49 protein-coding genes are annotated in these 57,671 nt (G+C 34.5%); 44 read left to right on the plus strand and 5 right to left on the minus strand.

Going from position 1 to position 57,671, the window contains the following annotated elements; all coding sequences use genetic code 11:
* Positions 1-157: 157 nt before the first annotated feature.
* Genes HHH54_RS04590 through HHH54_RS04600 form a run of 3 tightly spaced genes read right to left on the minus strand, consistent with a single transcriptional unit; the run spans position 158 to position 5,798 of the window.
* Positions 158-2,770 (minus strand): YfhO family protein, encoded by a 2,613-nt coding sequence (locus HHH54_RS04590; RefSeq protein WP_198617666.1) that lies wholly within the window; start codon positions 2,768-2,770, stop codon positions 158-160.
* Positions 2,771-2,776: 6 nt separating this feature from the next.
* Positions 2,777-5,383: a YfhO family protein gene (locus HHH54_RS04595; RefSeq protein WP_198617667.1), complete on the minus strand. Its 2,607-nt coding sequence runs from the start codon at positions 5,381-5,383 to the stop codon at positions 2,777-2,779.
* Between the two features lie 31 nt (positions 5,384-5,414).
* The gene (locus HHH54_RS04600) at positions 5,415-5,798 is read right to left on the minus strand and encodes a GtrA family protein (protein ID WP_198617668.1); all 384 of its coding nucleotides are present in this window, start codon (positions 5,796-5,798) and stop codon (positions 5,415-5,417) included.
* 210 nt (positions 5,799-6,008) lie between these two features.
* On the opposite strand from HHH54_RS04600, the gene ylqF reads away from it, so the two are divergent.
* From ylqF to HHH54_RS04615, 3 genes are all read left to right on the plus strand, one after another.
* The gene (ylqF, locus tag HHH54_RS04605; protein ID WP_198617669.1) at positions 6,009-6,872 is read left to right on the plus strand and encodes a ribosome biogenesis GTPase YlqF; all 864 of its coding nucleotides are present in this window, start codon (positions 6,009-6,011) and stop codon (positions 6,870-6,872) included.
* Positions 6,872-7,648 (plus strand): ribonuclease HII, encoded by a 777-nt coding sequence (gene rnhB / locus HHH54_RS04610; protein ID WP_198617670.1) that lies wholly within the window; start codon positions 6,872-6,874, stop codon positions 7,646-7,648. Before ylqF ends, rnhB begins: the two co-directional genes overlap by 1 nt.
* A gap of 104 nt (positions 7,649-7,752) precedes the next feature.
* The gene (locus tag HHH54_RS04615; protein WP_198617671.1) at positions 7,753-8,022 is read left to right on the plus strand and encodes a hypothetical protein; all 270 of its coding nucleotides are present in this window, start codon (positions 7,753-7,755) and stop codon (positions 8,020-8,022) included.
* Positions 8,023-8,136: 114 nt separating this feature from the next.
* Here HHH54_RS04615 and HHH54_RS04620 read toward each other — a convergent pair whose 3' ends face one another.
* Positions 8,137-8,466 carry a nucleoside triphosphate pyrophosphohydrolase family protein gene (locus HHH54_RS04620; protein WP_198617672.1) on the minus strand — a complete coding sequence of 110 codons (330 nt, stop codon included), beginning with the start codon at positions 8,464-8,466 and terminating at the stop codon, positions 8,137-8,139.
* Between the two features lie 175 nt (positions 8,467-8,641).
* Between HHH54_RS04620 and sucC the strand changes: the two genes are divergently transcribed.
* The 41 genes from sucC (at position 8,642) to rny (ending at position 57,125) form a co-directional block, all read left to right on the plus strand.
* The gene (gene sucC / locus HHH54_RS04625) at positions 8,642-9,808 is read left to right on the plus strand and encodes an ADP-forming succinate--CoA ligase subunit beta (RefSeq protein WP_198617673.1); all 1,167 of its coding nucleotides are present in this window, start codon (positions 8,642-8,644) and stop codon (positions 9,806-9,808) included.
* Positions 9,809-9,829: 21 nt separating this feature from the next.
* A complete protein-coding gene (sucD, locus tag HHH54_RS04630) occupies positions 9,830-10,738 on the plus strand; it encodes a succinate--CoA ligase subunit alpha (protein WP_198617674.1) in 909 nt (302 codons plus the stop codon).
* A gap of 207 nt (positions 10,739-10,945) precedes the next feature.
* On the plus strand, positions 10,946-11,812 hold the full coding sequence (dprA, locus tag HHH54_RS04635; RefSeq protein ID WP_198617675.1) for a DNA-processing protein DprA: 867 nt from the start codon (positions 10,946-10,948) through the stop codon (positions 11,810-11,812).
* Between the two features lie 104 nt (positions 11,813-11,916).
* Positions 11,917-13,986, plus strand: a complete 2,070-nt coding sequence (gene topA / locus HHH54_RS04640) for a type I DNA topoisomerase (RefSeq protein ID WP_198617676.1) — start codon at positions 11,917-11,919, stop codon at positions 13,984-13,986.
* 25 nt (positions 13,987-14,011) lie between these two features.
* Entirely contained in the window at positions 14,012-15,316 is a 1,305-nt protein-coding gene (gene trmFO, locus HHH54_RS04645; RefSeq protein ID WP_198617677.1) for an FADH(2)-oxidizing methylenetetrahydrofolate--tRNA-(uracil(54)-C(5))-methyltransferase TrmFO, read from the plus strand.
* 98 nt (positions 15,317-15,414) lie between these two features.
* Positions 15,415-16,326 (plus strand): tyrosine recombinase XerC, encoded by a 912-nt coding sequence (gene xerC, locus HHH54_RS04650; RefSeq protein ID WP_432813793.1) that lies wholly within the window; start codon positions 15,415-15,417, stop codon positions 16,324-16,326.
* 7 nt (positions 16,327-16,333) lie between these two features.
* On the plus strand, positions 16,334-16,876 hold the full coding sequence (hslV, locus tag HHH54_RS04655; RefSeq protein WP_198617679.1) for an ATP-dependent protease subunit HslV: 543 nt from the start codon (positions 16,334-16,336) through the stop codon (positions 16,874-16,876).
* A 12-nt stretch (positions 16,877-16,888) separates the two neighbouring features.
* A complete protein-coding gene (gene hslU / locus HHH54_RS04660) occupies positions 16,889-18,301 on the plus strand; it encodes an ATP-dependent protease ATPase subunit HslU (RefSeq protein ID WP_198617680.1) in 1,413 nt (470 codons plus the stop codon).
* A 16-nt stretch (positions 18,302-18,317) separates the two neighbouring features.
* Positions 18,318-19,094, plus strand: a complete 777-nt coding sequence (gene codY, locus HHH54_RS04665; RefSeq protein ID WP_198617681.1) for a GTP-sensing pleiotropic transcriptional regulator CodY — start codon at positions 18,318-18,320, stop codon at positions 19,092-19,094.
* A 158-nt stretch (positions 19,095-19,252) separates the two neighbouring features.
* Complete coding sequence (gene rpsB / locus HHH54_RS04670; protein ID WP_198617682.1) at positions 19,253-20,041, plus strand: 30S ribosomal protein S2; 789 nt, start codon at positions 19,253-19,255, stop codon at positions 20,039-20,041.
* A 104-nt stretch (positions 20,042-20,145) separates the two neighbouring features.
* Positions 20,146-21,024: a translation elongation factor Ts gene (tsf, locus tag HHH54_RS04675; protein WP_198617683.1), complete on the plus strand. Its 879-nt coding sequence runs from the start codon at positions 20,146-20,148 to the stop codon at positions 21,022-21,024.
* Between the two features lie 155 nt (positions 21,025-21,179).
* Complete coding sequence (gene pyrH, locus HHH54_RS04680; protein WP_198617684.1) at positions 21,180-21,902, plus strand: UMP kinase; 723 nt, start codon at positions 21,180-21,182, stop codon at positions 21,900-21,902.
* 18 nt (positions 21,903-21,920) lie between these two features.
* Positions 21,921-22,475, plus strand: a complete 555-nt coding sequence (gene frr, locus HHH54_RS04685; protein WP_198617685.1) for a ribosome recycling factor — start codon at positions 21,921-21,923, stop codon at positions 22,473-22,475.
* Between the two features lie 149 nt (positions 22,476-22,624).
* Positions 22,625-23,386, plus strand: coding sequence for an undecaprenyl pyrophosphate synthase (gene uppS, locus HHH54_RS04690; RefSeq protein WP_198617686.1), 762 nt, complete (start codon positions 22,625-22,627; stop codon positions 23,384-23,386).
* Between the two features lie 13 nt (positions 23,387-23,399).
* A complete protein-coding gene (locus HHH54_RS04695; RefSeq protein ID WP_198617687.1) occupies positions 23,400-24,182 on the plus strand; it encodes a phosphatidate cytidylyltransferase in 783 nt (260 codons plus the stop codon).
* 15 nt (positions 24,183-24,197) lie between these two features.
* Positions 24,198-25,337, plus strand: coding sequence for a 1-deoxy-D-xylulose-5-phosphate reductoisomerase (dxr, locus tag HHH54_RS04700; RefSeq protein WP_198617688.1), 1,140 nt, complete (start codon positions 24,198-24,200; stop codon positions 25,335-25,337).
* Complete coding sequence (gene rseP, locus HHH54_RS04705; protein WP_198617689.1) at positions 25,338-26,618, plus strand: RIP metalloprotease RseP; 1,281 nt, start codon at positions 25,338-25,340, stop codon at positions 26,616-26,618. It begins immediately after the preceding gene.
* 20 nt (positions 26,619-26,638) lie between these two features.
* Entirely contained in the window at positions 26,639-28,336 is a 1,698-nt protein-coding gene (locus HHH54_RS04710; RefSeq protein ID WP_198617690.1) for a proline--tRNA ligase, read from the plus strand.
* A 175-nt stretch (positions 28,337-28,511) separates the two neighbouring features.
* Complete coding sequence (locus tag HHH54_RS04715; protein ID WP_232796246.1) at positions 28,512-32,855, plus strand: PolC-type DNA polymerase III; 4,344 nt, start codon at positions 28,512-28,514, stop codon at positions 32,853-32,855.
* 137 nt (positions 32,856-32,992) lie between these two features.
* On the plus strand, positions 32,993-33,460 hold the full coding sequence (rimP, locus tag HHH54_RS04720; protein WP_198617692.1) for a ribosome maturation factor RimP: 468 nt from the start codon (positions 32,993-32,995) through the stop codon (positions 33,458-33,460).
* A 21-nt stretch (positions 33,461-33,481) separates the two neighbouring features.
* Entirely contained in the window at positions 33,482-34,639 is a 1,158-nt protein-coding gene (nusA, locus tag HHH54_RS04725) for a transcription termination factor NusA (RefSeq protein WP_198617693.1), read from the plus strand.
* 12 nt (positions 34,640-34,651) lie between these two features.
* On the plus strand, positions 34,652-34,939 hold the full coding sequence (gene rnpM, locus HHH54_RS04730; RefSeq protein ID WP_198617694.1) for an RNase P modulator RnpM: 288 nt from the start codon (positions 34,652-34,654) through the stop codon (positions 34,937-34,939).
* Positions 34,936-35,238, plus strand: a complete 303-nt coding sequence (locus tag HHH54_RS04735) for a L7Ae/L30e/S12e/Gadd45 family ribosomal protein (RefSeq protein ID WP_198617695.1) — start codon at positions 34,936-34,938, stop codon at positions 35,236-35,238. The genes rnpM and HHH54_RS04735 overlap by 4 nt, the downstream gene beginning before the upstream one ends.
* A 16-nt stretch (positions 35,239-35,254) precedes the next feature.
* Positions 35,255-37,348, plus strand: a complete 2,094-nt coding sequence (gene infB / locus HHH54_RS04740; RefSeq protein WP_198617696.1) for a translation initiation factor IF-2 — start codon at positions 35,255-35,257, stop codon at positions 37,346-37,348.
* 48 nt (positions 37,349-37,396) lie between these two features.
* Positions 37,397-37,741 (plus strand): 30S ribosome-binding factor RbfA, encoded by a 345-nt coding sequence (rbfA, locus tag HHH54_RS04745; RefSeq protein WP_198617697.1) that lies wholly within the window; start codon positions 37,397-37,399, stop codon positions 37,739-37,741.
* Between the two features lie 75 nt (positions 37,742-37,816).
* Positions 37,817-38,734, plus strand: coding sequence for a tRNA pseudouridine(55) synthase TruB (gene truB, locus HHH54_RS04750; protein WP_198617698.1), 918 nt, complete (start codon positions 37,817-37,819; stop codon positions 38,732-38,734).
* Positions 38,735-38,749: 15 nt separating this feature from the next.
* Entirely contained in the window at positions 38,750-39,721 is a 972-nt protein-coding gene (locus HHH54_RS04755; RefSeq protein WP_198617699.1) for a bifunctional riboflavin kinase/FAD synthetase, read from the plus strand.
* A 102-nt stretch (positions 39,722-39,823) separates the two neighbouring features.
* The gene (gene rpsO, locus HHH54_RS04760; RefSeq protein ID WP_198617700.1) at positions 39,824-40,093 is read left to right on the plus strand and encodes a 30S ribosomal protein S15; all 270 of its coding nucleotides are present in this window, start codon (positions 39,824-39,826) and stop codon (positions 40,091-40,093) included.
* Positions 40,094-40,238: 145 nt separating this feature from the next.
* A complete protein-coding gene (gene pnp / locus HHH54_RS04765; protein ID WP_198617701.1) occupies positions 40,239-42,332 on the plus strand; it encodes a polyribonucleotide nucleotidyltransferase in 2,094 nt (697 codons plus the stop codon).
* A gap of 287 nt (positions 42,333-42,619) precedes the next feature.
* Positions 42,620-44,293, plus strand: coding sequence for a ribonuclease J2 (rnjB, locus tag HHH54_RS04770; RefSeq protein WP_198617702.1), 1,674 nt, complete (start codon positions 42,620-42,622; stop codon positions 44,291-44,293).
* Between the two features lie 183 nt (positions 44,294-44,476).
* The gene (locus tag HHH54_RS04775) at positions 44,477-46,861 is read left to right on the plus strand and encodes a DNA translocase FtsK (protein ID WP_198617703.1); all 2,385 of its coding nucleotides are present in this window, start codon (positions 44,477-44,479) and stop codon (positions 46,859-46,861) included.
* 3 nt (positions 46,862-46,864) lie between these two features.
* A complete protein-coding gene (locus tag HHH54_RS04780; protein WP_198617704.1) occupies positions 46,865-47,581 on the plus strand; it encodes a GntR family transcriptional regulator in 717 nt (238 codons plus the stop codon).
* A 29-nt stretch (positions 47,582-47,610) separates the two neighbouring features.
* Positions 47,611-48,885 carry an EF-P 5-aminopentanol modification-associated protein YfmF gene (gene yfmF, locus HHH54_RS04785; RefSeq protein ID WP_232796247.1) on the plus strand — a complete coding sequence of 425 codons (1,275 nt, stop codon included), beginning with the start codon at positions 47,611-47,613 and terminating at the stop codon, positions 48,883-48,885.
* Positions 48,878-50,167 (plus strand): EF-P 5-aminopentanol modification-associated protein YfmH, encoded by a 1,290-nt coding sequence (gene yfmH, locus HHH54_RS04790; protein ID WP_198617705.1) that lies wholly within the window; start codon positions 48,878-48,880, stop codon positions 50,165-50,167. Before yfmF ends, yfmH begins: the two co-directional genes overlap by 8 nt.
* The gene (gene ymfI, locus HHH54_RS04795) at positions 50,164-50,868 is read left to right on the plus strand and encodes an elongation factor P 5-aminopentanone reductase (protein WP_198617706.1); all 705 of its coding nucleotides are present in this window, start codon (positions 50,164-50,166) and stop codon (positions 50,866-50,868) included. Before yfmH ends, ymfI begins: the two co-directional genes overlap by 4 nt.
* Before the next feature lie 46 nt (positions 50,869-50,914).
* Entirely contained in the window at positions 50,915-51,760 is an 846-nt protein-coding gene (locus HHH54_RS04800) for a DUF3388 domain-containing protein (protein WP_198617707.1), read from the plus strand.
* 9 nt (positions 51,761-51,769) lie between these two features.
* A complete protein-coding gene (locus HHH54_RS04805) occupies positions 51,770-52,168 on the plus strand; it encodes a helix-turn-helix domain-containing protein (RefSeq protein ID WP_198617708.1) in 399 nt (132 codons plus the stop codon).
* Positions 52,169-52,207: 39 nt separating this feature from the next.
* Positions 52,208-52,795 carry a CDP-diacylglycerol--glycerol-3-phosphate 3-phosphatidyltransferase gene (gene pgsA, locus HHH54_RS04810; protein ID WP_198617709.1) on the plus strand — a complete coding sequence of 196 codons (588 nt, stop codon included), beginning with the start codon at positions 52,208-52,210 and terminating at the stop codon, positions 52,793-52,795.
* A 177-nt stretch (positions 52,796-52,972) separates the two neighbouring features.
* Positions 52,973-54,127: a CinA family nicotinamide mononucleotide deamidase-related protein gene (locus HHH54_RS04815; RefSeq protein ID WP_198617710.1), complete on the plus strand. Its 1,155-nt coding sequence runs from the start codon at positions 52,973-52,975 to the stop codon at positions 54,125-54,127.
* Between the two features lie 150 nt (positions 54,128-54,277).
* Positions 54,278-55,333 (plus strand): recombinase RecA, encoded by a 1,056-nt coding sequence (gene recA / locus HHH54_RS04820; protein WP_198617711.1) that lies wholly within the window; start codon positions 54,278-54,280, stop codon positions 55,331-55,333.
* A 232-nt stretch (positions 55,334-55,565) separates the two neighbouring features.
* Positions 55,566-57,125, plus strand: a complete 1,560-nt coding sequence (rny, locus tag HHH54_RS04825) for a ribonuclease Y (protein ID WP_198617712.1) — start codon at positions 55,566-55,568, stop codon at positions 57,123-57,125.
* Between the two features lie 202 nt (positions 57,126-57,327).
* Here the strand turns inward: rny and HHH54_RS04830 are convergent, their stop codons facing one another.
* Positions 57,328-57,546, minus strand: coding sequence for a hypothetical protein (locus HHH54_RS04830; protein WP_198617713.1), 219 nt, complete (start codon positions 57,544-57,546; stop codon positions 57,328-57,330).
* Between the last annotated feature and the right edge of the window lie 125 nt (positions 57,547-57,671).

The raw sequence follows: 57,671 nt of genomic DNA on the forward strand, positions 1-57,671 counted from the left end.
CTCTTATTATAAGTGAGGGCTTTATTTTTTTGAAACAATATGTGTAAATTATATAAAGAACCCCGCTAAAATCCAATTTGGAATCTTAGCGGGGTTCTTTTGGAGCTGTATTTATGTCCCAGCCCCTTTCTTGTGTTATTTGATATGAAGTGAGTCGTTATTTTAATTTTTGGGATGATTTCATTAGCTTTTGATATAAGAAGCGGCGATAAATCAATGCAGCTATAATACCAAATATTGTGATACCAATGAAAAGCCAAAACTGTGGAATATGATATTTTATTACGACGTTCGAATCACCTTTATTAACAGGAATGACACTCATCAAACCATTCCCTTTTTGTACAGGACGTGGTTTTTGGTCTACATAGGCCACTAATCCATCTCTATAAGGTATAGGTAGCACAAGGTAACTTTTCGCTTTAGGTGTGACGCTAGCTTTAATTGAGTTTTTCGTTGTAACCATTTTGACCGGTGTGACCTCTTTTTTCGCTGTCTGTAAAGTTTGGTAGTTTTCACCATATAATCCCTTCAATTGAGCACGGTAGGTCCCTTTTTTGAGTTGAATGCGCATTGTTTCATCAATCGGTACACGAATCGTAACAGGAGTAATGAAACGACGATATGCATAATCTAACTTAGTGCGGCGTTGATAAAAATCATTAACTTTTAGATAATGTGGTTGATTTGGTGCTAACAATTCAATATCCATTTCAAGATAAAGGTCTTTATACTTTTGTTGATAGCGTTTTGGAATATGGATTTCTAATCCTCCGTCATCCTCAAGTACATTAAGTTTATTACCGAACCGCTTAGCATGATGTGTTGTAATAGTTGTCTGGTTCAGCAAGTTTTTATTCGGTTGAAAGGATTGGTTAGACGAAAATGCATCACTTACAACGCCTTGTAACATAGCTTGCTCACGGTCTAAAGGTGATTTAAGTTGATCTGGATGAAAGACTTTAGACGTAAGGTGAGCGCTTGGGTACTCTATTGTATTTTTAGAATGATCCAAACGGGTTGTGTTGTCTTGAATAGTTCCTACATGTTTCATTCCATAAGGTAGTAAAGTATCAGGTTTTTCTTTAATGCGATCCGTTACACCCCAGAGTGCATAAAGATTTGCGCGGTCACCTAATAAGCGATAAGTACTATTACTATCATACTCCATATTGATTTGCATTAATTTATCATAATAATTAAGTATAGCACCGTCAAAAATACTAGAATAAAGTGCGAGACCGTTATAATGATAAATCATGGCAGAATTGACCGCATAAGAGCTCATGTAATCGATACGCTCTAACGGTTGTTGTTGCTTTTTGATTTGATTCATATCCTGTTGAAGTTTTGGACTATGGTAATCTGGAGCATGCATATCACTCAGTTTTGATTGATAAGGCGCAATATTATTGTGATGATAATTTATTAGTAAAACAAATTGTTGAATCACAAAAAGTCCAACGATGACGTTTGATATAGGTTTCATGAATGAATGTTGCTGATAGATGTAAAAACCTATCACAATCAGTATTAAAATTGACGCGATCATCCACCACATTGCGCCTCTTGATGTGAATGCAGTTAGAATTAACAGTACAATGACTGGTAATATAGATAAACGATAATCTTTCCATGTGAGTTCAGAAAGATGTTTAAACCATAAAGCGATGAGTATACTTGAGGTTAGCGCAAGTATATATACCCATCTTCGTTGTGGAAAAGAAAAACCATTAAATAGACTATCAAAATAAGGTGAAAATGATGCAATTAATAAAATCCAAGTCAGGATTGCGAACATTTTAAAAGCATAGTAACGATATAGCTTAAAACTAAACAGTGCCACTAGTACAACAAAACTTAAGGTAATATAAAAACCATTTGTAAAAATATGGTATTTTTGAGAAAAATCAATGATGGGTGAGATAAATACATCATTTGATTGACGGTCATTATTTAAGAATGACTTCACACCAGTCAGAAATCCAAACGAACCAATACACAGACTGATTATAGCTGCAGGAATCAAGAATAAAAGTTTATGTATACGCTTAACGATGTCATCAGGGTGCTTAAAGATTAAGCGATAGACTAAATATGCACTTAAACCTATCATTTCATAATAGCTAAAATAAAAGTTAGAAAATAACGTAATTGCTATTGAAAAAATAAAGAGCCCGATTTTACCACGTTTAAAAAAACGCTCCATCCCCCAAATGGATAATGGTAAATAGATCATGATGTCCCCAAAAAATGACCACGTAAAGTTAAAATAGTATAAAACGGTTGATGCACTATACAAAAATGCACCTAAAAATCGTGATTTACCACGCAATTTAAATTCCCGTAACATACCATATGTTACTAAAAATACAATCACACATTTAATGTAAGCAATGAAAATTTGATTGCCTGGCCAAAATTCAATATGTGAGGGATCAGTATGTAATAATCCCTCACTTAAAGCCACAAATAGGAAGTTAAGATACATAATTGGTGATGTAGCATAATAATAAGCTAAATCTGTAAAATAATCACCACCTAAGCCAAATGAGACATCATACAAAGAATACATTTGGCTAAAATGTTCATACAAAAACATTTGAAAAGGCATCATTTGTTTAAAACCATCACCATTTCCACTGTAAATAATGCCATCAATCAAAAATCGATATAATACAGGGATGTAGACAATCGCTCCAACGGCTAGAGCCATAATCAATAGTTTAATATATTTATTTAATTTATATTTTCGCAATAAATGTTTCAATTAATTTCACTCTTTCATAGTACGGATTCGTTTTACAAGCCATTGTCTATATAAAACACTTAAAACTACACAACATAATGAGACAAAAATCATTGTATAAAAATAGGGCGGACGATAGGTAATATGAATGTTTTTTGCATTGTTTGATACTGGTATTCCTGTCATAAAATAATTGACCTTTTGAGGTGTTACTGACTTACCATCAACCGTCGCTTTAAATCCAGAACGATATGGTATATTAATAACTGCCATACCCCCTGAATGGTGTTGCAAGGTGATGTCGATATTGGAATGCTTTTCATCATATTTGAAATGCTTTTGTTTATCTGCTTTCTCAAGTGTTTGGTAGTCTTCACCATATACACCTAAAACTTTAAAGTGATATGGCCCATGTGGCGAGACATTAATATTTATATTGCCATTCTGATCAGGTTTTGTTCGATACAGCAAAAAGTTCTGTCCAGTTTTGTACTTGGATGTATTAAATAAACGATGGTTTTGGTAGCCGTTTATAGATATTGTACTATTACTATCTGGTGCTCCCCGCTTAGCATAAAGTGTGACATAAAAGTCTTTATACGTATTTTGCAATGCTTCAGGTAGTTTTAATATTACACCGCTTCGTTTAGATTGGGTTGTTTGTAGAACATCTGAATGCGTCCATTTCGCATTTACTGTGCTTATATCAATGTCTTTTATTAAATTCGGTGCGATATCTTGATAAGGTTTACCTTTATGGTCTAAGATTACGCCGTCAATCATTGCATGCTCTCTATCAATAGGTGTTTTTAAATCTTTACTATTATAGTATTGGTTAGTCACTCGTACAGCTGGCAAGACTTGTTCATTTTCGTAAATACGATATTGTCCTGATTTTTGAATCAGTTTAAAATGTTCAGGTAAATTGTCTTGATAGTTTTTGAGCATTTGGTATCTAACTGATAGCAGGCTTGCTATATTGGCGCGACCACCCGTAGATTGATAACGACTCACAGACTCTTCTTTTAAATTAATCATAAGATGGTCATAATACAATTTGATTAGTTCATCATTAAAAATACTTGAATATAAACTCAATCCTTTAAAATTTTGATACATTGGCGTGTTGTCTTGTTCATTTACACGCCAATCGATACGTTCAGTTTGGTCTTTGGAATGTTTCATTTGCTGAACAAGTGTATTTTGAAGTGGTGTATTATACAAACTTTTATTAATATAATCACGATTACCACGATTTTCATGGTCCTCATGGAAAATTTGATTTTTTGTAAAAACAATTGACACGAGTACCATAAGTACACTGATACTTATTCCGAAGACACTTTGTAACGTTGTTCTAGAATAACTGAGCGCTGATGCCTTAATGTGAAGTATCAAGAGACCTGTTAAAAATACTATTGGTATCCATAAAAGCCATATGACAAAATTTTGGTACCAAACTGCACTTACAGTAACTACTAATATCCCTGGAATAGCAGTTAATATGTAATAGAGCTTTGAAAGACTAAAGAAATGTTGCACATAACAAGCAATAAGCCCACTTGTTGCAAAAGCAAGTAAATAATGCCAACGCTTTTGTGGGGCGGAAAATCCATTAAAAACTGAATCAACATATGGGATAAATGCTGAAACAATCGCTAAAATAGACAAAATCGCAAATAATCTAAAAAAGAAATGGCGATAGAGTTTAAAGCTGAGTAATGCTTGGATTACGATATATAAAATGACAATTAAATAGTTGTCGTAGAAAATATTTGTATTGTGATCTAATGATTCGAAAATCGGAATTTTAGTTGAATAAGGGATACGTTGGTTATGGATGAAGCTACTTGCACTATGGAAGAATACAAATAAACTACAACCAACGCCTAAAACAGCACCAATAGATAATGTCCAAAGTACGTATGATTTCTTTAAAATATCATCGTGATGTTTCCAAATCATGCGTATAGCAAAATAAATCAGTCCTGCAAGTACTTGATAGTATGCAAAATAAAAATTATTAATAAATGATATAGCTGTAATAACAATAAAGAAACCAATTTTACCAGTTTTAAAATATCTTTCAATACTGAAAAATAAAAGTGGTAATAAAATAAAAATATCACTAAAAAAAGGCCAATACACTGTAAATCGATAATAAAGTGGCGATGAAGCAAACAGAAATGCGAAAAGCATCGCCACATTTTTATTAAGCTTAATTGACTTCGCATATAAGTATGTTGCCATAATCACTAAAGCAGATTTAATTACTGATATGACTAATGCATTTGTCATCCAAAACATGAGGTCATGCGTATTGACCAACTTTAATTTTGCAAATACACCTATGATAAGTGCGTTTAAGATAAATAAAATATTAGTACTAAAGTAATAAGATAAGTCTGTAAAAAAATCTCCGCCTAAACCGAAATCAGAGGCATAGAAAAAAGTACCTTCAGACCATTTTTGATAGAGATACATTTGTATCGGTACCATTTGCTCAATACCATCATTAGGTCCAGTAAATAGTAATCCGTCTTTAATAAATCGAAAAATGATGTAAGCATGACCAACAAGTGCCAAAATACATGAAGTTATCATTATGATCATAGATTGATTGAAACGTTTCATAAGATATCATTCACCTTTAATTACTTAATATTTAACGATCTTTCAAAATAAATTTAGATAATAAATATGTGATTGGAATGGTAACAACCAATCCTGCAAAGGGTGCTAATGTATCATCAATATGAAGAAACTCTACAAAAATATAAAGTAGCACGAATTGAACAGACATGTTGACTACTTGAGTTAATGGAAAAGCTAAGAATTTTTTTAATGTTGGCTTGACATGATAAACGAAATAACATGATAAAAAATAAGAAATGAAAAGCGCAACTATAAATCCAGTGATATGACTGATTAAATAATGGACATGTAATAGTTTTAATAATATCAAATAAACGATATAATAATTGACTGTATTAATACCGCCTACAATGACGAAGCGAATTACTTCGAAAAATGTTTTTGAACTTATCAAAAAAAGAACCCACCTTCAATATTATGCTTTATCGTTTAAAAGACTATTCATCGATGCAAATGAATATCGTCTCATCATCAATGAAGTGTAATAATTCTAGAATGTTTAAAGCGTATTTTCAAGAACTAAAAACTACATTCAATATATCACATTGTAGTGTTAAATCGTTAATATTTAGAAGTTAGTAATGAGAAGAAAGGTGATGTATAAATGGTAATACAATGGTATCCAGGACACATGGCTAAAGCTAAAAGGGAAGTATCTGAGCAGTTAAAAAAGGTGGATGTCGTATTTGAACTTGTCGATGCAAGAATTCCTTTTAGTTCAAGAAACCCTATGATTGATGAAGTCATTCAACATAAGCCACGTGTTGTTATTTTAAATAAAAAAGATATGTCTAATTTAAATGAAATGCAAAAATGGTATGCTTTTTTTAAAGAAAAAGGTGCAATGCCTGTGGCTGTTGATGCTAAACATGGTAAAGGGCTGAAACAAGTCGAAAATGCTGCAATCGAGGTAACGAAAGAAAAATTTGAGCGTGAACAAGCTAAGGGGTTAAAACCAAGAGCAATCCGCGCAATGATTGTAGGTATCCCAAACGTTGGTAAATCTACACTCATTAATAAGTTAGCGAATCGTGCCATCACTCAAACAGGGAACAAACCAGGTGTAACAAAACAACAGCAATGGATTAAAGTTGGTAAATCGTTACAACTATTAGACACACCTGGAATATTGTGGCCTAAATTTGAGGACCAAACGGTAGGGAAAAAATTAAGTTTAACGGGTGCGATTAAAGATAGTATTGTGCATTTGGATGAAGTTGCGCTTTATGGATTGAATTTTTTAATACAACAAGATTATGAAGGCTTAAAGAACTTTTATAAAATAGAAGTTGAACCTGATTCTGAACCGTTAGAATGGTTTGATGCGATTGGACGTAAAAGAGGTCTCATTCAAAGAGGCAACGAAGTGGACTATGAAGCAGTCATTGAGCTGGTCATTAATGATATACGTAACGCTAAAATAGGCACTTACTGTTTTGATTTATATCACGAAATGAGAGATTTATGATGCATAAAACGATAAAAGAGATTAAAGCGGAGCTAGCACTCATTACTACTAAAGAAGCTTTAGCCACTCACCCCTTAGCTCAGGACTCTAGAAAAGGTGTACAGCAAGCATTTAAAAGTAGATTAAAGCAAATTGAAAAACAGGAACAATTAGAAAAACAATATGAAATGATGTCACAATATGAGAATGATATCTTAAATCAAACACCAGAAGCTTTAATTTGTGGTATTGACGAGGTAGGACGTGGACCACTTGCAGGACCTGTAGTTGCGTGTGCAGTGATTTTAAACGATGATCATCAGTATTTAGGCATTAATGATTCTAAACAATTATCAGTTCAAAAGCGTACTACGTTAAGTACTAATCTAAGGAATAACGTAAAAGCTTGGCATATTGGCATTGCGACACCAGAAGAGATTGATGCATTAAATATATATAACGCTACACAACTTGCAATGTATCGTGCAGTTGAAGGATTGAGTATTAAACCTACACATTTCCTAATTGATGCGATGTTACTTGACAAAATACATGCACCTCAACAATCAATCACTAAGGGTGATGCCTCGAGTGTTTCAATTGCTGCAGCAAGTATCATTGCTAAAGTTTATCGAGATCAAAAGATGAAAGAGTATGATCAAATCTATCCCGGCTATGATTTTGCACAAAATGCTGGTTATGGTACGAAAAAACACCTTGAAGGTTTAGATCACTTTGGCATTACGCCGATTCATAGAAAAACTTTTGAACCTATTAAATCAAAATATAAGGAATAAACTATCCGCTTTCATTCTGATGATATAACATTAAAATATTTGCAATTCCTTTTATTTATGTTTTACTAGAACTATACTTCCAAAAGAAAGGAATATCATAATACATGGACGAAACATTAGAAAAGTTATATAAAGTACTTGTTCACTTTGAAGAAAAAGAAGTTGAAATTACTGAAGACGAGCAAAAATTAAACGATATTAAGAAAAAAATTGAGGATAATTTAAATGTTTCTGTTGAGGAAACATCTCAAATGGACTTAATTCGTCTGTTAAAAGAACATAATTTTTCTGTTGAATCTTCTGATGACGAACAAAAAATTATTAGTGTTCCAATGGACGACGATACCCAAGTTAAATTTCATACAGACAAATAAAATATGAAGTTTCTATAAAACTGTCGACACGGTTATTTGTTGTCGACAGTTTTATTTTAGGTGTAAACGTTATAAATAACTAAGGTTTTGCATATACATTTGTGATTTTAATTTTTATTCGTCTTTACGATTTTTTGAATCTTCAGGGTTAAAACCATTAGGATAACGTTTTTCTAATTTTTCGATATTCATTTGTGCAATTTCATCTAACGAGACGTTCAATGTTGTTGCGCATGTAGCAATATACCATAATACATCACCGAGCTCTTTTTTTAACGCCTCAACATCTAAAGGATGTTCATGATAAAAATGTTTTTTGATTATATCAGCGACTTCTCCAGCTTCTCCGTTTAATCCTAAAGCGCCCATTTGTAATAATTCTTTTTGCATTTTTTGTGTGTTTAGCGTACGTTGAGCCGCTTTTTGATAATGATTAAATTCCATATTGATACTCCTTTATTGGTTGTATGACAACATTAATATAACACATTGAAAACATATGTTTATCTAATTATAAAACTCATAAATAAAGATAATCTATATGTCTAACTGTTTACAATAACGCTTACATTTTTTATAATTGAGATGAACTTAACCTTAAGAAACAGGAGGATGGAGTATGAATATCCATGAGTACCAAGGAAAAGAAATTTTTCGCTCAATGGGCGTAGCAGTTCCAGAAGGGCGTGTTGCATTTTCAGCTGAAGAAGCAGTAGAAAAAGCGAAAGAGTTAGACACAGATGTATATGTTGTAAAAGCACAAATTCACGCAGGGGGGCGTGGAAAAGCTGGTGGTGTTAAAATCGCTAAGTCTTTATCAGAAGTTGAAACTTATGCGAATGAACTACTCGGTAAAGTGTTAGTAACACATCAAACAGGCCCAGAAGGTAAAGAAGTTAAACGTTTATACATTGAAGAAGGCGCAGATATTCAAAAAGAATATTATGTTGGGTTCGTTATTGACCGTGCAACAGATCGCGTGACTTTAATGGCATCTGAAGAAGGTGGAACTGAAATTGAAGAAGTGGCAGCGAAAACGCCTGAAAAAATCTTCAAAGAAACAATTGATCCAGTTGTAGGTTTAGCACCTTATCAAGCACGTCGTATTGCGTTTAACATCAATATTCCTAAAGAATCTGTTAATAAAGCAGTGAAGTTTTTAATGTCTTTATATAACGTATTTATTGAAAAAGATTGTTCAATCGTTGAAATTAACCCGCTCGTTTTAACTGGCGATGGCAATGTTTTAGCACTTGACTCAAAAATCAATTTTGACGATAATGCGTTATTCCGTCATAAAGATATTCAAGAATTACGTGACTTAGATGAAGAAGATCCAAAAGAAATTGAAGCATCAAAATATGATTTATCATACATTGCATTAGATGGAAACATCGGTTGCATGGTTAATGGTGCAGGTCTTGCAATGGCAACAATGGACACAATCAATCATTTTAATGGTAAACCAGCAAACTTCCTTGACGTAGGTGGCGGTGCAACTAAGGAGAAAGTAACAGAAGCATTTAAAATTATCTTAGGTGATAGTAACGTTAAAGGTATTTTTGTAAATATTTTTGGTGGAATTATGCGTAACGATATTATTGCTGAAGGTATTGTAGCAGCTGTGGAAGAAGTCGACTTAACATTGCCGTTAGTTGTACGTTTAGAAGGTACTAATGTTAAAGAAGGTAAACAAATTCTTAAAGACTCAGGTTTAGCAATTGAGCCAGCAAGTACAATGGCTGAAGGTGCTCAAAAAATCGTTAAACTTGTAAACGAAGCGTAAGGAAAGGATGGGACAACTAAAATGAGTGTTTTTGTGGATAAAAATACAAAAGTTATCGTACAGGGGATTACAGGGTCAACTGCCCTTTTCCATACTAAACAAATGTTAGAATATGGTACTCAAATTGTAGCTGGGGTGACACCAGGAAAAGGTGGACAAGTGGTTGAAGGTGTACCAGTATTTAATACAGTAGAAGAAGCTAAAAAAGAAACAGGTGCAAATGTTTCAGTTATTTACGTACCAGCACCATTCGCTGCTGATGCGATTTTAGAAAGTGCAGATGCTGAATTAGATTTAGCAATTTGTATTACTGAGCATATCCCGGTTGTTGATATGATTAAAGTAAAACGTTATTTAGAAGATAAGAAAACACGTTTAATTGGACCAAACTGTCCTGGTGTAATTACTTCTGATGAAACTAAGATTGGTATTATGCCTGGTTATATCCATAAAAAAGGTCATGTAGGTGTAGTATCACGTTCTGGTACATTAACTTATGAAGCAGTACATCAGTTAACTGAAGAAGGAATCGGTCAATCTACAGCAGTTGGTATCGGCGGTGACCCGGTAAATGGAACAAACTTTATCGATGTCTTAAAAGCATTTAACGAAGATGATGATACTAAAGCTGTTGTAATGATTGGTGAGATTGGTGGAACAGCTGAAGAAGAAGCGGCAGAGTGGATTCAAAAAAATATGAATAAACCTGTAGTTGGATTTATTGGTGGTCAAACAGCACCTCCAGGAAAACGTATGGGTCATGCTGGCGCAATTATTTCAGGTGGTAAAGGTACTGCTGAAGAAAAAATTAAAACATTAAATAAAAATGGAGTAAAAACTGCAGATACACCTTCAGAAATCGGTGTAACATTAATTGAAGCTGCTAAAGAAGCAGGCATTTATGAGTCATTATTAACAGTAAAAAAATAATGAGATAAACGCTAAAGCCTCTGTGTTGAGTTATGTTATCTAAGTTTTAGTTTGCTAGAACTCTAGATATATAGCCTACACAGAGGCTTTTGATATTGATTTATAGGCAAATTGAACTTGATATGTTATTGACCTTTAGAGAAATTTCATATAATATTGTATTCTACTATATAATTTGCTAAACATCATGACGAGGTGACAATCAAGATGCAAAAAATCCTACTTTTACTTTTATACGCTGGGTTTACAACACAACAAATTCAAAAAATCGAGACATATTGTCCAGATCTATTTAAATCTCCTTATACGTTGACACATATTGAAAAAGTTAGACAAAGGTTTAGTCAAAACATTCATTTTCAAAAGAAATTCGATAAGCTTATAACTTTAAATTATAATCAAATTAGAAACGATCTACGAAATCATGAGATTAAGATCGTAGATGTCACACAATCAAACTACCCCCAATTATTAAAACAAATTTACGATGCACCATATATTTTATTTTGTAAAGGGGATATCTCACTCTTGGACAAAACTTCTCGTATGTTAAGCATTGTAGGAGCACGCGCGCATACGTCCTACACCAATGAGTGTTTAGAAGAACTATTTCCTTACTTTAAGACGCAACAATTAGTGATTGTGTCAGGTTTAGCTCATGGAACTGATGCTTTAGCACATCAGTATGCATTATCGTATGATTTACCTACTATAGCCGTACTAGGTTTTGGTCATGCCTATCATTATCCACAAACTACAAAATTATTAAGAGATCAAATTGAAAGAACTTCCTTAACGATTAGTGAATATCCGCCAACTACACCTCCTGCTAAATTCAGATTCCCAGAACGAAATCGCATTATTAGCGGTATTTCAAAAGGGTTATTTGTCACAGAAGCTAAAGAACGAAGTGGAGCATTAATTACAATGGATCAAGCTTTAGAACAAAATCGCAATGTCTATGTATTACCAGGTCGTATGTTTGACGTACATACAAGAGGAAACTTGATACGTGCAAAAGAAGGTGCTGAAATTGTACTAAATGCATTTGATATTCTAAAAGATTATGAATAAAAAAGATTAACTTATTTGTGAATTGATTGTAAAATATTGACAAACTTAAAATTAACCGTTTATCATTTATCTTTGAAAACAGAAAAAGCAAGGGGGTAACTCCATTGGCAGATAATCTTGTCATTGTAGAATCGCCTGCAAAAGCTAAAACAATAGAAAAGTATTTGGGGAAAAAATATAAAGTTATTGCTTCAATGGGACACGTTAGAGATTTACCACGTAGTCAGATGGGCGTAGATGTGGAGCAAAACTATGAACCAAAATATATTACAATTCGCGGAAAAGGTCCGGTTGTGAAAGAACTCAAAAGATATGCAAAAAAAGCTAAAAAAGTATTCTTAGCAAGTGACCCTGACCGTGAAGGTGAAGCGATTGCATGGCATTTAGCAAACATTTTGGAATTAGATGATACACAAAAAAATAGAGTAGTTTTTAATGAGATTACGAAAGATGCTGTAAAAGATAGCTTTAAAACACCACGAAATATTGAAATGAATCTCGTCGATGCACAACAAGCGAGACGTATCGTTGACCGTTTAGTAGGTTATAATATTTCACCAGTGTTATGGAAAAAAGTAAAAAAAGGTTTATCAGCTGGACGGGTTCAGTCAGTGGCACTCCGTCTTATTATAGATAGAGAGAACGAAATTCGACAGTTTAAACCTGAAGAATATTGGTCAATTGAAGGGGAATTCAGATACGGAAAATCTAAATTCAATGGTAAATTCCTTCATTATAAAGGCAAACCATTTCCGTTAAAAAATAAAGATGACGTTACTGTCATTACTGATGCGCTTGATGATTCACAATTTGAAGTGACGAATGTAAATAAGAAGGAAAAAACAAGAAAACCTGCAAAGCCTTTTACGACATCAACACTTCAACAAGAGGCAGCGCGTAAACTTAACTTTAAAGCTCGAAAAACAATGATGATTGCTCAACAATTATATGAAGGTATCGATTTAAAACGTAAGGGTACTGTAGGGCTCATCACATACATGAGAACAGACTCTACGCGTATTTCTAAAGATGCACAAGCAGAAGCTAAGGCATTTATAGAAAATGAATACGGTACAGACTATTTATCAAAAAGCGAAAGTAAAGGTAAGCAAGGCGATCAAGATGCTCATGAAGCTGTTAGACCTACGAGTACGAATCGCACACCAGCTGAAATGAAAGATTTTCTATCACGTGATCAATATCGTCTTTATAAACTGATTTGGGAACGTTTTGTTGCAAGTCAAATGGCACCTGCTATTTTAGACACTGTAGCTGTAGATTTAACACAAAACGATATTAAATTTAGAGCAAATGGTCAAACGATTAAGTTTAAAGGTTTTATGACATTGTATGTTGAAACGAAAGACGATAAATCTAAAGAAAAAGAAAATCGCCTTCCGGAATTAGAAGTAGGAAATAAAGTAACGGCGACCAAAATTGAACCAGCACAACACTTTACGCAGCCACCACCAAGATATACAGAAGCACGTTTAGTTAAAACTTTAGAAGAACTTAAAATAGGTCGACCATCAACATACGCACCTACTATTGATACAATTCAAAAACGAAATTACGTCAAGATGGATAGTAAACGTTTTGTACCGACTGAACTTGGCGAAATCGTTCATGAACAAGTGAAAGATTATTTTCCTGAAATTATTGATGTAGATTTTACGGTTAATATGGAGACACTACTTGATAGTATTGCAGATGGAGACATCGCTTGGAAGAAGGTAGTGGATAACTTCTATAATAGTTTCAAACAAAATGTAAAACGTGCAGAAGAAGAAATGGAAAAAATTGAAATTAAAGATGAAGCAGCAGGAGAAGATTGTGAAGTATGTGGTCATCCAATGGTTATCAAAATGGGACGTTATGGAAAGTTTATGGCATGCTCTAATTTCCCGGATTGTCGTAATACAAAAGCGATTACTAAGCCAATTGGTGTGACATGTCCAAAATGTCAAAAAGGCGATGTAGTTGAACGTAAATCTAAGAAAAATAGAATTTTTTATGGCTGTTCTAATTATCCTGAATGTGACTTTATTTCATGGGATAAACCAATTGGACGAGATTGTCCAAAATGTAATCATTATTTAGTTGATCATAAAAAAGGGCGTTCATCTCAAGTAATATGTTCAAATTGTGACTATAAAGAAGAAGTTCAAAAATAAATGGAATGTGAAAGGAGAAACGTGAATGACAACTGTAAACGTTGTTGGAGCAGGTTTAGCAGGTTCAGAAGCAGCTTATCAATTAGCTGAGAGAGGCGTACAAGTGAACCTATATGAAATGCGTCCAGTAAAACAAACACCAGCGCACCACACGGATAAATTTGCTGAACTAGTTTGTTCAAACTCTTTAAGAGGCAATGCTTTAACAAACGCTGTGGGTGTTTTAAAAGAAGAAATGAGACGTCTTAATTCTATCGTTATAGCCGCAGCAGATCATGCACGTGTGCCCGCTGGTGGGGCTTTAGCTGTAGATAGACATGACTTTTCTGGTTATATTACAGATACCTTAAAAAATCATCCTAATATTACAGTGATAAATGAGGAAATTTCAAAAATTCCTGATGGACCTACTATTATTGCAACTGGTCCATTGACAACAGAAACGCTAACAAAAGAAGTTGTAGATTTAACAGGAGAAAATCAACTTTATTTCTACGATGCTGCTGCACCTATTATTGAAAAAGATTCAATTGATATGGATAAAGTATATTTGAAATCACGTTATGATAAAGGTGAAGCTGCGTATTTGAATTGTCCAATGACAGAAGAAGAGTTTAATCGTTTTTACGAAGCGGCTATGGCAGCGGAAGTGGCTCCTATGAATGATTTTGAGAAAGAAAAGTATTTTGAAGGATGTATGCCGTTTGAAGTGATGGCAAGTCGAGGGCCAAAGACATTGCTATTTGGTCCAATGAAGCCTGTTGGGCTAGAGGATCCTAAAACTGGTAAGCGTCCATATGCAGTAGTTCAACTTAGACAAGATGATGCAGCAGGCACATTATATAATATTGTTGGTTTTCAAACTCGTTTAAAATGGGGTGCTCAAAAAGAAGTCATTCGGATGATACCAGGTTTAGAGAATGTTGATATTGTACGTTATGGCGTTATGCACCGAAACACTTTTATTAATTCACCAGATGTATTAAGTGAGACGTATGAGTTTAAAAATAGAGAAAACTTATACTTTGCTGGTCAGATGACAGGTGTAGAAGGCTACGTTGAAAGCGCAGCGAGTGGCATGGTAGCCGGTATTAATTTAGCACACAAAATGATGGGGCAATCTCCTGTTGTGTTCCCGAGAGAAACAATGATTGGAAGTTTGGCGTATTATATTTCGCATGCAACGAACAATAAAAACTTTCAACCTATGAATGCGAATTTTGGTTTAGTGCCATCATTAGAGAAGCGCATTAAAGATAAGAAAGAAAGATATGAATTATTAGCTAATAGAGCACTAGAATATTTAGAGCATTTCAAAAAGACACTTTAATATTAATAATTAATTGGCAAAATAAGTAAAATTTTGATTACTGTGAAAATTCTATGTGAAATTCATGCAGTTCCCTTCATCATTATGCTACAATATTAATGATGGAGGGGTCTTTTACTTTGGAACATATCCAACTTAAATTTTTAAACCTATTGAAACGTGAACGGTTTTTCTCGGAACATACTTTAAAAGCGTATCATGATGATTTAGTACAATTTAATCGATTTTTAAAGCAAGAACATTTAACTTTAGATACATTTCAATACCGAGATGCTAGGAATTATCTACAAACTCTATACGATTTAGGGCTTCAAAGAACAACTGTATCTAGAAAAATTTCAACATTACGCAGTTTTTATGCTTACTGGATGACGGAAGATTCGTCTATTAGTAATCCGTTTGTTCAGCTTGTACACCCTAAGAAAGAACGTTATTTACCAACATTTTTTTATACTGAAGAGATGGAAGCGCTTTTTCAAACTGTTGAAAATGATGCAAAAAAGGGACTGAGAGATAGTGTGATACTTGAATTATTATATGCGACTGGAATGCGAGTTTCTGAACTTGTGTCCTTAAAAAAGTCAGATATTAATTTAGAAATGAGTTATCTGAAGGTCATGGGGAAAGGAAGCAAAGAACGTATTATTCCTTTTGGAGAATTCTGTCGGAAAAGTATACAAAAGTATCTCGAGGAGTTTACGCCTATTCAAAATGCAGCGCATCCTTTTTTAATTGTGAATTTAAAAGGAGCGCCTATCACTGAACGTGGTGTACGGTATGTGTTAAATGATATTGTTAAACGCACAGCAAATGTTGGTGCAATTCATCCACATAAATTGCGACATACTTTTGCGACACATATGCTAAATGAAGGCGCAGATTTAAGAACAGTCCAAAGCTTGTTAGGTCATGTTAATTTGTCTACAACTGGACGATATACGCATGTTACCAATCAACAACTTCGACAAGTTTATTTAAACGCACATCCTCGTGCACATAAAGGAGAGTAAAATATTCATGAGTTCATCAATACATGCAACTACAATTTATGCTGTACGTCATAATGGTGGCGCAGCGATGGCTGGTGATGGCCAAGTGACTCTAGGTGAGCAAGTTATTATGAAGCAAACCGCTAAAAAAGTACGTAAACTGTATAATGGAGAAGTTTTAGCAGGGTTTGCTGGCAGTGTTGCAGATGCTTTCACACTATTTGAAAAATTTGAAGCTAAATTACAGCAATATAGTGGTAATTTAGAAAGAGCTGCAGTCGAACTTGCTAAAGAATGGAGAGGAGATAAGCAACTTCGTCAATTAGAGGCAATGCTTATTGTGATGGATAAGTCTCACATTCTAGTCGTTAGTGGTACGGGCGAAGTAATAGCTCCGGATGATGATTTAATAGCGATTGGTTCAGGTGGCAATTATGCATTAAGTGCTGGTCGCGCTTTAAAACGTCATGCACCACATATGACTGCGAGTGAAATGGCTTATGAAAGTTTACAAGTTGCTGCAGATATATGCGTTTTTACTAATAATCATATTACTGTAGAAGAACTATAATGGAGGTTTCTTATGGTTGATCGTAATGCTATCAAATTCACACCGAAAGATATTGTGTCTCAATTAGATGAATATATTATCGGTCAAGATGAAGCTAAAAAGAAAGTAGCAATTGCTTTAAGAAATAGATATCGTCGCAGTTTATTAGACGATGATGCAAAGCAAGAAATAGCACCTAAAAATATTTTAATGATGGGACCAACTGGTGTTGGTAAAACTGAAATAGCGCGTCGAATGGCTAAAATAGTAGGTGCTCCTTTTATTAAGGTTGAAGCGACAAAATTTACTGAAGTTGGATATGTAGGTCGCGATGTCGAAAGTATGGTAAGAGATCTAGTAGATGTTGCTGTAAGACTTGTGAAGGATTCTAAAAAAGAAGAAGTTAAAGATGAAGCAACACAAAAAGCAAATGATAAGTTAGTGAAATTATTGGTGCCAAGTTTGAGAAAAAAAGCGAATCAGACAAAGCAAAATCCTCTTGAGTCACTATTTGGTGGCACGCTTCCAAACTTTGGCCAACAAGAAGAGGAAGAAGAGGAGCCGCCAACTGAAGAAATTAAAACAAAACGTTCGGAGATTAAGCGTCAGTTATTAAATGGTGAACTTGAGGAAGAAAAAGTTAAAATAAAAGTTGAGCAAGATCCGGGTGCATTAGGAATGTTGGGCACTCAGCAAAACGAACAAATGCAAGAAATGATGAGTCAATTGATGCCGAAAAAGAAAGTGGAAAAAGAAGTTCCTGTTAAAACAGCAAGAAAAATTTTAATTGACGATTATGCAGATGAAATGATTGATCATGAAACTGCAAATCAAGAAGCACTAGAGTTGGCTGAACAAATGGGAATTATTTTCATAGATGAGATTGACAAAGTTGCTACATCTAGCCAAAATAGTAGTGGTCAGGATGTGTCAAGACAAGGTGTACAAAGAGACATATTACCTATTCTTGAAGGTAGCGTTATCAGAACAAAATATGGTACTGTGAGTACGGAACATATGTTGTTTATTGGAGCTGGTGCATTTCATGTATCAAAACCTAGCGATCTTATTCCTGAGTTGCAAGGAAGATTCCCTATTCGAGTCGAGTTACAAAGTTTAACAGTTGAAGATTTTGTAAGAATTCTAAAAGAACCAAAACTTTCATTAATCAAACAATATGAATTATTACTTCAAACTGAACAAGTTACTGTGAACTTTACTGATGAGGCCATTCATAGATTAGCTGAAATGGCACATCATGTTAATCAAGAAACAGATAATATTGGTGCAAGAAGATTGCATACAATTTTAGAAAAAATGCTAGAAGATTTATCTTTTGAGGCACCTAATATGCCGCATGCCACAGTGGATATTACACCTCAATACGTGGATAGTAAATTAAAATCAATATCAATTAATAAAGATTTAAGCGAATTTATCTTATAAAAAAAGGAGAAGTGACATGAGCTTATTATCGAAAACTAGAGAATTAAGTAGCTTATTACAAAAACATAAAGGAATATCCGTTGATTTTAAAGATGTTGCACAAACGATTAGTAAAGTAACAATCACTAACGTATTCATTGTCTCGCGACGAGGTAAAATCTTAGGTTCTTCCCTTAATGAATTGTTGAAAAATGAGCGCGTTATTCAAATGTTAGAAGACCGCCATATTCCAGAAGAATATACGGAAAAATTAATGCATGTATATGAAACGTCTTCAAATATTGAAATAGATGATGATTTATCTGTTTTCCCATTAGAAAATAAAGATGTATTCAAGAATTCAAAAACAACAATTTTTCCTATAATTGGTGGTGGAGAGCGTCTTGGTACTTTAGTTTTAGGACGTGTATCTGATGACTTTAATGATAATGATTTAGTATTAGGTGAATATGCAGCCACTGTAATTGGAATGGAAATTCTTCGTGAAAAACATTCTGAAATAGAATCTGAAGCTCGCGATAAAGCGGCGATTTCAATGGCAATTAATTCATTATCATATTCAGAAAAAGAAGCTATAGATCATATTTTTGAAGAATTAGGCGGTACTGAAGGACTTCTTATCGCTTCTAAAGTAGCTGACAGAGTTGGAATCACACGTTCAGTTATTGTAAATGCATTACGTAAATTGGAAAGTGCTGGTGTCATTGAATCACGTTCACTTGGTATGAAGGGAACATTCATTAAAGTGAAAAAAGTTGCATTTTTAGATGCACTTAAACGTTCAGAAGCATAAAAATATAGATATTGCATTTGTATATGAATTATGATATATTTATATGCGGCTATGAAAAGCCAAAACACACATATTAACAACAGTATAAAATGGTGCGACAACTTGATCGTTTTTTATATAAGTTAATATGGAGGAAAAACCATTAGGAGGATTTAATCATGGCAGTAATTTCAATGAAACAATTACTTGAAGCTGGTGTTCACTTCGGTCATCAAACACGCCGTTGGAACCCAAAAATGAAAAAATACATTTTCACTGAAAGAAATGGTATCTACATCATTGACTTACAAAAAACAGTGAAAAAAGTTGAAGAAGCATATAACTTCATTAAACAAGTATCTGAAGAAGGCGGTAAAGTCTTATTCGTAGGTACAAAAAAACAAGCACAAGAGTCTGTAAAAGCAGAAGCTGAACGTGCTGGCCACTTCTATGTTAACCAAAGATGGTTAGGTGGTATCTTAACAAACTATAAAACAATCTCTAAACGAATCAAACGTATTTCTGAAATTGAAAAAATGGAAGAAGATGGAACATTTGACGTTTTACCTAAGAAAGAAGTCGTAGAACTTAAAAAAGAATACGACCGTTTAATCAAATTCTTAGGCGGTATTCGTGATATGAAAACAATGCCAGATGCGTTATTTGTAGTTGACCCTCGTAAAGAACGTAATGCAATTGCAGAAGCACACAAATTAAACATTCCTATTGTAGGTATTGTTGACACTAACTGTGATCCAGATGAAATTGATTACGTTATCCCAGCAAACGACGATGCTATTCGTGCCGTTAAATTATTAACTGGTAAAATGGCAGATGCGATTTTAGAAGGTCAACAAGGCGTATCTAACGATGAAGTTGCAGCTGAACAAAATATCGATTTAAACGAAGAAGAAACTTCTGAATCTGCTACAACTTCTGAAGAAGAAACTACAACTGAAGCAAACTAATTTAATTTAGTTTATACGAATGATTTTATGGGGATAGGACAATATCATGATGTCCCAATCCCTTTTTTTAAAATAAATCTCGAATGATATTGGAGGAATAATGAATGGCAATTTCAGCTAAACTTGTAAAAGAATTACGTGAAAAAACTGGCGCTGGTATGATGGATTGTAAAAAAGCGTTAGAAGCAACTGATGGAGATATTGATAAAGCAATCGACTATTTACGTGAAAAAGGTATTGCAAAAGCTGCTAAAAAAGCAGACCGTATCGCTGCTGAAGGTATTACACATGTTGAAGTTAAAGGTAATGAAGCAGCCATCGTTGAAATCAACTCTGAAACTGACTTCGTAGCTCGTAACGAAGGTTTCCAAGAGCTTGTAAAAGAAATTGCGAATCAAATCCTTGAGACAAAAGCAGAATCTGTTGAAGCTTTAAATGAAACAAAATTACCAAATGGTAAAACAGTTTCAGAACACATGACTGAAGCTATTTCAACTATTGGTGAAAAATTAAGCATTCGTCGTTTTGCAGTTCGCACTAAAGGTGACAATGATGCATTTGGTGCATACTTACACATGGGTGGTCGTATTGCAGTACTTTCTGTAGTTGAAGGCACAACAGATGAAGAAGCTGCAAAAGACGTTGCTATGCACATTGCAGCAATCAATCCTAAATATGTTTCTTCAGAACAAGTAAGTGAAGAAGAAATTAATCACGAAAAAGAAGTTTTAAAACAACAAGCACTTAACGAAGGTAAACCTGAAAACATCGTTGAAAAAATGGTTGAAGGTCGTCTACGTAAATATTTACAAGAAATTTGTGCTGTTGACCAAGACTTTGTTAAAAACCCAGACCAAACTGTTGCAGAGTTCCTTAAATCTAAAGGTGGTAAATTAGTAGACTTCGTACGTTACGAAGTTGGTGAAGGTCTTGAAAAACGTGAAGAAAACTTCGCTGATGAAGTAAAAGGACAAATGAAATAATTAACACAATGTAATTGATGAAAGAAGACACCTTTCGTGTCCTCCCTTAAAAACTGCTTCAGTTGAAATACATGGAAGCTATGGATGAGGAAGATGCTTATTGTGTCTTCTTTCATTGTATTGTTTTACATAATATGAATAGAGAGGTTAATATAATGACTGAAACTTCAAATTATAAGCGAGTGGTCTTGAAACTTAGTGGGGAAGCGTTAGCAGGAGATAAAGGATTTGGAATTAATCCAATCATTATTAAAAGTATTGCACAACAAGTTGCTGAAGTTGCCAAAATGGATACAGAAATTGCTGTAATTGTTGGTGGCGGTAACATTTGGCGAGGTAAAACGGGTAGTGACTTAGGAATGGATCGAGGAACTGCTGACTACATGGGTATGTTAGCAACAGTTATGAATGCATTAGCATTACAAGACAGCCTTGAACAGTTAGATTGTGACACGCGTGTTTTAACATCTATCGAAATGAAACAAGTTGCAGAACCGTATATTCGTCGTCGTGCTATCCGTCATTTAGAAAAGAAACGTGTTGTTATTTTTGCTGCAGGTATTGGTAATCCTTATTTCTCTACAGATACAACTGCAGCATTACGTGCGGCTGAAGTTGAAGCTGACGTGATATTAATGGGTAAAAATAATGTTGATGGTGTATATTCAGCTGATCCTAAAGTTGATCCAAATGCTAAAAAATATGATCGTCTCACATATATTGACTTACTCAAAGAAGGATTACAAGTTATGGACTCAACTGCCTCTTCTTTCTGTATGGATAACAATATCCCACTTAAGGTATTCTCTATCCTAGAAGAGGGCAATATCAAACGTGCTGTACAAGGTGAAGATATAGGGACTATCATTACAAAATAACTTAGAGGTGACTAAAATATGAATGAAATCGTTCAAGATGCTAAATCACGTATGAAAAAATCGATTGAAAGCTTATCTCGTGAGCTTGCACAAATTAATGCAGGACGTGCGAATTCTAACTTATTAGCAGGTGTTGAAGTGGATTACTATGGCGCGCCTACGCCTGTACAACAACTTGCAAGTATCAATGTTCCAGAAGCACGTTTACTCGTTGTTTCTCCATATGATAAAACGTCATTAGCAGACATTGAAAAAGCAATTTTAGCGGCGAACTTAGGCGTAACACCTTCTAGTGATGGAGAAGTAATTCGTATTAATGTACCAGCATTAACAGAAGAGCGTCGTAAAGAAATTGTGAAACAAGTTAAAAAAGAAGGCGAAGCGGCAAAAGTATCTGTACGTAACATTCGTCGTGATGCGAATGATTCTCTTAAAAAACAAGAGAAGAATGGTGAGATTTCAGAAGACGAATTACGTTCAAATTCTGATGACGTCCAAAAAGTAACTGATGATGCAATTAAAGAAATCGATCAATTAGTTTCAGAAAAAGAAAACGACGTAATGTCTGTATAAGTATCTGATAAAAAACTGTACCGAATACGACTTTGGTACAGTTTTTTATTTGCTTATTCAATGGGGTACCTGAATATGATAAAATGGTAGATAATTGTATTCTAAAAAGATTATAATACTTGGGAGACGAATAGCTCGGAGGAACACGTATGTTTAAGAGATTTAAGAAAAAAGTAAACAAACCAAATGAAAAAGAAACATTAAACTTACATAATATACCTGAACATATCGCAATTATAATGGACGGAAATGGTAGATGGGCTAAACAACGTAAGATGCCTAGAATTAAGGGGCATTATGAAGGCATGCAAACGATAAAAAAAGTGACGCGTGCAGCTCATCAATTAAACGTTAAATACTTAACACTATATGCGTTTTCTACTGAAAATTGGTCGAGACCCAATGAAGAAGTTAATTATATCATGGGTCTACCTGTGAACTTTCTAAATTCTTTTCTACCTGAGCTTATTGAGAAAAATGTAAGAGTAGAAACAATTGGATTTACAGATCAATTACCAGAAAAAACGATACAAGCGATTGAAACAGCAAAATCTCAAACGGCACAAAACGATGGTTTAACATTGATATTTGCGATAAATTATGGTGGACGTGCTGAAATTATAAATAGTGTTCGTCATTTGATTCAAGATGCGCGTGAAAACGCTGATTTTTCGATAGATACAATTGATGAATCACTATTTGAGTCCTATTTAATGACAGCCAACTATCCTGATCCAGAGTTGTTGATACGAACGTCTGGAGAGCAACGTCTCAGCAACTTTTTAATCTGGCAACTTTCTTATAGTGAATTTATATTTTATAAAAAACTATGGCCTGACTTTGAGGAGACAGATTTAATAGAGTGCATAAAAACATATCAATTACGCCAAAGACGATTTGGGGGATTGTAGATAGGAGCGCGTTATGAAGGTAAGAACGATTACTACAATTGTAGCTTTAGTTATATTTTTACCCATACTCCTTATAGGAGGTTCAATATGGATGTATTTTACATTTCTTTTAGCGTTGATAGCACTAAAAGAATTACTTAATATGAATCGTATTCGAATAATTTCCATACCAGGATTGATTAGTGCATTGGCTTTAATTGTCGTCATGTTGCCACAAGATATGGGACATTGGGTGTCATTATTACAACAAAGATATCTTATAGCAATGAGTTTCATTATTTTAAGTTATACCGTTATGTCAAAGAATAGATTTAGCTTCATGGATTCGGCATTTTGTTTAATGTCTGTAGCATATGTTGGCATAGGGTTTATGTATTTTTATGAAACACGTGAAGCTGGCTTGGAATATATTTTATTTGGGTTACTCATAGTATGGTTAACAGATACAGGCGCATACATATTTGGTCGATCATTCGGAAAGCGAAAACTATGGCCTGTGATAAGCCCAAATAAAACAATTGAAGGGTTTGTGGGGGGAATGATTTGTAGTTTAATCGTTCCACTCGTATTCATGATATTTGCACCCCTACAAATTAATATTATATGGTTATTAATCATGACGTTAGTATTAAGTACGTTTGGTCAATTAGGAGATTTAGTGGAATCTGGATTCAAACGTCACTTTGGTGTCAAAGACTCTGGTAGATTATTACCTGGGCACGGTGGTATTTTAGATCGTTTTGATAGTTTTATGTTTGTACTACCATTACTTAATATTTTCTTAATCCAAATGTAAAGTGAAGTGAAAAATATGAAAAAAAACATTGTCATTTTAGGTGCATCTGGTTCTATAGGAAAACAAGCTATTGATGTAATCGAACAACATCCAGACCAATTCAAGTTAGTTGGTTTTTCAGTTGGTAAGAATATAGATTATGCAAAACAGATTATTGAGACATTTCATCCAACAATGGTATCTGTTCAAAACGAATCAGATATTGAAGCGCTAAAACACTATAATATAGAAGTTGTACATGGCATTGAAGGGTTGAAGCGGGTAGCGACCTTATCTGATAGTCATATTGTGTTGAATGCTTTATTAGGAAGTGTGGGACTTGAACCTACTTTAAAAGCGATCGAGAGTGGTAAAGATATCGCACTAGCAAACAAAGAAACACTTGTTGTTGCTGGTGAGCTTGTCATGGCGCATGCTAAACAATATGACGTCAATATTTTGCCTGTCGACTCTGAACATGCTGCTATCTTCCAATGCTTAAATGGTGAAGATGTTAAGCAAGTGAAGAAGGTAGTTATTACAGCAAGTGGTGGGTCTTTCCGTGACTTATCTCGTGCAGACTTAGAGGATGTAACTGTAGAAGACGCGTTAAATCATCCTAATTGGTCTATGGGTAATAAAATAACAATTGATTCTGCCACAATGATGAATAAAGGATTTGAAGTGATTGAAGCAAAATGGTTATTCGATTTAGAACTTGAGCAAATTGAAACGATTTTGCATAAGGAGAGCATTATTCATTCAATGGTGGAATTTGAAGATACAAGTGTTATGGCTCAATTAGGCACACCAGATATGAGAATGCCAATTCAATATGCGTTTACATATCCCAAACGACTTAGTCATGATGCACCATCATTAAATCTTGCAGAAGTGGCTCAACTCAACTTTAAAAAAATGGATTTAGAGCGTTATAAATGTTTGAAATATGCTTATGAGGCGATTCGAATTGGTGGTAGTATGCCTGTTGTACTTAATGCTGTCAATGAAGTTGCCGTTGCGAAGTTTCTTAATAAAGAAATACGATTTTTAGATATAGAACGTATGATTGAAAAGGAAATGGAAGCTCATACAGTTATCGAACATCCAACTTTAGAACAAATTTTAGAATTAGATGAATACTATAAAACTAAAGATTATGAGGTGGGCGCCTAGATGTTTGTAACAATCATTGCCTTTATTATTGTTTTTGGTGTACTTGTTTCTGTACATGAGTATGGTCATATGTATTTTGCTAAACGAGCAGGTATTATGTGTCCTGAATTTGCAATCGGTATGGGACCTAAAATTTTAAGTTTTCGCAAAGACGAAACACTTTATACTATTCGACTATTGCCAATAGGTGGCTATGTTCGAATGGCAGGAGATGGATTGGAAGACGATCCTGTTCAACCTGGCATGCATGTGAGAATAAAATTAAATGAATCAAACGAAGTCACACATATCATTTTAGATGATCAACACAAGTTTCAACAAATTGAAGCATTAGAAGTTAAAAAAATAGATTTGAAAGATGAATTATTTATAGAAGGTATTACATCATATGACGATGAACGTCATCGCTTTTCTATTGCACGCAAAGCATTTTTTGTACAAAACGGAAGTCTTATTCAGATTGCTCCAAGAGATAGACAATTTACGTATAAGAAGCCGTATCAAAAGTTTCTTACACTTTTTGCTGGACCGTTGTTTAACTTTTTACTTGCTTTAGTGTTGTTAATTGGTTTGGCGTATTATCAAGGGGCTCCTACAACTACAGTAGATAAAGTCATGCCTCAGTCTCCAGCAGAGAAAATTGGGTTACAAAAAGGGGATACACTTAAAGAAATTAACGGGAAAGCTATTCATCACTTTAGAGATGTAGAAGGCGCACTTAGCGCTACTAAAAATAGTCAAGCTACAGTTAAGTTTGAAAGAGATCATCACATCGTAGAGAAAACATTTTCGCCCAAAAAATTAGAACTCCAATACTCTAAAAATAAAAAAGAAGTAAAGTATCAACTTGGCTTTCTGCCTACAAGAGAACGTACTTTGATTGAACCATTAATTTACGGTTTTCAAGAAACGTTAAGATTTGGGAAAGTGATTTTTATAGCTGTAGGTGCGATGCTAGCAAGTATTTTTACAGGTGATTTTAGCTTCGATATGCTTAATGGTCCAGTCGGAATTTATAAAAATGTAGATACTGTTGTTAAAACTGGTATTATCAATTTGATTAGTTGGACTGCTATGTTGAGTGTTAACCTTGGTATCATGAATCTATTACCAATTCCTGCGCTTGATGGAGGCAGAATATTATTTGTGATTTATGAAGCTATTTTTAGAAAACCTGCGAATAAAAAAGCTGAGACTGCAATTATTGCAGCGGGTGCAATTTTTGTTTTAATTATTATGATACTTGTCACATGGAATGATATACAACGCTATTTCTTGTAGCATGAAGGAGGAACAATAGAATGAAACAATCAAAAGTATTTATACCTACATTAAGAGAAGTACCAGCAGAAGCAGAAGCTTTGAGTCATCAATTATTACTCAAAGCTGGGCTAATCCAACAAAATGCTGCAGGGGTATATAGTTACTTACCGCTTGCAACGCGCGTCATTCAAAAAATTTCAGAAATTATTAGAGAAGAAATGGAACGTATTGAGGCTGTTGAAGTGATTATGCCTGTATTACAACATGCTGAACTTTGGAAAGAATCTGGACGTTGGGAGGCGTACGGTCCAGAGTTAATGCGTTTAAAAGACCGTCATCAAAGAGAATTTGCATTAGGACCTACACATGAAGAAGTTGTCACAGCACTCATTCGTAATGAATTACGTTCGTACAAACAATTACCACTAACATTATTCCAAATACAAACAAAATTCCGTGATGAAAAACGACCACGTTTTGGGTTACTACGTGGACGTGAATTCATCATGAAAGATGCGTATTCATTCCATATAGACGAAGACTCGCTCATGAAAACATACAACGATATGTATAACGCATATTATCGAATTTTTAACCGTGTAGGATTAAATGTTCGTGCGGTTATGGCAGATTCAGGTGCTATTGGAGGTAACCATACACATGAATTCCATGCATTAAGTGCTATAGGAGAAGACACGATTGTGTATAGTGACAATAGCGATTATGCTGCTAACATTGAAAAAGCAGAGGTAATTTATACACCATCTGAACGAACGCGAGAAACAGAAAACTCTTTAGAAAAAGTTGAAACACCTAATGTTAAAACGGTTCAAGACTTAGCTGAATTTTTAAATGTTTCGCCAAGTCAAATTGTTAAAACGATGATTTTTAAAGTACAGGGTGAGTATGTCATGATCTTAGTGCGTGGTGATCATGAAGTGAATGAAGTTAAAGTAAAAAGTGTCTTTGAAACTGATGATGTTGTGATGGCAACAGATGAAGATATTCAAAACTTACTCGGGGCAAAACCAGGTTCATTAGGACCAATTACAGACAAAGATATTAAAGTTTATGCTGATGCATTTATACAAGATATTGATAATTTTGTAGTTGGTGCAAATGAAGATGACTATCATTATATTAATGCTAATTTAGAACGCGATTTTTCTGTTGAATGTTTCCATGATTTTAGATTTATTTTAGAAGGTGAACCATTATCAGATGGCTCAGGTGAAGCTAAATTTGCAGAAGGTATTGAAGTTGGCCAAGTATTCGTACTCGGACAAAAATATGCTGAACCTATGAAAGCAACCATATTAAATGACCAAGGTCGTGAGCAGACGTTAACAATGGGTTGCTATGGTATTGGTGTGTCGAGAACATTAAGTGCAATTATCGAACAAAACCATGATGATCAAGGCATTATTTGGCCAAAATCTGTGGCACCATACGATATTCATTTAATTACAATCAACCCTAAAAAAGATGATCAACGTGAATTAGGCGATGAATTATATCAAACGTTACAAAAAGAATATGATGTTTTATATGATGATCGCAAAGAACGTGCAGGTGTTAAATTTAATGATGCTGATTTAATAGGTATTCCTGTTCGAGTTGTTGTTGGTAAAAATGCTGGAGATGGTATTATTGAAGTGAAACGTCGTGATACGGGTGAAAGTAATGATGTTCACATTAATGAGCTCGCAGATTACATTCAACAACTTAATGATTAAAATTAAATATTTAAATAATGCATTCAATTGTGTTATCATTTAACGATAATACGATAACGTAATTGATTCATTTTTAAAGAGGTGGCTGATTTAATGGTGAGGTTGTGATAAAATCAGTCACTTCTCTTTATGTATGCATCGTGCTAGATTAAATTTATCAAAAGGCATACAATAAATGGTGGAAAAATTGAAGGTGGTTTTAAATGTGGCATTACAAAATCAAGAGAAGTTTAAAATTTTACTGAAGCAATTAAAACTAACAGATCACTTTGATCGCGATATTGTAGAACAAGGTGAGCTTACACGTATTGACGTATCTGAAAAGTTAAGAGAGTGGACGTTTTATATTACACTCCCACATTTTCTGAATTATGAAGACTACGCTATTTTTACGCATGCCATGCAAGAGTCTTTTAGCCACATCGCAAAGGTGGACTGTTTTTTTAATATACAAGATGTATCCAACCAAGACGAGTATATTTTGAAATATTTTAATGAGTGTATCGAACAGACGCAATTATCTCCAAAGGTTAAAGGACAACTCAAACAAAAGAAACTGATAATTTCTGGATCTGTAGTAAAAATACTTGTACAAAACGATGTAGAACGTGATCATTTTGATAAGGCTTGTAATGGAAGTCTTGTGAAAGCGATGAAGCGTTCGGGATTTGATATTAATCGTGTTGTATTTGAAACAGATGATTCAAGTCATGATAATGACTTGGCCTCTCTTGAAGCACACATACAACAAGAAGATCAACAAAGTGCGAAAGAGGCAAGTGAAAAAATTGAAAAAATGAAAGTACAACGCGCCAAACAAGAGACACAAAATGAATCAAGTGTAGATAAATGTCAAATTGGTAAACCAATCCATGCTGAACAAGTGAGACCTATAGAGTCTATTATTGAAGAAGAATTTAAAGTTGCTATCGAGGGTGTAATTTTTGATATCAACTTAAAAGAACTGAAAAGTGGAAGACATATTGTAGAGCTTAAAGTAACTGACTACACGGATTCGTTAGTATTAAAAATGTTTACGCGTAAAAACAAAGATGATTTAGAGCATTTTAAAGCATTATCTGAAGGTCAATGGGTAAGAGCGCAAGGACGGATCGAAGAAGATACATTTATACGTGACTTAGTAATGATGATGACGGATATTGAGGAAATTAAACGCTCACCTAAACAAGATAAAGCAGATGAGAAAAGAGTCGAATTTCATTTACACACGTCTATGAGTCAGATGGATGGTGTGTCGCATATTAGTGAATATGTTGCTCAAGCAAAAAAATGGGGTCATGAAGCCATTGCAGTGACTGATCATAATGGTGTGCAAGCCTATCCAGATGCACATGTAGCAGCTGAAAAGCATGGCATTAAGATGATTTACGGCATGGAAGGTATGCTCGTTGATGATGGCGTTCCGATTGCTTATAAACCTACAGATGTCGATTTGAAATCAGCGACTTATGTTGTATTTGACGTAGAAACAACAGGTTTATCCAACCAATATGATAAAATCATTGAACTTGCTGCAGTTAAAGTTAAAGATGGCGAAATTATTGATAAGTTCGAACGTTTTAGTAATCCACATGAGAAATTAACAGAAACAATTAAAAATTTGACGCATATTAATGATGATATGTTAAAAAATGCACCAGAAATTGAACAAGTATTGACTGAGTTCAAAGAGTGGGTCGGAGATGCTATTTTTGTAGCGCATAACGCATCATTCGATATGGGGTTTATTGACACTGGATATGAAAGACTCGGTTTTGGTCCTTCCCATAATGGTGTAATAGATACATTAGAGTTATCTCGTACAATCAATACAAGTTACGGAAAGCATGGTTTGAACTTTTTAGCTAAAAAGTACGGTGTAGAATTAACACAACATCACCGCGCTATTTATGATACAGAAGCAACTGCATACATTTTTATAAAAATGCTTGCACAACTCAAAGAACTAGGAGTGCACAATCATTTAGATATCAATCAAAAGTTGTCGAATGAAGATGCATATAAAAGAGCAAGGCCACAACATGTAACACTTATCGTTCAAAATCAAACAGGTTTAAAAAATCTATTCAAAATTGTGAGTGAGTCACTCGTCACATATTATTATCGAACACCAAGAATTCCAAGGTCTTTATTAGATGAACATCGAGAAGGTATTTTAGTTGGAACAGCATGTGATGAAGGTGAAGTATTTACTGCTGTTATGCAACGTGACCAGTCAGAAGTTGAGCGTATCGCCAAGTATTACGACTATATTGAAGTCCAACCGCCAGAGTTGTATCAAGATTTGTTAGATCGTGAATTGATTCGCGATAACCAAACACTTGTTGAAATTTATGAACGTATTTTAGATGTGGGTAAAAGTAATCAAATTCCAGTTATAGCAACAGGAAATGTGCACTACATGCATGAACATGATGCTATAGCTAGACGTATATTAATTGCTTCTCAACCAGGCAACCCTCTAAACCGTACAACTTTACCAGAGGCACACTTTAGAACAACGGATGAAATGTTAGATGCATTTCACTTCTTAGGCGAAGCACGTGCTAAAGAGATTGTGGTTGATAACACCAGAGCACTTGCTGAGCGTATTGAAAAAGTGGTACCGATCAAAGATAAATTGTATACACCGAATATGGATGGGGCGAATGAAGAAATTCGTGAACTGAGTTATAATAATGCCAAAAAATTATATGGTGAATCATTACCTCAAATTGTAATCGATCGTTTAGAAAAAGAATTAGAGAGTATTATTGGTAATGGTTTTGCGGTTATTTATTTGATTTCTCAGCGACTTGTTAAAAAATCATTAGAAGACGGCTATCTTGTAGGGTCACGTGGTTCAGTAGGATCAAGTTTTGTCGCAACTATGACAGAAATCACTGAAGTTAATCCGCTTCCACCACATTATATATGCCCAAAATGTAAAAAAAGCGAATTTTTCAATGATGGATCAGTAGGTTCAGGATTTGATTTACCTGATAAAACATGTGAGTGTGGCACTGAAATGATCAAAGAAGGCCAAGATATTCCATTTGAAACATTTTTAGGGTTTAAAGGAGATAAAGTTCCAGATATTGACTTGAACTTTAGTGGTGAATATCAACCTCATGCACATAATTATACAAAAGTGCTATTTGGTGATGAATATGTTTACCGTGCAGGAACAATCGGTACAGTTGCAGAAAAAACAGCTTTTGGTTTTGTAAAGGGTTATCTCAACGACCAAGGTATTCATAAGCGTGGCGCTGAAGTAGACCGTTTAGTTAAAGGATGTACGGGTGTAAAACGTACGACAGGACAACATCCAGGTGGCATTATTGTAGTACCGGATTATATGGACATTTATGATTTTACGCCAATCCAATATCCAGCTGATGATCAAAACTCACCATGGATGACAACGCACTTTGACTTCCATTCTATTCACGATAACGTGTTGAAATTAGATATTCTTGGGCACGATGATCCAACAATGATTAGAATGTTACAAGATTTATCGGGAATTGATCCTAAAACGATTCCAATTGATGACCAAGAAACAATGGGGATATTTAGTTCGCCTGAAACGCTAGGTGTAACTGAAGAGCAAATCTTATCCAAAACAGGCACGTATGGTGTACCAGAATTTGGTACCGGATTTGTACGACAAATGCTTGAAGATACTAAACCTACAACATTTTCAGAACTGGTACAAATTTCAGGATTATCCCACGGTACAGACGTATGGTTAGGAAATGCTCAAGAATTAATTCGAAGCGGTACATGTACATTATCAAGTTGTATCGGCTGTCGTGATGATATTATGGTGTACTTAATGTATGCAGGCTTAGAACCGTCTCTTGCCTTTAAAATTATGGAATCTGTACGTAAGGGTAAAGGCCTGACTGAAGAGTGGGAAGACATCATGAGAGATAATGATGTTCCGGAGTGGTATTTAGATTCATGTAAAAAAATCAAATACATGTTCCCAAAAGCGCACGCAGCAGCGTATGTGTTAATGGCTTTTAGAATCGCCTATTTTAAAGTACATCATCCTTTATATTATTATGCAAGTTATTTTACCGTCCGCGCTTCAGACTTTGACTTACTGACTATGATAAAGGATAAAGATAGCATTCGTGAAACAGTGAAAGATATGTATTCACGCTATATGGACTTAGGTAAAAAAGAAAAAGATGTTTTAACAGTTCTTGAAATTATGAATGAAATGGCTCATCGAGGTTTTCGTATGCAACCTGTGAATCTTGAAAAAAGTGAAGCTTTTGATTTTATAATAGAGGATGATACATTAATTCCTCCATTTATCGCCGTACCGGGACTCGGTGAAAACGTAGCAAAACGTATCGTAGAAGCACGTAAAGATGGTCCTTTCTTATCTAAAGAAGATTTAAATAAAAAAGCAGGCGTATCTCAAAAAATTATTGACTATCTCGATGAATTAGGGTCATTACCTGATATGCCAGACAAAGCACAACTCTCTATTTTTGATATGTAGCAATATTCGACAATGATAGTTTGTTGTAGAGCTATATTGATTATGCTATAATAATAATGCGTATAAAATAGACTCAAGGAGGAAGAGTGGGTATGACCCGCTCTTTTCTCTTTGTTAATAGTGATAAGGGGGCTCGTATGAGTAAAATTACAGAGCAAGTTGAAACATTAATTCATCCAGTCTTAAACGAATTGAATTATGAACTCGTTGATGTGGAATTTGTCAAAGAAGGGCGCGACCATTACTTACGTATTGCAATTGATAAAGAAGGTGGCGTGGACTTAAATGACTGTACACTGGCTTCAGAACGTATTAGCGAAGTGATGGATGAGCATGATCCAATTCCACAAGCGTACTATTTAGATGTTTCTTCACCAGGCGCTGAGCGTCCAATAAAAAAAGAACAAGATTATTATAATGCTGTAAATCAGCCTATATTTGTATCTTTATATGCACCTGTTGAAGGTGAAAAGGAATGGCTTGGTCGTTTAATAGATGTCTCAGATGAAGCGATTGTTTTAGAAGTTCAAGTCAAATCAAAATTAAAACACATCACAATTCCACGTGATAAAGTTGCAAAAGCTAGACACGCTGTAATGCTGTAAGATTGTAAGGAGGAAGATTGAGTGGAAAGTAATGAATTATTATTAGCTACCGAGTATTTAGAAAAAGAGAAAAAAATCCCAAGAGAAGTATTAGTTGATGCGATTGAAGCTGCTTTAATTACGGCTTACAAAAAGAACTATGATAGTGCACGTAACGTACGTGTTGAATTGAATCTAGACAGTGGTACCTTCCACGTCATTTCCCGTAAAGAGGTTGTAGAAGAAGTTAATGATGATCGTGACGAAGTAGACTTATCTACAGCTTTAGTTAAAAATCCAGCATATGAAGTAGGAGATATCTATGAAGAAGATGTCACACCTAAAGATTTTGGTCGTGTAGGTGCTCAAGCAGCAAAACAAGCAGTTATGCAACGTTTACGTGATGCTGAACGTGAGATTCTCTATGAAGAGTTTATCGATAAAGAAGAAGACATTGTTACAGGCGTGATTGATCGTGTCGATCATCGCTATGTTTATATTAATTTAGGACGTACAGAAGCGGTATTATCTGAAGCTGAGCGCAGTCCAAATGAAACGTATTTACCAAATGAACGTATCAAAGTATATGTAAACAAGGTTGAACAAACAACAAAAGGACCACAAATATTTGTTTCTCGAAGTCACCCAGGATTACTCAAACGTTTATTTGAACAAGAAGTTCCTGAGATTTACGAAGGAACTGTAGAAGTTAAATCAGTTGCCCGTGAAGCAGGAGATCGTTCTAAAATTAGTGTTTACGCGTCTAATCCTGATATTGATGCAGTTGGAGCTTGCGTCGGTGCAAAAGGCGCACGTGTAGAAGCAGTGGTTGAAGAACTTGGTGGCGAAAAAATCGATATCGTACAATGGAGTGAAGATCCGAAAACATTTGTAAGTAATGCATTAAGTCCTTCACAAGTTATTGATGTCATTGTAGATGAAGAAAATCAATCAACTACTGTAATTGTACCTGATTATCAATTGTCACTTGCAATTGGTAAGAGAGGACAGAACGCACGATTAGCAGCTAAATTAACAGGATGGAAAATCGATATTAAATCTGAAAGTGATGCTAAAGCTTTAGGTATTGGTCAAACAGAAACACCATCCGCTTCAGAAGAAAGTAAATCTGATATTTTCTCTGATGATTACGAAGCGCCTGAAACTGAGGACGTTATAGATCAAAGTGAGGAGAAGTAAGGAGGGATTTTGATGAAAAAACGTAAAATTCCTATGCGCAAATGTATCCTTTCAAATGAAATGAAGCCTAAAAAAGAAATGATTCGTGTTGTACAAAATAAAGAAGGCGAAATTTCGGCTGATGCGACTGGGAAAAAACCAGGTCGTGGCGCGTATGTATCTAAAGATATTGAACTTATTGAAAAAGCACAAAAAGAGCAGAAGCTCGAACAGTTTTTCAAAGTTTCACCTGAGACTTTAGAACCGGTTTATAAAGAGATTATTAGATTAATTTATAGAGAAGAGATACCAACAAAATGAATCAGCAATTTTTAAACTTTTTAGGGCTTGCCATGCGTGCAGGTAAAGTCAAATCCGGAGAAGCGGCACTTTTATCAGAATTAAAGAAGCATAATCTAAAGCTAGTTTTAATTGCAAAAGACGCTTCTGAACAAACGCAACGTCAAATGATTCAAAAATGTAATGCCCTTCAAATACCTTATCGACTTATAAGTAATCGCGTTGAACTCGGACATGCTTTAGGGAAAAACGCACGTGTCCACATAGGTATAACCGATCAAGGTTTTGCTCGAAAGTTAATATCAATGATCGATGATTAATTAAAGGAGTGGTTTAATGACTAAACAAAGAATTTACGAATATGCAAAAGAGTTAAATATAAAAAGTAAAGATATTATTGATGAATTAAAGAAAAATGGTGTTGAAGTTTCTAACCACATGCAAGCATTAGAAGCAGATCAAGTAAAACAATTAGATAAAGTCTTTAAAAAAGATAAAGCTAACAATGGACAATCTAAATCAACTACTCAATCCAATCATCAGAAAAAACAACAAAATAATAAAAATCAAAAAAATAACGCTAAAGGTAAAAACAACAAGAATAATAAAAAGAATACTAAAGGTAAAAATAATAAGAAACAAAATAAACAACCTGAACCTAAAGAGCCTAAAGAATTACCTTCAAAAATCACATATACTGAAGGCATTACAGTAGGTGAACTCGCTGAAAAATTAGGCGTAGATTCATCTGAAATTATTAAAAAATTATTCTTACTTGGTATTGTGGCAAATATAAATCAATCTCTTGACATTGAAGCACTGGAGCTAGTGGCATCAGACTATGGCGTTGAGCTAGAAGAAGAGGTCATTGTTGATGATAATGATTTAGATATTTATTTTGAAGATGTTGAAGAAGATGAAGATGCTACTGAGCGCCCAGCGGTTGTTACAATTATGGGACACGTTGACCATGGTAAAACTACTTTATTAGACTCGATTCGAAATACGCGTGTCACTGAAGGAGAAGCTGGCGGTATTACGCAACATATCGGGGCATATCAAATTGAAAATAAAGGCAAAAAAATTACTTTCTTAGATACACCAGGTCACGCTGCATTTACAACAATGCGTGCAAGAGGTGCTCAAGTTACTGATATCACAATTTTAGTGGTTGCAGCAGATGATGGTGTAATGCCTCAAACAATTGAAGCAATCAACCATGCTAAAGCTGCTGAAGTGCCGATTATTGTAGCAGTGAATAAGATTGATAAACCAACAGCAAATCCAGATCGTGTTATGCAAGAGTTAGCTGAATATAATTTAATCCCAGAAGATTGGGGTGGCGATACGATTTTCGTTCCGTTATCTGCATTAAGTGGTGATGGTATTGATGACTTATTGGAAATGCTTATTTTAGTTTCAGAAGTTCAAGAATTAAAAGCAAATGCAGATAAAGCGGCAGTAGGTACTGTGATTGAAGCAGAACTGGATAAATCACGTGGACCAGCAGCATCATTATTAGTACAAAATGGTACATTAAATGTTGGAGATGCATTAGTTGTCGGAAACACACACGGAAAAGTTCGTGCGATGGTTAACGATTTAGGTAAACGTATTAAATCGGCAGGGCCATCAACGCCGGTTGAAATTACTGGTCTTCATGATGTACCTCAAGCAGGTGACCGTTTTGTTGTATTTAAAGATGAGAAAAAAGCGCGTCGCATTGGTGAAGCACGTGAAGAAGAAAGTATTATTCAACAGCGTCAAGAAAGTAAAAATGTTTCACTTGATAACTTATTCGAACAAATGAAGCAAGGTGAAATGAAAGACCTTAACGTGATTATTAAAGGTGACGTACAAGGTTCAGTAGAAGCACTTGCCGCTTCATTAATGAAAATCGATGTAGAAGGTGTTAACGTTCGCATTATTCATACAGCAACAGGTGCGATTAATGAATCAGATGTTACGTTAGCGAATGCATCAAATGGTATCATCATTGGCTTTAACGTACGTCCTGATGCTGGCGCTAAACGTGCAGCTGAAGCGGAAAATGTAGATATGCGTTTACACCGCGTTATTTATAACGTGATTGAAGAAATTGAAGCTGCAATGAAAGGTATGCTTGACCCTGAATTTGAAGAGCAAGTTATTGGTCAAGCAGAAGTGCGTCAAACTTTCAAAGTATCTAAAGTGGGTACTATTGCAGGTTGTTACGTTACTGAAGGTAAAATCACACGAGATTCAGGTGTGCGTGTCATTCGTGACGGTATCGTACAATTTGAAGGTAATATTGACACATTGAAACGATTCAAAGACGATGCCAAAGAAGTCACACAAGGATATGAATGTGGTATCACGATTGAAAAATACAATGACATCAAAGAAGGCGATGTTATTGAAGCATATCTTATGGTTGAAGTAGAAAGATAAGATATTAACATGAAAATGATGTTTTCACAGTAAAAGAGGTGATACAAAATGAATATGAGAGCTGAACGTGTTGGTGAACAAATGAAACAAGAATTGATGGATGTCATCAATAACAAACTTAAAGATCCGAGAGTTGGATTTTTAACAATTACAGATGTTCAACCTACAAACGATTTATCATTAGCAAAGGTTTATTTTACAGTACTTGGTGATGATAAAGAGCGAGAAGATACTTTTAAAGGTCTTGAAAAAGCAAAAGGTTTCTTGAAAACTGAAATAGCACAGCGTATGCGTTTGAGAATAGTACCTGACTTACAATTTGAATATGACGAATCTATCGATTATGGTAATCGTATTGAGCGTCTTATCCAAGAGTTACACCAAAAAGATTAACACATTCATAAGGATACGTTTTTGACAGTAAGGAACGTCAGATAACGTATCCTTTTTTGTGTGAGGAGGGATTCTATGTATAATGGCATTTTACCTGTTTACAAAGAAAGAGGTTTGACAAGTCATGATATTGTTTTTAAATTACGTAAAATATTAAAAACTAAAAAGATAGGGCATACAGGTACGCTTGATCCTGAAGTTGATGGCGTCTTACCAATTTGTATTGGACAAACGACTAAAGTCAGTGATTATGTAATGAACATGGGTAAAACGTATCACGCTGAAGTAACAGTTGGTTTTTCAACAACTACTGAAGATCAAACAGGAGAACGTTTGGAAGAAAAGAACATCGCTCCTAATGATTTAACAGCCAATGAGGTGGATGAAATACTTCAGAAATTTCAAGGTACCATCACTCAAATACCACCTATGTATTCATCTGTCAAAGTGAATGGAAAAAAATTATATGAGTATGCACGTAACGGAGAAATAGTTGAACGCCCGGAACGGAAAGTGCGTATTACTCACATAGAGCGTACTTCTGAGTTACAATTTAAACAGAATATCATGACTTTTGAAATAGAAGTGAGTTGTGGAAAAGGGACTTATATTCGTACTTTAGCAACAGATATTGGACGAGCGTTAGGTTATCCTGCACATATGTCGAAACTCACGCGTACAATGAGTGGAGGATTTGAATTGAATCAAGCATTCACAATTGAATCAATTCAATCCTTACATGATGAAAAACAGTTGCAATCTAAACTATTCCCAATGATTTATGGTTTAAAAGCATTACCTCGATATGAAGTTAAAGATGCTACACTTAAAAACCGTATTTTAAACGGACAAAAATTACTAAAACATATTGTTAAGACACCATTTGAGCACGAAATTGTAATGTGGGATAATGAAGCTGAACGCGTTTTAGCAATTTATGAAGTGCATCCTAAACACGATAATGAAATAAAACCAAAAAAGGTATTTCACTAAAGGAGATTTAGCATTATGGAAGTAATAGAAATTACCCATCCTATACAAGAAAATCAATTAATACATGAAGATATTGCGATTGTCTTAGGATTTTTTGATGGATTACATCTAGGGCATCAATCTTTATTTCAAAAACTGGATGAGGTGGCGAAAGCAAAAGGTTTAAAAAAAGCCATTATGACTTTTGATCCGCATCCTTCAGTTGTATTAAATCCAAAACAAAAAAGAACAACGTATCTTACACCACTTGAAGATAAAATTGAAATGTTAGAAGAAAAAGATATCGACTATTGTATTGTAGTTAATTTTTCATCTAGATTTGCGGATGTTTCACCAGAAGAGTTTGTGAAAGATTACTTGATTAAAAATCATGCTCAAGTAATTATTGCTGGTTTTGATTTTACATTTGGTAAATATGGAAAAGGTAATATGGCGATGATGCAAGAGTACTTTGACCATTTAGAATGTATCACAGTGAGTAAACAAGATTTAAATGGCGAAAAAATTTCAACAACGGCAATTCGAGAAGCACTCTTAACGGGGAATCTATCTGAAGCGAATGAAGCATTAGGATATAGATATCGAATTAAAGGTACAGTCGTACAAGGAGAAAAACGTGGTCGAACAATTGGTTTTCCGACTGCAAATATTCAGCCATCTGACGATTATGTTTTACCCGCAAAAGGTGTATACGCAGTGAGTATGAAAATTGGATCTAGTGATAAAGTATATCGTGGCGTATGTAACGTTGGTGTCAAACCTACTTTCCACGACGACCTTCCGCAAGTTGTGATTGAAGTCAATATTTTTGATTTTGATGAAAATATTTATGGTGAGCGTGTTGTAATTGATTGGCATCATTATTTAAGACCTGAACTTAAATTTGATGGTATCGATCCACTCGTTGCTCAAATGAATCAAGATAAAGAACGTGCGAAATATTTATTAGCTGTTGATTTTGGCGATGAGGTATCGTATAATATTTAAGGTCTAATCATAGTTAGCATTACGACCTTAATCTTGGTAGGTTGAGACTCCGACGCCTGACTCAGATTAAGGTATCACACTATTTTAAGGAGGAAATTGATAATGGCAATTTCACAAGAACGCAAAAACGAAATTATTAAAGAATATCGCACACATGAATCAGATACTGGATCTCCAGAGGTTCAAATCGCGGTATTAACTGCTGAAATCACAGCATTAAACGACCACTTACGCATTCACAAAAAAGACCACCACTCTCGTCGTGGTTTATTAAAAATGGTAGGTCGTCGTCGTCACTTATTAAACTACTTACGTGACAAAGATATTCAACGTTACCGTGAATTAATTAAATCATTAGGTATCCGTCGTTAATTTTAATTTAACGCGTTGTTTACATGAGAGAAAGAGACCATTTTTGGTTTCTTTCTTTTTTTACTATTAAACACGATAGATGTAAGATATAATATTTAAAGAAACAAGCTACGAAATGTTTAAACAGTGAGAGAGGAGATTTATCATGTCTCAAGAGAAAAAGGTATTTAAAACGGAGTGGGCGAACCAACCGTTAACGATTGAAACGGGACAATTAGCAAAACAAGCCAATGGTGCAGCATTAGTGCGCTATGGAGATACAGTTGTGTTATCTACAGCAACAGCATCAAAAGAACCAAGAGATGGAGATTTCTTCCCATTAACGGTCAATTATGAAGAAAAAATGTACGCTGCAGGTAAAATCCCAGGTGGTTTCAAAAAAAGAGAAGGACGTCCTGGTGATGAAGCAACACTAACAGCTCGTTTAATTGATCGTCCTATTCGTCCTTTATTCCCAGATGGATATCGTCACGATGTTCAGATTATGAATATTGTACTCAGTGCAGACCCTAATTGTTCACCAGAAATGGCTGCAATGATTGGATCCTCAGTTGCGCTAAGTGTTTCTGATATTCCATTTGAAGGCCCAATTGCTGGTGTGAATGTTGGCTATGTTGATGGTGAGTATGTCATCAATCCTAATTTAGAACAAAAGGAAAAGTCACGACTTGATTTAGAAGTAGCTGGACACAAAGATGCAGTAAATATGGTTGAAGCTGGTGCAAGTGAAATTTCTGAATCTGAAATGTTAGAAGCAATCTTCTTTGGACATGAAGAGATTAAACGTTTATGTGCATTTCAAGAAGAAATCATCGCACATATCCAACCTGAAAAGCAAGAGTTTATTCCAGAAGAGAAAAATCAAGCATTAATTGATGAAGTTACAACTTTAACTGAAGAAAAGCAACTAAAATCTGCTATTCAAACTTTCGATAAAAAAGAACGTGAAGCTAACATCGAAACGATTAAACAAGAGATTATTTCGAATTATGAAAATGAAGAAGATGAGGACAATGAAACATTATTATCAGAAGTAAGTCAAATTGTCGATAGTCTGATTAAAGAAGAGGTTAGACGTTTGATTGCTGATGAAAAAGTACGTCCAGACGGTCGTAAACCAGATGAAATCAGACCATTATCTTCTGAAGTTGGTTTATTACCACGCGCTCATGGGTCTGGGTTATTTACACGTGGTCAAACACAAGCATTATCTGTTTTAACGTTAGGCTCTATTTCAGAGTATCAAATTATTGATGGATTGGGCGAAGAAGAACAAAAACGTTTTATGCATCATTATAACTTCCCTAATTTTTCAGTAGGTGAAACAGGACCAGTGCGTGCACCAGGACGACGTGAAATTGGTCATGGCGCATTAGGTGAACGTGCGTTAAAATATATCATTCCTGATGAGAAGACTTTCCCATACACAGTACGTATTGTAAGTGAAGTACTCGAATCTAATGGATCTTCTTCACAAGCTTCAATTTGTGGCTCAACGCTTGCGTTAATGGATGCTGGTGTGCCAATTAAAGCACCTGTTGCTGGTATCGCAATGGGTTTAGTTACTCGTGATGAAAGTTATACAATTTTAACTGATATTCAAGGTATGGAAGATGCTTTAGGTGACATGGACTTTAAAGTTGCTGGAACTAAAGATGGTATTACAGCAATACAAATGGATATTAAAATTGATGGGTTAACAAAAGAAGTCATTGAAGAAGCGCTCGAACAAGCACGTGTTGGACGTCTTGCGATATTAGAACATATGCTAGGTACAATTGAGGAACCACGCAAAGAATTAAGTGCTTATGCTCCTAAAGTTGAAATTATTACAATTAAACCAGAAAAAATTCGTGATGTTATTGGACCAGGTGGTAAACAAATCAATGAAATTATCGATGCAACGGGTGTTAAACTTGATATCGAACAAGATGGAACAGTTTACATTGGTTCAAATGACCAAGATATGATTACACAAGCTCGTCAGTGGATTGAAACGATTGTAAGAGAAGCTGAAGTCGGCCAAATCTATGATGCAACTGTCAAACGTATTGAAAAATTTGGAGCGTTTGTGGAATTATTTAAAGGAAAAGATGCTCTAGTGCATATTTCACAAATTGCTAATGAACGTATTAACAAAGTTGAAGATGTACTCAAAGTTGGCGACACAATAAAAGTTAAAGTTACTGAAATTGACAAACAAGGTCGCGTCAATGCGTCTCACAAAGTATTATTATAAGAATAGAAAACATATTCGATTAGGACACTAATTGAAACAGTTTGGTGTCCTAAATTTTTACATGAACATAGGTAGATGGTAAGCAATTTCACACTTCAATGTGAAGTTGCTTTTTAACTACACTAAATATTGACTTGAACGGTTATACAACGCTTTATAGTCATTTAATTGTTATACATATTAAACTCACGTACCATTGTATTAATAGTGTACAGACATTGAAATTTCAACTATAATAAAATATGAATGTACAATGGACGGGTTATATTAATCTAGGAGGTAAAATCTTGAATTTAGTAAAGAAAAAAAATAAAAATATTCGCATCATTCCACTCGGAGGAGTCGGCGAAATTGCGAAAAATATGTATATTGTAGAAGTTGATGACGAAATGTTTATGTTGGATGCCGGCCTTATGTTTCCTGAAGATGAAATGCTCGGGGTAGATATCGTCATTCCTGACATTCAATATGTACTGGAAAATAAACATAAACTCAAAGGAATCTTTTTAACTCATGGTCATGAGCATGCAATAGGTGCTGTTTCATATGTATTAGAACAACTGGATGCACCTGTTTATGGTTCAAAGCTTACGATTGGTCTTGTTAAAGAAAGTTTAAAAGCACGTCAGATTGATAAAAAAATTCGATATTATGTGGTCAATAATGAATCAGTGATGCGTTTTAAAGGCGTTAATGTAACATTTTTTAATACAACGCATAGTATTCCAGATAGTTTAGGTGTATGTATTCATACGTCTTATGGTGCCATTGTGTACACAGGTGAATTTAAATTTGATCAAAGTTTACACGGTCACTATGCACCAGACTTAAAGAAAATGACTGAGATTGGTGAATCTGGCGTATTCGCTTTATTAAGTGATTCTACAGAAGCTGAAAAACCTGGGTATAATACACCAGAAAATGTGATAGAAAGTCATATGTTTGATGCATTTGCGAAGGTGCGCGGACGTCTTATTGTGTCTTGTTATGCATCTAACTTCATTCGTATTCAACAAGTTTTAAATATTGCTAGCAAATTAAAACGCAAAGTTTCATTTTTAGGGCGTTCACTTGAAAGTTCATTTAATATAGCCCGCAAAATGGGATATTTTAATATTCCAAAAGACTTATTAATTCCAATTAATGAAGTTGAAAATTATCCTAAAAATGAAGTGATTATAATTGCAACTGGTATGCAGGGTGAACCAATCGAAGCTTTAAGTCAAATGGCACGTCAAAAACATAAAATTATGAACATCGAAAAAGATGATTCAGTCTTTTTAGCAATTACCGCTTCTGCTAATATGGAAGTCATTATCGGCAATACATTAAATGAATTAGTCAGAGCAGGGGCTCATATTTTACCAAACAATAAAAAGATTCATGCTTCAAGCCATGGTTGTATGGAAGAATTAAAAATGATGTTAAATATTATGAAACCTGAATATTTCATTCCAGTACAAGGTGAGTTTAAAATGCAAATCGCTCACGCAAAACTTGCTAGTGAAAGTGGAGTTGCAGCCGAAAAGATTTTCTTAGCTGAATCAGGTGATGTTATTAACTTTGATGATAAAGATATGCTGTTAAATGAGAAAGTAAATGCGGGTAATGTTTTAATTGATGGTATTGGTGTAGGTGACGTAGGTAATATCGTTTTACGAGACCGTCATTTACTCGCTGAGGATGGTATTTTTATCGCGGTTGTGACATTAGATCCTAAAAATAAACGTATTGCGGCAGGTCCTGAAATTCAATCACGAGGATTTGTTTATGTGAGAGAAAGTGAAGCTTTATTAAAAGAAGCTGAAGAAAAAGTACGTGAAATCGTAGAAGCAGGACTTCAAGAAAAACGTATTGAATGGTCTGAAATGAAACAAAACATGCGTGACCAAATTAGTAAATTATTATTCGAGAGCACAAGAAGACGTCCGATGATTATCCCTGTGATATCAGAAATTTAAATAAAAGTCGGTTAGGTCATTTTGTAAAATTAAGTACAGAACATTGAACAAAAAGATGTAAGAGGTTGGGACAAAATCCTGCTTTTGAGGCACTATGAATGGTGCTCAAAGCATCAATTATTATGTTCCAGCCCCTTCTCATTTTAATCAGTATCAAATTGAGAAAGAAGCAGGTGACAATGAATGCCCAAAGCGAAAAAACGTAATACGAAGCGATCTAATACTAAAAGACGTACTGCTCAAAAGAAGAAGAACGATACACCGTTACGTTTTGGATTGGCAATCATTTTTGTGATTCTTTTGTTATTAGGTATTTTTCAGTTAGGTATAGTAGGCGTTGCCATAGATAGTTTTTTTAATTATTTATTTGGTTGGCCACGCTACTTAATCTATGTTTTATTGATGTTAGCAACTGGATTTTTAGCTTATAATGGCAAACTACCTAAAACAAGACGATTATCAGGATCAATTGTACTCGCTTTTGCATTACTATTATTCAGTCAGCTTATTTATTTGATCTTTGGTGGTACACAAGCTAAACGTGAACCTGTACTATCATTTGTGTATCAGCAATATCAAAAATCTATATTGCCAAATTTTGGTGGGGGATTAATAGGATACTATTTAGTAGAATTATTAACACCGCTTATTTCAATCGTGGGCGTTGTGTTCATTGCAATTTTACTATTAATTTCAAGCGTTATCTTATTACGTAAGAAACGTCACAGAGATGTGTCAAAAGTTTTTGCGTCTCAAACCAAAAATCATCTCGCTCGAGCTTATACCTCTTATCAAAACCATAGTGAAAATAGAAGATTAAAACGTTTAGAACAACGAGAAGCTAAGCGCCAACAACAAATTGAGCAAAAAGAAGAAGTAAAAGATGTTTCGGATTTCCCAGAAGTACAAACGCATGACACAGTACAAGAAGTATCAGAGTATCCGAATATTCCTATTTTTAGTTCAAAAGCAAGTAATGATGTACCAGAAGAAACATCAACTGAGAATGCTCATGAAGATACGAATCTTCCATCAAGACAATCACGGAGTAATAAGAAATCTAGAACGCAACAACGGACTAATGTACAAAGTCAAGAAACAGAAGCAGTTCAAAGTGAAGGTTCAATTTCTGAAGCAGGTGAAGTTGAAAATGATGCATATCAGTTGCCACCGTTGTCACTTCTAGATACACCAAAAAAACAAGCAACAACTTCTAAAGCCGAAGTTCAAAGAAAAGGGAAGCTTTTAGAAACGACGTTAAATAACTTTGGGGTAAAAGCAAAAGTAACACAAATTAAAATTGGACCTGCCGTGACACAATATGAAGTACAACCTGCTCAAGGTGTTAAGGTGAGTCGGATTGTTAATTTACATAGTGATATCGCATTGGCTCTCGCAGCTAAAGATATACGAATCGAAGCCCCAATCCCAGGAAAGTCTGCTGTCGGAATTGAAGTGCCAAATTCTAAAATAGCATTAGTCACTTTAAAAGAAGTTTTAGATGAGCGATTTCCAACAGCTAACAAATTAGAAGTCGCGCTTGGCCGAGATATATCAGGTGAACCTATCACAGCAGAATTAAATAAAATGCCACACTTACTTGTGGCAGGATCAACGGGAAGCGGTAAATCTGTATGTATTAATGGGATTATTACTAGTATTTTGTTAAATGCCAAACCACATGAAGTCAAATTAATGATGATTGATCCTAAAATGGTGGAACTTAATGTATACAATGGTATTCCTCATTTATTAACGCCCGTTGTTACAAATCCACACAAAGCATCACAAGCACTTGAGAAAGTTGTAAGTGAAATGGAACGTCGTTATGATTTATTCCAACATTCAGGAACAAGAAATATTGAAGGGTATAACGCGTTTATTAAGACTAAAAATAAAGATTTAGATGAAAAGGAACCATTACTACCTTATATTGTAGTAATTGTTGATGAGTTAGCTGATTTAATGATGGTTGCAGGTAAAGATGTTGAAACTGCAATCACGCGAATCACGCAAATGGCACGTGCTGCAGGGATACATTTAATCATCGCAACTCAACGTCCGTCAGTAGATGTTATTACAGGTTTAATCAAAAACAATATTCCATCCAGAATCGCATTCGCTGTCAGCTCACAAACGGACTCTAGAACGATAATCGATAGTGGCGGGGCAGAAAAGTTACTTGGTAAAGGTGATATGCTATTTATTAAAAATGGTGGATCATCGAGAACGCGTGTACAAGGTGCCTTTTTAAGTGATAGTGAAGTACAAAAAGTTGTAGATTATGTTGTTAAACAACAACAAGCTAATTACGTTAAAGAAATGGAGCCAGACCATCAATCTGAGCAATCAGCTTCAGAAAGTGATGACCCACTGTATCATGATGCTTACTTATTCGTTGTTGAAAAACAAAGAGCCAGTACATCATTACTGCAACGACAATTTCGAATAGGGTATAATCGTGCTTCAAGAATTATGGATGATTTAGAAAATAATCAAGTTATTGGTCCCCAAAAGGGAAGTAAGCCACGGCAAGTATTAATTGATTTTAACGAAAGTGAGGTTTAATTCATGTCTGTAAATCCTAATATTAACAAAGTAAAAGAATGGATCCTGAAAAATATTGACAACGAGCAATTAAAACCTGGTGATGCTTTACCAGGTGTGCTCGATTTAGCTAAATCTTGTGATGTATCGACTGATGATGTTGAAGAGGCTATTCGTGAACTAGTTACGGAACAAATCGTAACTGAAAATTTTGAAGAAGGTGCACATGTTAAGGTGCCTCAACCTTTTTTTTATCCACTTGATGAGCTCTTAAGTATTGGTCGTATGATTTCTGAAAAAGGTTATCAACATGGTACAATTTTTCTAAGTTTAGGGGAAGAAAAAGTTTCGTACGAGGATATGAAAATCATGAACCTGCCTTCAGATTCCAACATGACAGTAATAGAACGAATCCGTACAGCTGATGATAAACCGGTCGTTTACTGTTTGGATAAAGTAGCAGCAGATGTAATGAAGGAATTTAGTCAACACGATCAACAAATGTCAATTCTAAAAGTAATTGAATCTGAGATAGGGCAGGAAATTGCTTATGCTGAGACTGAAATTGAAGCAATTAGCTATGAACCCTATATTTCAGAAACCCTTAATTCAGATCCAAAAGATGGGTTAATGTTATTAAAACAAGTCCATTATACAGAAAATGATGTTCCAATATTATATTCTCTAAACTACTTTAAAAGTAGTCTGGTTAAGTTTCGTACCATTCGAAAACGTCTATAGTATATAAACACCAAGAAGGAGGAGATTATTTGTTAAGTCAAGATAAACATAATCAAAATCATATACGAATTTATCCGACAACTAAGTTTAAAACAACAACAATTACATTTAAATTTATGGCACCCTTAAACCCTGAAACAATGACAAAACGTTCTTTGTTAAGTAAGTTATTGGTTCGTGCAACCCAACAATTTCCAACAGATAAGGCTTTGAATCAACATTTATCACGATTATACGGTGCATATTTGAATAGTTATGTTTCAAAATTTAAAGATAGACATGTGATTACAATTACACTAGAAATTGTAAATGAACGTTACTTATTAGATGACGAACCATTATTTAAAAAGGGCATCGATCTTTTAAAAGAAGTTATACTTAATCCTCTAGTTGATCATGGCGCTTTTAATGAAACTTATGTAAGGCAAGAAAAGCGTTTGCTCAAGAAAAAGTTAGAGGCGCTAGAAGATAATAAGTCACAAATTGCATTTATTCGCTTACTTCAACATATGTTTGAAGCACATCCATATCGATATATGGCAGCAGGAGAGCTTGAATTTATTGATTCAATTACTACTGAGGATATTTATAAAACATATCAATCAATGCTTGCAAATGATGAATGCTCAGTTTACATAGTTGGTAATATTAATGAAAATGCCACAAAAGCATATATAGAGTCTATATTTAATCTTAAACCATTTACATATAATGCGATAACATTTGATGAAAACGCAGTACGACATGCTGTACCAAATGAAGTCATTGAAACTGATGATATTGATCAAGCTAAACTTAATATGGGGTATCGATTTAAAACTCAAATGGGGGAACCAGATTTTTATGCTTTTGTTGTATTTAATATGATGTTTGGTGGGGATCCATCGTCAGTATTATTTAATGAAGTACGTGAGCAAAAAAGTTTAGCCTATTCTATTCATTCACAAATTGATGGGAAAAATGGCTATTTATTTGTGATTAGTGGTGTGTCTTCATCAGAATATCAACTCGCTAAAGACACAATCATCGATGCATTCGAACGTTTTAAACGGGGTGAATTTACAGAGGCCCAATTAAATCTTGCGAAAAAAGTGATTCTTTCTCATCGTAAAGAAGGAAAAGACAGACCTAAAAATATTATAGAAATGATGCATAATCAAATTTTATTACCTACAAGTGATGAAGACAGTCATTTTGAGGAAAAAATATTAAAAGTGACAAAGCAAGATATAAAAAACGTATGTCAATCAGCATACTTGGATACGACTTATATTTTAACAAAGCGTGGTGAAGAGCATGCATAAAAAGTATTACGAACAAATTGATGAAACTGTCTACCATTCTACCTTAGAAAATGGATTAAATGTATTTATTATTCCTAAACGTGATTTTCAAAAAACATTTGTCACGTATACAACTCAGTTTGGTTCTTTAGATTCGCGTTTTAAACCGCATCAATCAGATGAGTTTGTAACAGTGCCAGATGGTGTTGCTCACTTCTTAGAACATAAATTATTTGAAAAAGAAGAGGGTGACTTGTTTACTCAATTTGCTAAACATGATGCACAAGTTAACGCATTTACTACTTTTGATCGTACAAGTTACCTTTTCAGTGCAACAAATCATATAGAAGATAATATTATTCGTTTATTAAACATGGTTGAAACACCTTATTTCACTGAAGCATCTGTTGAAAAAGAAAAAGGTATTATCGCAGAGGAAATTAAGATGTACCAAGAACAACCTGGTTATCGCCTTATGTTTAATACACTAAGAGCACTTTATCATAATCATCCAATAAAGATAGATATTGCAGGTAGTGTTGAAAGTATTTATGAAATCACAAAAGAAGATTTGTATATATGTTATGAAACATTCTATCATCCTTCGAATATGGTTTTATTTGTAGTTGGTAACGTTGAACCAACAGAAATTTATGAATTAGTGAAAACTCATGAAAATAAAAGACAAATTGAAGCACAGCCTGAAATTGTAAGAGATCCTTTAGAAGAACCTAAACATATATTTGAAAGTAAAGTAACTGAAACGATGCCATTACAATCATCACGTTTAATGCTAGGTTTCAAAAATAAATTATTAGATTTAACACATCGTCAACGTGTTAAAGAAGATATTGAAATCTCATTCTTTTTTGAAATGATTTTTGGTGAAGAAACTGAGTTTTACCAATCATTGCTTGAAGATGAATTGATAGATGATACTTTTAGTTATCAAACAGTCATTGAACCGTCGTATAGTTTTTCACTTATTGCTTCAGCGACACCTGATGTAGATTCACTCAAAAATCGTTTAGTTCATGAATTAAAACAAAGTATAGGTCATATTAAAGATCAAGAGGCCTTTGATTTATTAAAACGCCAGTTTATAGGTGAATATATTTCAAGTTTAAATGCTCCTGAATATATCGCGAACCAATACACCAAATTTTATTTCGATGGTGTGAGTCTATTTGAATTACTTGAAATAGTTGATGAGATTTCTATTGAGAGTTTAAATGAGACAGTTACGAAACATATTGACTTAAATGAAATGGTAGATAGTCGTTTGGAGATGAAGGAAAATTGAAAGCACTCGTAATTGGTGGTTCTGGAACGATAGGTCGTGCGGTGACGCAGGACCTTCTTTCATATGGATATGAAGTTGTATTAACGTATAATCAAACATCGATAGTGGAGTTACAAAACTTATATCATGGAGAGCCTGTTCAATTTTTGAAGTTAGACGTATCGAAAGAAGTTCAATTAGATGCAGTGTTTAAAGATATTAAAAATATTGATGCATTAATTTATGTAAGTGGTAAAAGTCAGTTTGGATTATTACAAGACATGACCAATGAAATGATTCATGAAACATATATGATCAATGTTTTCAATTTGATTAAAATTACCCAGTATTTTCTCTCAGAATTGATGGCAAGTGATTCAGGACGCATTATTGTGGTGTCATCAATATGGGGAGAAATGGGAGCGAGTTTTGAGACAATTTATTCAACTATGAAAGCTGGGCAAATTGGTTTTATAAAAGCTTTAAGTCAAGAGCTTGTAAAAACAAATGTCACTGTCAATGCTATAGCTCCAGGAGCAGTTGAAGGAACAATGACTAATCAATTAAATGATGAAGATTATAAGTTATTATTAGAGGAGTTACCACAAAATCGTCTCATTCATCCTAAAGAAATCGCACATTCTATAATGTACTTGTTATCCCCAAACGCTAAAAGTATTACCGGTACAGTACAAAGAATTAATGGTGGTTGGTATTTGTAATCTGTTATAATGGTTTAAAAATAGTGGAAAACAAGGGGTGACACTAATGATTCAAAGAGAGAAGAAAGAATGGTATTTAGAATATCATATTAATATCAATAGAGAAGGTTTATTAGGTGATGTTTCCAGTTTACTAGGGATGATGGGTATCAATATTGGCGCGATTAATGGTATTGACAAATCAATACGTGCCTTTATTATCAAATCAGATAGTATTGAAAAGGTGAAACGCTTTGAAACGTTATTAAAAGAAATAGATGACATCTCACTTCGTGTATTACGAGAGCCAGAACTTAAAGATCGATTAGCTGTTAGACATGGACGTTATGTGAAACAAGATAAGCACAATAAAAAAATATTCCGCTTCGAACGAGATGATCTGGGTTTACTTGTAGATTTCATGGCAGAAATTTTCAAAGAAGACGGTCATAAACTCATTGGTATACGTGGAATGCCACGTGTCGGAAAAACAGAATCGATTGTAGCGGGAAGTGTATCTGCGCATAAAAAATGGTTATTTATCAGTTCAACACTAATTAAACAAACGGTGAGAAGCTCTTTAATTAAAGGAGAATATGATAAAGATCATGTTTATATCATTGATGGTGCTGTAACGGCGAGAGAACGTAATCCTAAACATCAAGAGCTGGTTAATGAAGTCATGACCTTGCCATCAGTAAAAGTGGTAGAACACCCTGATTTATTTGTGGAAACTAGTGATTATATCATGGACGACTTTGATTATATTATCGAACTTAGAGCCGAAGAAAATCAAAAAATTGAATATGAAGCAATGAAACAAAAGACGGTAAAAAGTAAAAATAATCTTGATTTTGGTGATCCTTTTGGAGGATTTGGAGATGGCTTCGGTGATGGATTTGGGTCATTATAAAAGGAGTGAATGACTTTGAAATTAATTGGTGAGGTCTTAAAAGGTAAACGAGAAAGACTTGGTATGACATTGAATGAACTTGAAAAGCGAACACATATCCAAAGAGAGACGCTTGAAAAAATTGAAAAAAATCAATTCAACGCACTCTCAAATCCTAATTATGCTAGAGGATTTATAATGAAATACGCACATGCAGTAAATACAGATACACGAAATCTTTTTAAACAGCATGAAGACGAGTTTCCAACCTCTTCCAATGATGCGCAAAACGCTTTGATTAATTTGTCACACCAACCTTACACAAATACAACTCATAAAGATTTAGAAGCGAAGCAATTAAGTATAATTATGGGTGTGTTTGTTGTGATTACAGCACTATTTTGGGGGCTATTAACATTTATGTTATAATTGAACATTATGTAAAAGAAATTGAAAAGAGGAAAAGAAATGAATTTACCTAATCAAATAACATTATTTCGTGTTATTTTAATCCCAATTTTTATGCTATTTGCATTAGCTCATTTTGGACTAGGTCATGTTCAGATATTAGGAGGTCAATCTGTACGCATTGAGTTTCTAATTAGTGGTATCATCTTTATTATAGCTTCATTAAGTGATTTTGTAGATGGTTATCTAGCGCGCAAATGGCAATTAGTTACGAATATGGGCAAGTTTTTAGACCCACTTGCAGATAAATTATTAGTATCTGCAGCGTTAATTGTATTAGTTGAGTTACAACTCACAAGTTCAGTTGTAGCAGTAATTATTATTGCAAGAGAATTTGCAGTTACAGGCTTACGTCTTTTACAAATTGAACAAGGTTTTGTAAGTGCTGCCGGGCAACTTGGGAAAATTAAAACAGCAGTTACGATGATTGCATTAATACTTATTTTATTAGGAGAGCCAATGAGTCAATGGATTGGTTTTTCACTTGGACAAGTGTTATTATACATCGGTGTGTTCTTTACAGTATTATCGGGTATCGAATACTTCTATAAAGGTAAAGATGTATTTTTACAAGATAAACGAAATTAATTTGAGGGTTAGACTTAAGTATCTAAATAAGTGTAATAGAGCCAAGTTATGGCAAAAGACTATAGAGACATGCAAGTTCAATACTTCAGCTCTTGTGGCTATTATGCTTAGGTTAAGTACTTAAAGGACTAACCCTTTTGTCATTGTTGTAATAATTAAAAATAAGGAGACTGAAATATGGATGTATGTATTATAGCTGTAGGATCAGAATTATTATTAGGACAAATTGCGAATACTAATGCACAATATTTATCTAAAAAGTTAAATGAAGCAGGATATCATGTAAAAGAACATATTGTTGTAGGTGATAATCCAGAACGACTCGAAAAAGTGACGAAAAGAGCATTAGAACAATTTGATATTTTAATATTTACAGGAGGACTAGGACCGACTAAAGATGATTTAACGAAACAAACAGTGGCCCAAACACTGCATAAAGAGCTAATAATTGATGAAGAAGCGCTAACTTATATTAAAAATTATTTCAAATCTCAAGATAAAGAAATGACACCTAATAATGAACAACAAGCATTAGTTATTGAGGGCTCAACAGTTTTGAAAAATGAGGTTGGAATGGCACCTGGAATATTTTTAGAACATGAAAATAAAAAAGTTGTCATGCTCCCTGGACCACCTAAAGAAATGAAACCTATGGTAAATAATGGTTTGATGCCTTTACTTCATCAAGAAGGGCACACAATCTTTTCAGAAGTGCTTAGATTTTGTGGTATTGGCGAATCACAAATTGAAACAGAACTCATCGATTTAATTGATCAACAAGAAAATCCGACGATTGCACCTTTAGCAGGTACGCATGAAGTAACTATTCGTTTAACTGCAAATGATGTTTCTGAAGCGGCAAGCCAAAAACGTATTGAACCAGTTAAGAATGAAATTTTAAGACGTGTCGGCACATATTACTACGGTTCTAATGACACGACCCCTGAGCGTGCAGTGATGGATCATCAGAAAAATCCGATTGCATTATATGATGGTGTAACACAAGGATATTTATATAGTAGATTGAAACAAGAAGATTTAAATCATGTATTGAAAGGTTATTTAATTGACCATGACGTATTTCTAGACCATAACCTTTCAATAGATGAACAATTAAAGTATAGTGGATTCTTTATTCAACAATTATTTAATACATCTGAAGCGATTAGTATCCTCTCAAAAGGGAATACTGTATACGTCGGATTTGTAAAAGGAAATCAAGTATACAAACGTCAATTTAAAATGAGTCATGAACGAAATTTACAAAGAGACAGAAGTCAAAATTATGTGATGATTGAATGGTTAAATTGGATAAAATCACAACAAAATTAAGTAATTTGCTTCATTTTAAGGTACGTGTGTTCGTTTATATGGATAATAAGTTCGAAAAAATACGAACAAATATTCGCAAAATGTTTGTAATTTATGAAGAGAACGTGTATAGTAAAAGTAAGTTAATTTCGTATTAGAGGAGGTCCTAGATTGGATAACGAACGTCAAAAAGCTTTAGATACAGTAATAAAAAATATGGAAAAATCATTTGGTAAAGGTGCTGTTATGAAACTCGGTGATAATAAGGATCGACGTGTTTCAAGTGTCTCAAGTGGTTCTGTCACTTTAGACCACGCATTGGGCGTTGGTGGCTATCCGAAAGGACGTATTATTGAGGTCTATGGTCCTGAGAGTTCTGGTAAGACTACAGTTGCGTTACATGCAATTGCAGAAGTTCAAAAAAATGGTGGTATTGCGGCTTTCATTGATGCTGAGCATGCTTTAGATCCTGTTTATGCAGAAGCTCTAGGTGTAGATATTAACAATTTATATTTATCACAACCAGACCATGGTGAACAAGGTCTTGAGATAGCAGAAGCATTTGTACGTAGTGGCGCAGTAGACATTGTAATTGTAGACTCAGTAGCTGCACTAACACCAAAAGCAGAAATCGAAGGAGAAATGGGAGACACACATGTTGGTTTACAAGCGCGTTTAATGTCTCAAGCGCTTAGAAAACTTTCAGCAGCCATTTCTAAATCTAAAACTACAGCTATTTTTATCAACCAAATCCGTGAAAAAGTGGGGGTTATGTTTGGTAACCCGGAAACAACACCTGGTGGCCGTGCTTTAAAATTCTATAGTTCTGTACGTTTAGAGGTTAGACGTGCTGAGCAACTTAAACAAGGTCAAGATATCGTTGGTAATAGAACTAAAATAAAAGTTGTGAAGAACAAAGTAGCACCGCCATTTAAAGTTGCGGAAGTCGATATTATGTATGGTAAAGGAATTTCTCGTGAAGGTGAATTGATTGATTTAGGTGTTCAATACGATATTGTTGATAAATCGGGCGCTTGGTATTCATATAATGGTGAACGTATGGGCCAAGGTAAAGAAAACGTTAAACAATTTTTAAAAGAAAATCCTCAAATTGAAGATGCTATTGATCGTCAATTGCGAGAAAAATTAGGTATTTTCGATGGTGATGTAGAAGAAAGTCAAGAAAGCCAAGAAGAACCTAAAACGTTATTTGACGAAACTGAATAATAATAGCTTAATTTGATAACGGAGTAAATGAGAAGTCCTTTTGTTTAGGTTTCTCTATTTGCTCCTTTTATTTTCAATAAAACGTAGAACAATTTGATGCATTATTGGCGGAAACCTTGATTTTTCACTTTTCAAAACGTACAATTGAAGTTGTATGATTCTTATTTTATTCATATAATCATATAATTTTTATTGATATACAGTAGAAATCCTAGAAAAAGGAGGTGTTTGTGTGAATTTATTAAGCCTCTTACTCATTATATTGGGTATTATTCTAGGAGTTGTTGTTGGATACTTTATCGCCCAAAACTTGATACATCAAAAATTAACTCAAGCTAAGGGTACCGCTAGAGATATTATTGAACAAGCAAACAAAGAAGCAGAAAACCTGAAAAAGGAAAAATTAATCGAGGCTAAAGAAGAAAACCAATTGCTTCGTGAACGTTCAGAGAATGAACTTAGAGAAAGACGGGGAGAGCTTCAAAGACAAGAATCTCGGCTTCTTCAAAAAGAGGAGAATCTTGATCGGAAATCTGATTTATTAGATAAAAAAGATGAGATTTTAGAAGAAAAAGAGTCTAAGCTTGAAGAAAGACAACAACAAGTAGATGTTAAAGAGAGTAGTGTTCAATCTATAATAATGAAGCACGAACAAGAATTAGAACGCATCTCCGGTCTCACGCAAGAAGAAGCGCGTGAGGAACAATTTTCACGTGTTGAAGAAGAATTGTCACAAGATATTGCGGTGTTATTTAAAGAAAAAGAACAAGAAGCTAAAGAAAAAGTAAATCAAAAAGCAAAAGAACTTTTAGCTACTACAGTTCAGCGTTTTGCTGCAGATCACACTTCTGAATCTACAGTTTCTGTCGTTAATTTACCAAATGACGAAATGAAAGGACGTATTATCGGTAGAGAAGGTCGAAACATTCGTACACTTGAAACATTAACCGGTATCGATCTAATCATTGATGATACACCTGAAGCTGTTATTTTATCTGGATTCGATCCAATTCGAAGAGAAATTGCAAAAACAGCTTTAATTAATTTAGTTTCTGATGGACGTATTCATCCAGGACGCATTGAAGATATGGTTGAAAAGGCTAGAAAAGAAGTTGATGAGATTATACGAGATGCTGGAGAGTTTGCGACGTTCGAACTGAATGTACACAATATGCATCCAGATTTAATTAAAATTTTAGGACGGATGTATTATCGTACAAGTTACGGTCAAAATGTGCTTAAGCACTCAATTGAAGTTGCACACTTAACAGGTATGCTCGCAGCAGAACTGAATGAAGATGTTTCTTTAGCAAAACGAGCAGGGTTACTTCATGACGTGGGTAAAGCAATTGACCATGAAGTTGAAGGTAGCCATGTTGAAATTGGTGTAGAACTCGCTAAAAAGTATAATGAATCTGAAACTGTAATTAATGCGATACACTCACATCATGGTGATGTTGAGCCTACATCTATCATTGCTATTTTAGTCGCGGCAGCAGATGCATTATCAGCTGCGCGCCCAGGAGCACGTAAAGAAACTCTAGAAAACTATATTAAGCGACTAGAGCGTCTTGAAGAAATCTCAGAAAGTTATGATGGCGTTGAAAAGGCGTTCGCAATTCAAGCTGGTCGAGAAATCCGTGTTATTGTATCACCTGAAGAGATTGATGATTTGAAATCACATCGACTAGCACGTGACATTAAAAACCAAATTGAAAGTGAACTTCAATATCCAGGACATATAAAAGTGACAGTTGTTCGTGAGACGAGAGCAATTGAATATGCAAAATAATGATTAAATGAAAGTTAGAGTAAAAGACTTTATTGCCTCTATCCAGGTTTTAAAAGCTTTTATTCTAACTTTTTTAATGACATTAAATAAAAAATAAGGTTAACACACCAAAAATGTATTAACCTTATTTTTTGTTTGTTTAAATTAGACTATATTCAATAATTGTATATATGCTATAACTTAAATACATATGATTTAAAATCTATTCACAAAGTCCAAGTTCAGTATTTCGTAGCTCTTGTAATGCGCTAGATGTATCCATATTATTTGAAGAAATGTTTGCATAACGTTCAGCAAGTCGATATGCATTGATATATAATTCAAGGCCATCTTTTGCGATATCTTCAGCGCTTTCTTTTTTAGACGGATTCGCTTTAACGACTAATTCAGCAAATTTTTCCGGATCGATATTAATTGACATACGTAAAAAACAACTCCTAAGTTTAATTTAATGAATGACATGTTTAAGGTTAGTTTATAGAACGTTAGCCTTTTTAATTTAAACTATTTACTTCTATATTCATTCTAACCTATCACATATTTACC

Origin of the sequence: Staphylococcus canis (assembly GCF_016238445.1) — a bacterium.
In the GTDB taxonomy this organism is placed as follows: domain Bacteria; phylum Bacillota; class Bacilli; order Staphylococcales; family Staphylococcaceae; genus Staphylococcus; species Staphylococcus canis.

What these genes read in the sequence shown, in the direction of transcription:
- rnpM (WP_198617694.1), top strand. Translation starts at nt 34,652, where the DNA reads ATGAAAAAACGTAAAATTCCTATGCGCAAATGTATCCTTTCAAATGAA.
- dprA (WP_198617675.1), top strand. Translation starts at nt 10,946, where the DNA reads ATGCAAAAAATCCTACTTTTACTTTTATACGCTGGGTTTACAACACAA.
- ylqF (WP_198617669.1), top strand. Translation starts at nt 6,009, where the DNA reads ATGGTAATACAATGGTATCCAGGACACATGGCTAAAGCTAAAAGGGAA.
- HHH54_RS04595 (WP_198617667.1), bottom strand. Translation starts at nt 5,383, where the DNA reads ATGAAACGTTTCAATCAATCTATGATCATAATGATAACTTCATGTATT.
- pnp (WP_198617701.1), top strand. Translation starts at nt 40,239, where the DNA reads ATGTCTCAAGAGAAAAAGGTATTTAAAACGGAGTGGGCGAACCAACCG.
- pyrH (WP_198617684.1), top strand. Translation starts at nt 21,180, where the DNA reads ATGACTGAAACTTCAAATTATAAGCGAGTGGTCTTGAAACTTAGTGGG.
- HHH54_RS04695 (WP_198617687.1), top strand. Translation starts at nt 23,400, where the DNA reads ATGAAGGTAAGAACGATTACTACAATTGTAGCTTTAGTTATATTTTTA.
- tsf (WP_198617683.1), top strand. Translation starts at nt 20,146, where the DNA reads ATGGCAATTTCAGCTAAACTTGTAAAAGAATTACGTGAAAAAACTGGC.
- rbfA (WP_198617697.1), top strand. Translation starts at nt 37,397, where the DNA reads ATGAATATGAGAGCTGAACGTGTTGGTGAACAAATGAAACAAGAATTG.
- HHH54_RS04780 (WP_198617704.1), top strand. Translation starts at nt 46,865, where the DNA reads ATGTCTGTAAATCCTAATATTAACAAAGTAAAAGAATGGATCCTGAAA.
- HHH54_RS04710 (WP_198617690.1), top strand. Translation starts at nt 26,639, where the DNA reads ATGAAACAATCAAAAGTATTTATACCTACATTAAGAGAAGTACCAGCA.
- HHH54_RS04775 (WP_198617703.1), top strand. Translation starts at nt 44,477, where the DNA reads ATGCCCAAAGCGAAAAAACGTAATACGAAGCGATCTAATACTAAAAGA.
- HHH54_RS04620 (WP_198617672.1), bottom strand. Translation starts at nt 8,466, where the DNA reads ATGGAATTTAATCATTATCAAAAAGCGGCTCAACGTACGCTAAACACA.
- HHH54_RS04815 (WP_198617710.1), top strand. Translation starts at nt 52,973, where the DNA reads ATGGATGTATGTATTATAGCTGTAGGATCAGAATTATTATTAGGACAA.
- trmFO (WP_198617677.1), top strand. Translation starts at nt 14,012, where the DNA reads ATGACAACTGTAAACGTTGTTGGAGCAGGTTTAGCAGGTTCAGAAGCA.
- infB (WP_198617696.1), top strand. Translation starts at nt 35,255, where the DNA reads ATGACTAAACAAAGAATTTACGAATATGCAAAAGAGTTAAATATAAAA.
- uppS (WP_198617686.1), top strand. Translation starts at nt 22,625, where the DNA reads ATGTTTAAGAGATTTAAGAAAAAAGTAAACAAACCAAATGAAAAAGAA.
- yfmH (WP_198617705.1), top strand. Translation starts at nt 48,878, where the DNA reads ATGCATAAAAAGTATTACGAACAAATTGATGAAACTGTCTACCATTCT.
- rpsO (WP_198617700.1), top strand. Translation starts at nt 39,824, where the DNA reads ATGGCAATTTCACAAGAACGCAAAAACGAAATTATTAAAGAATATCGC.
- dxr (WP_198617688.1), top strand. Translation starts at nt 24,198, where the DNA reads ATGAAAAAAAACATTGTCATTTTAGGTGCATCTGGTTCTATAGGAAAA.
- truB (WP_198617698.1), top strand. Translation starts at nt 37,817, where the DNA reads ATGTATAATGGCATTTTACCTGTTTACAAAGAAAGAGGTTTGACAAGT.
- HHH54_RS04830 (WP_198617713.1), bottom strand. Translation starts at nt 57,546, where the DNA reads ATGTCAATTAATATCGATCCGGAAAAATTTGCTGAATTAGTCGTTAAA.
- HHH54_RS04735 (WP_198617695.1), top strand. Translation starts at nt 34,936, where the DNA reads ATGAATCAGCAATTTTTAAACTTTTTAGGGCTTGCCATGCGTGCAGGT.
- sucD (WP_198617674.1), top strand. Translation starts at nt 9,830, where the DNA reads ATGAGTGTTTTTGTGGATAAAAATACAAAAGTTATCGTACAGGGGATT.
- hslV (WP_198617679.1), top strand. Translation starts at nt 16,334, where the DNA reads ATGAGTTCATCAATACATGCAACTACAATTTATGCTGTACGTCATAAT.
- hslU (WP_198617680.1), top strand. Translation starts at nt 16,889, where the DNA reads ATGGTTGATCGTAATGCTATCAAATTCACACCGAAAGATATTGTGTCT.
- rpsB (WP_198617682.1), top strand. Translation starts at nt 19,253, where the DNA reads ATGGCAGTAATTTCAATGAAACAATTACTTGAAGCTGGTGTTCACTTC.
- rnhB (WP_198617670.1), top strand. Translation starts at nt 6,872, where the DNA reads ATGCATAAAACGATAAAAGAGATTAAAGCGGAGCTAGCACTCATTACT.
- frr (WP_198617685.1), top strand. Translation starts at nt 21,921, where the DNA reads ATGAATGAAATCGTTCAAGATGCTAAATCACGTATGAAAAAATCGATT.
- pgsA (WP_198617709.1), top strand. Translation starts at nt 52,208, where the DNA reads ATGAATTTACCTAATCAAATAACATTATTTCGTGTTATTTTAATCCCA.
- rseP (WP_198617689.1), top strand. Translation starts at nt 25,338, where the DNA reads ATGTTTGTAACAATCATTGCCTTTATTATTGTTTTTGGTGTACTTGTT.
- HHH54_RS04615 (WP_198617671.1), top strand. Translation starts at nt 7,753, where the DNA reads ATGGACGAAACATTAGAAAAGTTATATAAAGTACTTGTTCACTTTGAA.
- HHH54_RS04805 (WP_198617708.1), top strand. Translation starts at nt 51,770, where the DNA reads ATGACTTTGAAATTAATTGGTGAGGTCTTAAAAGGTAAACGAGAAAGA.
- HHH54_RS04800 (WP_198617707.1), top strand. Translation starts at nt 50,915, where the DNA reads ATGATTCAAAGAGAGAAGAAAGAATGGTATTTAGAATATCATATTAAT.
- codY (WP_198617681.1), top strand. Translation starts at nt 18,318, where the DNA reads ATGAGCTTATTATCGAAAACTAGAGAATTAAGTAGCTTATTACAAAAA.
- rimP (WP_198617692.1), top strand. Translation starts at nt 32,993, where the DNA reads ATGAGTAAAATTACAGAGCAAGTTGAAACATTAATTCATCCAGTCTTA.
- xerC (WP_432813793.1), top strand. Translation starts at nt 15,415, where the DNA reads ATGATGGAGGGGTCTTTTACTTTGGAACATATCCAACTTAAATTTTTA.
- sucC (WP_198617673.1), top strand. Translation starts at nt 8,642, where the DNA reads ATGAATATCCATGAGTACCAAGGAAAAGAAATTTTTCGCTCAATGGGC.
- HHH54_RS04755 (WP_198617699.1), top strand. Translation starts at nt 38,750, where the DNA reads ATGGAAGTAATAGAAATTACCCATCCTATACAAGAAAATCAATTAATA.
- HHH54_RS04715 (WP_232796246.1), top strand. Translation starts at nt 28,512, where the DNA reads ATGGTGGAAAAATTGAAGGTGGTTTTAAATGTGGCATTACAAAATCAA.